A 53,631-nucleotide genomic window follows, 5' to 3' on the forward strand; every position below is an offset into this window, starting at 1 on the left:
TCCCGGAAACTCATAGCGCTCCAATAAAAACGCCATCGTAACCCCGACAATTCCGCACGTAATGACACTCAGAACCGATATGTAGATACTGTTCCACAACGCTTCCAGGTTGGCGGTATGCTCCAGACTGAAAAAGCGAATGTAGTTTTTCCACGTAATTTCCTCATCGATTTTGATACTCGCAACGAACGTTTCGAACAATGGATAAACGACATACGCCAACAATATTAAAAAGAGTGGCGATACCAGCACGTAGACGAAGGCGGGTGAAGCGGTGATGGACTTTCGTCTGGCTGCTGTCGGCGCTTGCTGCAACTCTGCTCTCAAAAGCTTCTTCCCCCTTATCCGGCAAAATAAATGCTCTCTTTCGGTATATGTAGGCCGATGGCATCGCCGCGCTGTTTAATCGGTCGTCCCAGGTTGATGGACATGCTGCGCAGGCTCTCACTTCCTACTTCCGTGACATAATTGACACACGCCCCTGTAAATTCAGACATGACAACAGAGCCTTTCACTACATTTTGTCCCTCATTGCCTGTACTCTCCAGAACGGATTCAGGACGAATGGACATCGTTACTTTCTCCCCGACAGACAGCTGTGCACGTGGAGAGGCATTTTCCTTCAATCCGCTAAGCATTTGTCCAGAAGCTGTGCGAACCAGCACTTCATCGCCGTCAAATCCTGTAACTGTCCCTTCCCACAGATTCGTCTCGCCGATAAAAGAAGCGACAAAACGGTTTACAGGACGATGGTAAATCTCATGCGGTGTTCCGATCTGCTGCACTTCTCCGCTCTGCATGACCATAATCCGGTCTGACATCGACATCGCTTCTGCTTGATCGTGCGTGACGTAAATCGTCGTAATTCCCAGCTCCAGCTGGAGTCTCTTGATCTCGAAACGCGTCTCTTCCCGAAGCTTCGCATCCAGATTGGACAGCGGCTCATCCAACAGCAGAATCTGCGGCTCGATGACCAGCGCCCGTGCCAGTGCTACCCGTTGCTGTTGTCCCCCGGAAAGCTGATCAATGCGGCGTTCGCCATAGCCCTCCAGACGTACCAGCTTCATGATCCGTTCTACGCGCTCTTTTGCATCTGTTTTGTTCACCTTCCGAACCTGCAAGCCAAACGCGATATTTTCAAAAACAGTCATGTGCGGGAACAACGCGTAGTTTTGGAATACCATCCCGGTATTGCGCTTGTGGGGAGGAAGAGATGTAACCTCCTGTGATCCAAAGCGGATATGGCCTTCTGTTGGATAATAAAAGCCGGCAATCATGCGCAGGGTAGTCGTTTTGCCGCAGCCACTCGGACCGAGAAAAGTAAAAAACTCTCCTGATTCGATATGAATGTGCACATCTTCGACCCCTTTTGCTTGGCCAAACCTTTTGTAAACGTGATCAAGTGTTACGCTGCTCATCGGGTTGTGTTTCCTCCTTCATCGCGAGTCATTTCAAGCTGACGGCCGTTTTCAAACAACTGCTATAAGTGACTAGACGGAAAGGACAACGCCTTCCCGCCTAGCTGCTTGAAAAAATCTTCCTTACTTCTTGCCTTTTCCCTTGATGTTTTCATCCCAATGCTGCATCCACTCTTTTTCTTTTTCAGCCATGACAGCCCAATCGAGTTCCATTGGCTTTAGCTCGAGATTTTTCATGAAGTCTGGCAATTGGTCCTTGCTGATGTCTGTACGAGATGGGAACTGGAAGCGTTCCTTCGCCAATTGGGCGGCCATTTCAGGACTCATCAAGAATTCCATAAACTTTTTCGCCGCATCCAGGTTTTTCGCGCCTTTTACGAGAGCCACGCCGTCTACGAGAATCGGTGCCCCGCTCTTCGGATAAATGAAGTCATACGGATGATTGTTCTTTTTGCTTTGGATCAGAACGTCTTGGAGGTTCCACAAGGAGATGACGCCCTCTTGACGATCCAGCTTCAGATACAGGTTTGTCGGGTCTTGTGTGTACTCTTTTGTATTGGCATCGAGCTTGGTCAGCCATTCAAAACCTTTTTCAGGAGTATCCGCCCCTTGACGGAAGATCATTGCGGAATAAATAGTACGCATGGTGCCGGACGGCAGTACGTTTCGGATCACGATTTTGTCTTTGAATTTCGGGTCGATCAATTCGTCCCAATCTTGTGGCGCTTCTTCTGGCTTCATTACCTGCGAGTTGTACATGATGACCTCTGGCAAAAGCATTTCGCCGTACCAGCGATCTTGCGGATCTTTGTACAAATCTGGAACCTTGTCTGCAAAAGTCGGCTTGTAAGGCTCCAGCAGATCTTCATTGGCTGCTGTCGCTAGAGCAGATTGGGTACCGCCCCACCAGAAGTCAGCCTGCGGGTTCGCCTTCTCTGCACGGACGCGCTCCAAAATTTGTTGGGCACCCATCTCAAGTGTTTCTACTTCAATGTTCGGGTACTTTTCTTTGAATTTTGGCAACACGATTTCAAAAATGTTTTTGTCCCGTCCGGTGTAAATCACCAGTCTTTGTGGGTCACCCGATGAATCAGCAGGTTGAGCAGCCGTGCCAGATTGGCCGCCTGCGCTGTTGTCGGCAGGCTTTGCTTCCTGTCCTCCACTGCCGCACGCAGCTACAGTCAGAGCCAAGGAGCTGACAAAAACGCCCTTCATCCATGTTTTCAGCTTGCTAGTTGTCTTCTTCAAAATGAACTCCCCCTCTTGTTCTTCTCACTCTTTGTCAAGCAGTCGTGTGAAAGGAAACGCTTCCAAAACGCTGTGGACAGCACCAATCAAACCAGCGCGCTCCCCCAGACTTGCTTTTTCAAGATTAGGCACCTCAGGCACCCATTCTCTCAGCCATTCGTGAATTTGCTTCACCCCTTCACCATCGACGTGGACCATCTCCCCGCTCAGGATCAATATTTCCGGGTTCAAAATACTGATGATGTTCGCCATTCCGTACGCCCAATGTCGATACACATCCGCAAGAAGCTCCTTTGCTTGTGCATTTTGTTTGGCGTGCCGGATCAGCTCTTCTATGACACTCGACCCTTCCTGAAGGTCAGAGAGAAATCCCTTTGCCTGCTCTTGGATGCCCGGAATCGAATAATGCGTCTCAAACACGCCTGACGCGCCATTCGGGCGATTATGTACCGGGCCGATCATCATGAAGCCGATTTCTCCTGCTGCCTCACGACTCCCCCGATAAAACTGCCCATCCAAAATAATCCCGGCCCCAATCCCCGTTCCTACATACATGTAGACGACGTTGGTATGGCCGACCCCTGCTCCACGGACGTACTCGCCCAGTGTCATCATATTCACGTCATTGTCGATAATGACGGGCAGTCCGAGTCGCGCTTCGATGGTCTGTTGAATCGGTGAACCCATCCACCCCGTGCTGGGTGAAAAGCTAACGGTTCCACTGCCACGCTGTGTGACGCCTTGTAAACCGACGCCCATTCCGAGCAGGCGCTCTCGCGGGATGCCGCTTTCACACAACAAGCGATCCAGTCCGGCTGCCAAATCTTCGATGACAGTTTCGCCATTCGCTGGTTGTGCCAGCCGTTTGCGATAGCGAGCCAAGAACTCGCCTTTCATATCTGCGATAGCCATCTCCAGGGTAGAGCCTTCAAAAATTGCCCCGGCAATGGCGTACGCCTGGTAGTTGTACTCCAACAAAATCGGCTTGCGGCCGCCTTTGGAATCGCCCATTCCTACTTCTTGCAGGAGTCCTTCCTGGATCATTTCATCTACAAGGGCGGAAACACATGGACGGCTCAGCTGGGTCTGTTTGGAGATATCCGCACGGGAAATCTGCCCGTGCAAGACGACCTGCTGTAATACTTCTTCTTTATTCAGTTTTTTCACGAGTTTGCTATTACCTGTTTTTTTGGGAGCTTGCACGCTTCATCGATCACCGCCACACAGTTAGTTAACATTACTAACAAAGATAACCAAATTATAGACACGGCAGCACCCAATAGTCAAACAATTTACATTTGTCTTTCAGATATTTTTTGGTTTTTTAGTGTATATATCCCTTGTTAAAAAATACTAAAAAAAGAGTCGTCACGCTGTTGTGGTGGGGAGGAAACAGGAGAAAACACTCAGATTCTTGTCCCACCCGCTGTGGGATTCACTGCCCGCCTCCATGCAAAAAGCGAAACCGCGTCCAAAGTAGTCCATTCAGGATGTGTTTCAGAGGTGGACGCTTAAGGGCGTGTTTCGCTTTTTGCATTCCATCTCGGTCGGTGTACCAAAGATCTTCGCTTATTTCTCCTGTTTCCTCTACGAGCCTCCAGTGTTAACCGGGTTTTAGAAGCCTTAAAAGATGGAAGAATGTGTTCAGTTACGACAGAGAAGAATATTTCCAGACGTAGCGACTTGTGGAGTCCTACCGAGCGGAGAAGCGATTAGCGGGTAAAAGAAACGCAACGTGCCCGCGCGACGTAGCGGCTACCACTTTTGCGTTTCCCCGCTAGTCGCTTCGAAGCGGGCAGTCTCAACCCCCAGCGGGACGGAGCCTGGAGCCTAGACTGGAAATATTCTTCTCCCCACCGCAGCCACTGCATTCAGAAATATAAAAAAGCACATCACCCTCTACGGGGGAATGTGCTTGGAACGTCCTCTATTCGTCTATGTATCCAGCGACTCCTTTTTTAATCAAGTATTCCATCTCTACATCCAGGATCTTCTCGACGGTGATCTCATCCAGCTTCACATCTGACTTACCCATGACATAATCTACGAGATCATCAAAATCAACGTCGACATCACCTTTTGCATCTGCCTTCGCACTGTTCATGTACGCTTGCTCATGCTTGAGTACGATCCTGATTTTTTCCGGGTCTACTTTTGTTTTCGAAGCTACATGCGAAACGAGTTCGGTTTCGTTTACTTGCTTACTCATTTGTTGTCATCTCCTATTTCTCTTACCTTCTGTCATTTTACACTATCATTGCGGAAGAAAATATTGTTTCCAAGAGACAATTTGCCCTTATGTCGAGTTGGGTATTCGGGTAATCACTTTCTGTGAACCAATAAAATCGAAAAAGAAGTTGGGAAAAACGAAACTGTTTTTCCCAACTTCTTTACTTTTGAAGGACTTCTTAGGCTGCCTACTCTTCTCTTACGGATAACCAGATGTCTTTGACGAGCTCCATGAAGGTTTGGATTGCGGGTTCTTCTCTTCGGCGCCCCAGACAGACCAGTGATGCTTCTGCTTTCTTGGAAAAGCGGTACAGCTCAATTAGTTCTCCTGTACGAAGTTCTTTTTCCACTAAAACCGTACTGAGCAGGGCTATGCCTGTTTGATTCAGGACTGACCGTTTGATCGTTTCTTCGCTGCTACATTTAATGACAGAAGGTGGGATGTAGTTTAACTCCAACAGGCATTGGGTAATAAATTCATCGAGATTGCACCCCTCCTGATAGGACAAAAAAGGAAAGGTCACGAGTGCATCTGCCAGAGTTTTGTCCTTCATCAAATCAGGAGAAGCAATCAAAGTGAATTGTTCTAAGTCCACGACACTGGAATGAATACCTGGGTGCGAGGTGGTGCCCGCAATGATCCCAATATCCGCCTCGTGGGCTTGGATTTTTTTCAAGGTCTCCTGACTGGTGCATGAAATCACCTGTAGATTGACCTGTGGGTGTGTCTCCACATATGCTTTCAGAATTTGAGGCATGTATTGGATGCAATAAAACTCCGGGGCCGCCACGACCAGCGGTCCTACAGGCATGTCTAAGTAATTAAGTCCCTCCGCCATGTGCTGGAGAACGTAGAAAAGCTGATCCGTATGCTGTTTCACTATTTTTCCGGCCGGTGTCAAAAACGTGCGCTTGCCTACCCGATTGAGCAAAGGATGTCCCAATTCCCGCTCCAATGCTTGAATCTGGAGAGTAATCGTAGGCTGGCTGTATCCGAGTTGCTCTGCAGCCTTCGTCAAGTTCAAATGCTCGGCAACGACCTGAAATGTCTTCAGATTGCGTAACTCCATAATTGATTATCCACTCCCTCACCGAACGACACCCATTCTTCCTGTAAGTGCGTGTTCAAAAAGTCGGCTTTTTGAACAACCTCTGTTAGAAAAAGTGTAGCCGAGAGTGGCTCTATGTTCAACCGATATACCCTATGCGTGCTTCTCTATAATCTCCGCCAGCTTGCTAGCATCTACGTTACTGCCGCTCACGATCGTCAGTACCTTTTTGCCAACCCACTTTATCCCTTATTTCCGTGACTCCAAAAACTCCGATACTTTTGCCAGACCTACTTTAAGCACTTCCGTCGAGCAGGCGTACCCGATTCGTACCCACCCTTCCATGTCAAAGCAACTGCCTGGTGTCAAAAACGCCCCTGTCGTTTTAAACAGGTCAATGCAAAACGTTTCCGAAGGGATATCCAGCTCGTACTTGAGCATTGCGGTTGTTCCTGCCTGCGGCTTTACGTAAGAGACCAACGGCTCCTTCGCCACCCACTCATCGAGAATCTGCAGGTTGTCGCGCACGATCTTCAGGCTGCGCTCCATAATCTTGTCACGGTTTTTCAGTGCATGGACAGCCAGCATGTCATCCAGCATCCCGCAGCTGATGGTCGTATAATCGCGGTGCGTAAAGCAGCTTTTGATCACATCCTGAGGTGCTGCAATCCATCCCAGACGCAAGCCCGCCAACGAAAACACTTTGGACATGCTGCTTGTCGCAATCCCTTTTTCGTACAGGTCAACGATGGATGGTACCACAACCTCCGGGTCTTGGTGCAAATTTCGATATACCTCGTCACACAACAGGTAGGCATCAACGGAGCGGGCAATCTCTACGATTTCTCGCAGCAACCCTTCACCCATCAAAGCTCCGGATGGATTGTTCGGATTGTTGATACAGATCAGCTTGGTCTTGTCTGTAACGAGCGAGCGCAGCTCATCCAGATCAGGCAGAAAATCATTTTCCGGCAAAAGTCTGAGCAGCTTGACCTGCGCTCCGAATGACTCCGGTACCGAATAAATTTGCTGATAGGTCGGATGAACGGTAATGACTTCGTCACCAGGCGCAACGAGCGAGAACAAGGTAAGAAAATTCGCTCCAATCGCCCCGTTCATCGCCAAAATGTTCTCGGGCTTCATCGTTTGATACATACTCGCGACGAGGATGCGGAATTCCGGTGAACCCTCGATATGTCCGTATGTCAGCTTCTTCTGGGCCATCTCGCGGAAAAAATCCTCCGGCTCATCGGAAAGGCGAATCAACTCTTCTACCGTCAGTGAATCAACGCATGTTTCGGCAATATTGTAAACTGCCTCCATCTCGTAAGCGTTCATCCATTCTTCTACTTTAAAAGGTGCAATTCTCATCGTCGTTCCTCTCCTTATCCTTTCACTTTTACAGATCAACTATCGTACCTACACCGCGTTTATCCGCCACTTTCAAAATGTGTGCAGCTGTAAGTAAATCTTGGAACGCGATCCCGGTGCTATCAAAAATCGTGATTTCTTCTACATGTTGTCGTCCTTGGGCATTACCGGAGATGACATTGCCGATCTCTGCTGCGATATCGCCTTCTGTTATCAGACCCTTTTTTACAGCTACCTTCGTCTCTCCCAGGCGTACAGCCTGTCCTACATCATCAACGAAGACGCGCGCTTTTGCAAAAAGCCGTTCATCGATTTCCTGTTTTCCTTCCATGTCTGCCCCTATGCAGGTAATATGCGTCCCCGGCTTCACCCACTCCGCTTGGATCATCGGTTCACGTGAAGAGGTTGCGGTGATGATAATATCTGCTTGTCTAGTCGCTTCTTCGAGGTTGTCCACTGCAATAAACTGCACGTCACAACGGCTGGCAAACCGCTCGTACAATTCTTCTGCATATTTGGAGACGAATCTGGTCAATAAGCTTTCTTTGATGTTGGCGGCAAAGCTTTGCGCCTTTTCTGGTGATCGCGGATTGCAGATGTACACCCGCTTGATCTCTGTCATCGTCATCAGTGTCGCCATGATTTGAAAAGGAGCCTGATGTCCCGTCCCGACAATCAGCAGGTTCTCTGATTCGGGACGTGCCAAATACTTTGCCCCGATTCCACCGGCAGCTCCTGTACGCATACAAGTGATGTGCTCTCCACTCAAAATCCCCTGCGGTACGCCAGTTTGGCTATCCAATACCATCACCGTACCCACTAATTGTGGCAGGCCTTTCTTGTCATTGTCACCGAACCACGAGACGAGCTTGAGTCCAAATATATCGGCTTGGGGCAAATGACCGGATTTGATATCCATGTCGGCTTTCCCCTCTACGAACTCATGAAAAATGAGCGGAAACAACGTCGCCTGCTGACTCGATTTCATTTGATAGGCTTGCTCGACCACTTCAATCACGCTGGCCATATCCAGCACATCTTCCGTGGTTTCCTGATTGATGACGCGAAATGGAAACATGTCTATCTTCCCTCCCCACTGTTTCTTTCACACTAACACAGTTTTTCAGGGCGAAAAAATTGAAAGATCCAATGGTTCCTATTAAAAAAAGCAAACCCTCCACCAACAGATGCTGGAATGGAGGGTTTGCTTATGCTCCGCCGATTCTTGCCGAAATCGTCGCAGCCTGACGCTTCACTTTTTCGATGAGTTGGGGCAATCGATCTTCTGTCACCCGAAAGCACGGAGCATTGATCGAGAGCGCTCCGACGAGTTGATTTCCGTAGCCGATGATCGGTGCGGCAACTGCCATGGTGCCTTCCGTCTTCTCCTCGTAGCTGATCGCATAGCCACTTTTCTTGGCTTCACTCAGCTGCTCCAAAAATGACGGCTGCTTGTCTCGGGCAAGCTGGGCGGAAACGACTTTTGTAATCGCATCCTGTTTCAAATACGCGAGAATGATTTTACTGGGGGCGCCGATTGTGAGAGGTATCCGCTCCCCCAGGTTCTCGTCGATGCGTATCTTCAGTGGACTTTCTACTTTTTCGATCGGCATCGAATCCGTCCCCGCCAATACGTTGAGGAAGATACTCTCCTCGACTTCATTCGCCAGCTCCTCCATGAAAGGTTTCGCCACAGCCCGCAGGTTCAGCTTTTCATGCAGGATAAAACCGATTTCCATCCACGTATATCCCGGTTTGTAATGCTTGGTGACTGGATCCTGCTCAACCAATCCGAACTGGATCATGGATTCGAGAAAACGGTGGAGCGTACTGATTGGAAGACCTGTTGCGCTCGCCAGCTCCGAAATCGGCCAAGCATGTTTTTCGTCTGAAATCAGTACCCGAATAATTTTCATCGCCCGTTCGACTGATTGAACCATCCTTCTTTCGTCCTCCATGACATAAAGTTACGCTGCAACACTCGTGTTATCTTTCGTTTGTTTAGTGGGGGCTTTTCCTTTGGCAAGTCTTGCTTCCAGCTTGTTCACGAAATACGAGAAGATCATGATCAGCACGAGATAGTACAACCCGACGACCATATACGTCTCCAACTGCTTGTAGTTGGAAGCTGCTTCACCGAGGCCCGTTCCCCATAAATCCTGCATCCCTACGTAGGCGACCAACGACGAATCCTTCAACCCGATAATGAACTGGTTGCCAAGCGATGGGATCGCCCGACGGAACGCCTGCGGCAAAATGATTCTGCGCATCGCCAACGGATACGACATTCCGAGTGATCGGGAAGCCTCCATCTGCCCGCGATCGATTGACTGGATGGAGCCTCGGAAGATTTCTGCAATATACGCACCATTATGAACCGCAAGCGCGATGGCCCCTGCCCAAAACTGGGACAATGTCACCATATTCGCCAAGCCGAAGTACAGAATACAGATTTGCACAATCAAAGGCGTTCCACGAATGACGGTAATGTAGGTGTGTGCGATGTAGTTCAACACTTTGGAATCGGATATTCGGAAAAAGGCAATGACAAGACCTACCCCACAACCGAGGATCAGGGCAACTGCCGTCAACTGAACCGTGAGCCATGTCGCTTTTAGAAAAAGGGGATAACTGGATAGAAAAATATCAATAATCACGTTCAATCCTCCTCACATGAAGCGTTAAAAAGGGGGGCGTCCATCACGGACACCCCGTTGCCCACTCACTGTTTTTGCAAGATATTGCGACCAAACCATTTTTGGCTGATCTTTTCATAGGTACCGTCTTTGACGATCTCATCCAATGCCTTGTTGATCCGCTCCACTGCCTCCTGGTCACCCAAGCGCACAGCAATCGCTTGCTCGTCAAAGCTGAGTGGTTCACCTACATCAATCACTTTTCCGCCGCCTTCTTTAATGAAACGCAAGCCTACTACCTGGTCGGTAATCACAGCATCGAGACGTCCTGTCGGCAAGTCCAGCAAAGCGGTGATATCGCTATCATACTGAGTAATTTTGTCTTCATCGGTCAGCTTTTTCGCCCAATCCAAGTAGTTGGATGCTTTCACGACACCGATCTTTTTGCCTTTCAAATCCTCTTTGCTCTTGATCGCTGTATTGCCTTCTTGCACGAAAATTTGCGAACCGGAACGGTAGTATGGATTCGTGAACAGAACAGCTTTTTGGCGTTCAGGTGTGACGGTCAAGCTCCCGATGACAGCGTCGTATTTTTTCGCGTCCAGACCGGGGATGATCGTTTCGAATGGATTGGTGATCGGCACTGCATTCATGCCCATTTTTTCTGCCAGCGCTTGTCCGATCTCTACGTCAAAGCCGGTCAATTGCCCGTTTTCCTTGAAACTAAACGGCTTGTATACGCCACTCATGGCGTACGTAAAATCTTTCTTTCCCCCGTCTCCAGAAGCTTGTCCACCTGCTGCTGGCGCACTTTCCTGTGATCCACAAGCCGAGAGCAACAACGAGCCTACCAGAACAGTGGACAACAAAATTCCAGACCATTTTGCACGTTTTTTCATTGGTGATTCCCCCTGTATTCATCTCTATTATTCGTGATCAAAAGACGCCTTTTTGAACTAGCTTTTTCGTGGATTTTAACGGATGCTGCCTAAAAATTGCTTGGTACGATCATGCTGCGGATTTTCAAAGAATTCTCTCGGCGGTCCTTGCTCGAGGATTTGCCCATCGTGCATGAACACCGCCCGATCTGCTACTTCACGAGCGAAGCCCATTTCATGCGTCACGACGATCATCGTCATTCCTTCTTTGGCGAGCTGCTTCATGACCTGTAACACTTCACCGACGAGCTCGGGATCGAGTGCAGAGGTAGGCTCATCAAACAGCATGATCTTCGGCTTCATCGCTAGTGCCCGTGCGATGGCAACCCGCTGCTTTTGTCCACCGGAGAGCATGTCCGGGTAGACATCGGCTTTGTCCTGCATATTTACTTTTTTCAGGAGCTCATACGCTAATTGTTTGGCCTCTGTTGGATTCATCCCTTTGACGTGAACAGGTGCCTCGATCACGTTTTCTAACACGGTCTTGTGCGGAAACAGATTGAAGTGCTGAAAAACCATGCCGACCTCGGCTCGGAACTGATTCAGATTCGTCTTGTGTGGATCAATCTGCTGACCACCGATTCGAATCTCTCCGCTGTCATAAAATTCCAGAAAATTCAAACATCGGAGTAAAGTACTTTTGCCTGAACCACTGGCCCCAAGCAAGACGACAACTTCCTTTTCTTCCACCGTGAGCGTAACGCCCTTCAACACGGTTAACGGGCCAAAAGATTTGACAAGCTGCTTAACCTCAATCATCCTGCTATCCCCCATTTATCTCCCGGATGAATTGCGTATTAGTTTTTCCGAATACCGGAAATGATTTCTGATTTAAATTATAATTATATATTTTCTGATATTCAAGAAAAATATGTTTTATTGAATAAATATTCATGATAGGAATATGGAATAGTTTTCCTCCTTGCGTGGAATGAATAAACGGGAGTGTTTTATACATCAAGGAGGACCGTGATGAAAGCAGCAACGTATTTCTCTGTAGGACTCATCATCATTTTTCTGTTCTCCGCCTGTTCACTGCCAGGTCCACAAGCAGCACCACCGCCACAGCAAACGGCTCCATCTGACCCTGAACGAGAAGTGAAAAGACCTGCAACCGATGAGATCAAAGGTCGAACCATAAACAATCAGTTCACGGTGCCGATCCCGATCACCGAGACATTTACTTTTACCATTCCGCCCTCTTGGACAGGAAATTACATCGTGAAGGAGTTTTCATCAACACCAAAACGTCCGCCTCGCCAACAGCCACTGGAGGGCAAGCTGGATGTGCCGACGAAATACGAAGTGCATTTTATGTTCGCTCCCAACCAGCGAAAGGAGGAACAATCCTCACTCCTTACCATTTTTGTCATGACGGTACCCCATTGGAATCACCTGTCCCAAATGGAAGGACCTCCGCTGGGGGATGTACTGGAACAAACACATGGGCTTGTCTACGCTGTTTCCTTGCCCCAGTCCAATCCGTATGATCCCGCAACTCCAGACGGGAAGCTGTATGGGCAGATGGTCATGTCGCTTGATCAGGTAAAAAATGCATTTTCCGTTCAGTAGATAGAAAAAAGTGGTCGACAGCACAACGTCTGCTCAACCACTTTTTTTCGTAAAGACAAATAGCTTCCCATCCGCGTTTAACACTTGTGTCCCTTGGGCAAGCTCGATCCAAGACCGCTCCCAGTGAACATGCCCACAGCAGACGAGTACTGGAGGATACTGCTGCAAGCACTCACGAATTTCAGGCAAGCCTTGCAGATCGAATGAAGGCTCATCCGGACCTTGATGAAGTAACAAAATGTCAGGCTGCTTCCGAAGCAGTTCCCGCATTCCATTCAGGAACTCCTTCCTTTCCCTCCGATTCGGTTTATCCGCACGACCTACGATTCCACCCAGGCCCGCAATACGGAGCTGGCTGACTTGCACCATTTCAGGATCATTGATTACGGTGATGTCTGCCATGCGTTGAAGCTGTGCGAAGGAACCAGAGTCAAACCAATCGTGATTGCCAACAACCCCGACCACCTCTCCAAACTCGCGTTGAAAGGCCTGCCATACGGAGGAAGGGTCCCCGCTACTTCCCCGTTTCCAAGGATCGGCATACAAGTCTCCGCATAGCAAGACCAGAACGCGTTCCCTTGAAATGGATGACTTTTCGATCTGGAGTAACAGTGATACTATCTCTGGCAACGCTTCGCCAAGCAGTACCTGCTGCTGCCCTTGCCAAGACTCTATCACCCCTTGCAGATCGGAAGTAATGATGATCGCCTCATAAGCTTCAGGAATATTCGCCATTTCCCCAAAAAAGATAGGCAACATGCTCGGAACAACACCTTTGCCATTCGCGCCTGCTGCTAGATAGGGAACCTGCTCGACGGGTTCTTCTCCGATTTTGGTAATCCGAATCACGAACGCAACTGCTCCCTGACTGCCATCAATGCAAAACCGAGCAAATTTTCTCCCCGCCATTTCTCGGGCTGTTCCGCATGCGGATGATCTTGGGCCATCCCGATTCCCCATATCCGATCATAAGGACTCGCTTCGACAATAATACGGTCACCTGTTTCCAAGAGGTATGCTTTCAAATCGGCATGCTGGCTGAATTTTAACAGGTTTGCCTGACGTACAATCGCCGTCTTGTTCGCATTCCACACAGCCTCGTCAAAGGAATAAACCTTTCGTCCCAAATCCTTCGCTTGTTTTGGATGGCTTTTCTTGAGTATTTCATCACGGATGGCAAGATCGCCGAACAGCTCAGCCTTTTTCGCCATCATGTAATGCTCAGCGGTCAGGTACGTGATACCGTCCTCTACAAATGCGGCCGGATACCATTGGCTGAAGCAAGATTTATCGATCGTGCCAGACTCCTTCTGTGTATGTCCCCAAAAGAACAAGTATTTCACTCTGGTCTTTTGTGATTCTTTGATTAAGGTTTGGACGTCATGTATGTGCGCCATCGTTGTATCCCCATCTTTCTTTTATAAACAATCCCATGTATACGAAGCCTTTGAAAAATCCCGACGAAGCAGATCCTCCCTGCGAACGAAGAAGTTGCCCACTCCGCTATCTCCCCACGAGACATAGCTGAAAATTCACCGCCTGTGGATCTCGATGAGGGACGTACTGCGACTCTAGTTTTCCTGTCAGCTTGTATGGCCCACCTAGTACCGGACTGTACACATCAGGATCCTCTGGTGTAAAGGGGGGGTTATTTGCATCTAAGAAGTTCAAGGAAGATCACCTCGGATATTGAACCATATGGAAAATGGTTACATTCATTTTATCTGAACCATCTACCTATCCGCAAATTTCTTACATCACTTGCGCAGCAGGATGCCAGCCTGTGGTATACCAAGCCAGAAGCCAGAGGTAGGCATGGCAATTACCCCGACCACACATATCCCGAGTAACGTCCACCCAAAGGCAGCTGGCGTCTCCATTCCCTTCTTTTTCATCAGCCAATCCGCCATATATCCGAGCAACATCAACAAAAAGCCAAACATCAGAAACCAGAAAGCAGCACCCTCTTCTTTCCCTACCGCATTCCAAAAGCCGTTTACGACGATCTGCTGAAGCGGCTCCGCGTATAAAAAGAAACCAACAACCGTATGCAGCAGTCCTGTAATGATTAGAGTGAAACCCATTTGGCGCTTGATCCCACTTACCATTTCAATTCTCTCCTCTCAAGTTGGCCTATTCCTTAGAAATGTTGATTTTATGAGCTCTCGGACGGTCTTGTTCATCCTGTAACACATCAATCATGCTGTCGATCACTGATCGCGATGCGAGTAGCCATTCTTGCCAGGCATTTTTCACATGGCGCTCTGTTCCGTACTGTTCCATGTTCGTAAGAATTGTCAGCACCCGATTCAATCCAGTACCTCTCAATGCTGAGCAGCCCCTTCCCTTGCGCTAAAACGAATGATCAGCCGATCTTCCGCATATTTCGCTCCTGTAACCCGTCGTCCCATTAATACGCGTGGCAAGATGACTTTTCGTTTGTAGGCACCTGCATTTACGGTCAATTCATCCCCTGTTTGCGTTAAATCCAAGGCTGCTTTATCCACAAAAGGAATCATCAGCTCCAAATGCAGCTCGCCGTCCACTTCTCGAATCAGTTCCGTTCTGCCCTGATAAAGCCTGGCCGATGGGTCTTCTGTTCCAAAAACGATATCTGCCAATTCTTCTAAAACAGGAAGCCCAATCACTTCTTTTGGCATCATCGGTGCTTTCAAAATCGGCAGCGGCTGAAAGTTTTCCACGATTTCGTTCTCATACTTTCGTTGCAGTTCTCGCCAGTGGGCAAAAAAGCCTTCTCCTGCTTCGTCCGGAAGCACCCGATTCACGATGATGGCATCCGTATTGAACCCGAACAGATTCAAGTACGTGAACGATCGCTTTGCTTCCGCAAGCACCATTTTCTCCGGGTTTACTACGATCCTCACTGATGTAATCTCCGGGTCCAAAACAATGTGTTGCATTTCCTCCAGCCCTCGAGCGAGCTGCTCGACACTGTCTAGTACATCATCAGAAGGAAGCTCTACTTTGTTGACGATCTTGGCCACTGGGCGAACCAGTTTGATTAGCTTGCGCTCGGTCGGAAAAATTTTCTCCAGCCACCAATTCAATACATTCGGATAACTAAGCAGGCGCAGTGTTTCCCCGGTTGGGGCACAATCCACTACCAGGACGTCGAACTTCCCGCTCATAGCGTGTTCCTTGATCTGTAGTAAACTGAACATTTCCTCCATGCCAGGAAAAACGAGCATCTCTTCCGTTGTAATATCAGTCAGCTGTGCTTTGTCGAGCAGTGTTGTCAGCCATCCCTGAACGGCTCCCCAGTTGCGCTCGGTTTCCCGCAAGCTGTTTACTTCCTGGCCCCATAAATTTTCACTGATTGGTACGGGATCTGGACCGATCACAGTCCCCAATGAATCTGCCAAACTGTGTGCGGCATCCGTACTGAGTACGAGTGTCCTCTTTCCCTGCTTTGCCAGCTTCACAGCCGTTGCTGCTGCAACACTCGTCTTCCCAACCCCACCTTTACCGGTGTAAATGACGATTCTCATCTCGACTCTCTCCTTCACGATCCATTTAATACGATTTCGTAGTAATTAGACAAAAAAAGAAGCAGGCTCGATCAGACTATTCCTCAATGTTGATCTTGATGGAACGAACCTTTGTTTCACGAGGCTTGACAGGTCCTCCGTCCTGAAATACCTTGGCGGCTTTGAGTAAAAGGGTAGTGAATTGCTCCATTTCTTCCGGCGTAAATGCCTCTTGAAGCCTTCCCAGCATCGTCAGCATCATTTGCTCCGATTCTTTGGCGAGCTGTTTGCCTGGTTGTGTTAGCGTGACGAGCTTCACCCGTTGATCCTCTACAGAGGTAGCCCTCGCGATGTATCCCTTGCGTTCAAGCCGTTTCGCGATGCTAGTCATCGAACTAAGCGGCGCCCCCATCTCCGCAGCCAGCTCTGACATCGTCAAGTCTCCGCGGAAAAGCAGGATGAGGAGGGTCGACAAATCAGAGCGAGTCAGTTTTTCTTCCAGCTGCATCGTATCGGACATAAAGGCGAACGGACGTAAACCGGTTTTCAGAAAGAGGTCGTATAGTTGATGCATACCGGCGACTCCTTTTAGTACGATTTCGTAGTAATTTCTATCTTCAATTTATTACATATTTTAGGGAATGTCAACAGGCGTAAAAAGTATACCATGCTGGGCTGACGTACATATTAAAACTGTTACAAATGACAGGAGGAATCAAAATGAATATACAGCGCGCGAAAGAAATCGCCGCTTCGCCCGTTATGGCGAATGTTACCTGCGACGGAATACCTGTATACATCCAGCATATCGATGATGACAACGACATGGCGAGGATTTACCCGCTCAACCAGCCGGATCAGGAGATGAGTGTTCCTGTAGCCAGCTTGCGGGAGCATAGTGAGTACTGATTTTTGTCACGACAACGATGGAGGGGACCTGTAGCGAATATGCAGGTCCCCTCGTCTTTTTCTTTTTCATTGTACAAATGGCCTTACAGCAAGCCTTGGATGAACGGCAGCTCCAAATTCTCGATCATTTTTTTCTGACTCGCCGCCAATTTTGCTGCGATCTGCTCCTTGCGTGCGATTGCCTCCCAGGTGCAGGAAAGAATTCGTTCACCTAATTGCGGCTCGCCTGTTGACACGATGAGCTCTGGGAGATCCAGTGAATAAGCGAAGTCAATGCCCTTAATGCGGTACGCCAAACAAACGAACGGAACACCCGCAGCGGCACTCAACACATTCGCATGCAACTTAAAGTTGATCGTCGCCTGAAAGCCTTTCATCAGTTGCAGCATTCGTTTATGATCGTGCAGCTCCAGGTCGAGGATTGTATGAGCTGGATCGTCGATTTTTTTGTACAGTCTTTTAATGGCTTCCCGATCCGGTCCCCACATGGTGAGCAAGTGGATATCGTAGCCTGCCTTGATCAGCTTCTTGGCTGCATGTACAAGCCCATCCTCTACTGCGGTCTCGTTTTTCCCATAAATCCGGTTATAGGACGTACCCCAGTTGATGCCAATCGTGGATCGCTTGCTTTTATCTACCACTGTTGGCAATGATGCGGGGAGAAGCAGCATCCCCGGGTCTCCGCTAATCGCTGCCCTTTCTCCCACTCCCGCTTGCTGGAGGTATTGGAGTGTAAGTGGTCCGCGTACACCAAAAAACGTGGCGTGCTCAGCGATTTTTTGCAGCATGTGGCTCATTTTATCTTGGCCAGTAATCAGCTTGTTCGTCAATCTGCCGGAAGAATCCAGCTCGACTTGATCTTGCGAATCAAATCCGCTTCCCCAGACCCATAGATTTTTTTTCTGTTCAACAGCACGATAAGCTACATCCACATACCCCGGGATGAGAAGCGATCCTCCCCCCAAAACGACGGTGTCATATGGGCTTAAATCCTTCAGATCAACCCCGGGCAGGGAAGGTATTACCTTGTATTGTGTAGGGTCGAGGTATTTGCATGACAAATCGTAAAAGGCATGCCACATCAGCTCATCGCCCAAATTGTTGAAACCTAACCAGCCAACGTACAAAATTTTTTTCATGCTTGCCGCCCCCCCTCCATTCTTTATTTGTGCATAAACGGTAAGCAAGGAGGCACATTTTTGCGTGATATGAAAATGGTTTTGAATCCACGCTCTTCCTTTACCTCCTATTTCCTTCAATTGACTCCGGTCGCTACATGCTTGACGCAAAGCACTATCAATCAACGAAGGAGACGGCTTCTGCACGGAGGAATGGTCACCGAAGTAACAGTCCCAAGCCAACTCGTAAGACGAAGGTTCGACCAAACCGACGTAGCCATGATTACCGATTGCAAGCACAGGCTTTCCACACGCCATCGCTTCGAGTGCGACCCTCCCTGTTCCAATCACCAAATCACTGATTTCGTAATACGGCCGGACATCTGTTTGCTCCCCCACAATGTGAATATAGGGCTCCCCAGCGGCTTTATTCAGAGCTTTGGCCAACTCATGAACATGAATGGCCTGGGCACCTGAACCCACCACCACGATATGCAGGTTGGGGATTTCACTCCGCAGTGTTTTGGTTGCCCGCAACACCATGTTGCACACCGTCGCTTTTTGCCAAGCCAACCGGCTCACGTACGTAACCACCATGGCATTAGGCGGCAATGACGGCACATCAGCCTTACTTGCAGAGCCAGACTGAAACTCTTCCACATCAACCCCATTGGAAATGAGTGTGGTTTTTACCCCTCTCCTTTGCCAGAATAGTTGGACAGGCTTACTCACACTGATAACAGCGGAGCAGAGCTGGGCTACTTTTATCGCCTCATCCTTTGGATAGTACGTTCCATGCAAGGTGAACACGACAGGAATGCCGAGCTCATTGGCTGCCGTAGCAGCAAGAAAACCTGATGGCGTCTGGTGCACATGGACGATGGTAATACGATGCTTCTTCATACATGCACGGTAACACTCGATCAGATGCTGTCTGCGTGCCTGGAGCGGCTCACGTGCGGATTCTATTGGTTCTATCAAAAAGCCTGCATCAACAAATTCTTGGTAAAAAGGGCCATTGCCACCTGCATAAAACAGTTGCACGCCTTTTTTCCTCAATGCTTTACCCATGCTAAGAACATATGTCTCCGTTCCGCCTGTCCTCAAACTGTCCAGCACCATCAATATCCGATCATTACTGCTAGTCAACTTTTTACCCTCCCTTCTTCCGATAATAGTGGGCCGAACGCTGCTCAGCGTGGGTGCGGTAATAATACAATGCTTCTGCTATATTGTTCACGCCTGCTCTCGCATTCAAAGCTTTGGCGATAAATTCGTAGTCTTCTGCACCCTCAATCCGGCGTGTCGGGCCACCAATCTGGTCAAACAATCGCCCTCGAAACATGCAGGTTCCGTGACAGACGCAGTGTCCCCCGTTTCCGTATACTTTGCGAATGTCATCGCCGTACTTGATCCATCCAGCAAGCTGCTTATTTTCCGGCTGATCGGACGAAAACGCGTAGTAATTCGTACCGACCAAATCGACCTGGGGATGATTTTTCAAGTATTCAACCTGCCGCGAAAGACGCAGGATATGGGAGAAATCATCCGAGTCCTGAATCGCGATGAACTCGCCTCTGCTCAGGTAATGCCCGACGTTGATGGCACCCGAAAAGCCAATATTGCGAGGGAGCTCATGAATCAGCACCTGATTCTCTCTTGGAAAAAAACTTTTACTCTCTTCCAGCCATTCTCTGGCCACTTCTACGGAATGATCTGTCGATGCATCATCGATCAGGACAATCTCCCAATTCTCATAGGTTTGCTGGAGGATGCTGTCCAAGCATTCACGTATATAAGCAGCCCTATTGAAATTGGTAATGACAACACTTACCAGACCTTCTATTCTCTCTCTTGCCACTTTCATTTCCTCCTTCCAGTCTTCTTGTTTTCAAATCGCATCACGTCACCGCTCATTTGCCAGAAACTGCAAAGCTTCCACGTGGTCACCCGCAATCTGTTCGACGGCAGGGGGCATTCCAGAGCTGGCGAAGTGTTTTTCTGGCCGGAGTCGGTTGGAGGTGAAGCTGTTCACCTGATGAACCAATTCCATCTTTACACCTGCTTGTGCGTATGCTGCTTGGGCTTTTGGCGGGCAGAGCAGTATGGGCCACCCGAGCGGAGCAACCGCTTCCCTTCGTAAGGCAAAGGGGACGGTCACCATAGACCCGATCCCCAAATCCTTACGATTTAAAGCCAAGTTGAGAGCTTGGCGACAAGCCACAAAGACATTGTCTACGCAAGGTTGATTCAGAAATACAGAAACGTCATTTAGGGCCACATCCACGCCGCACTCGCATGCGAGAACAAATGGATACAGATCATAGGCGGTTATAATCGTATCCGCATCGACAAACAACAGGATGTCGCCTTTCGACAGACTTGCTCCAATTGCCCGTCCTGTATCTACACCCAATGCATAAGGGAACTCTACGGTCGTCGCGCCGCATTCACGGGCAAGCTGTGCCGTTTGATCAATCGAGCCATTGACGACCACGATAATTTCAACAGGCTCCAGCCGAAGAACTTCACGGATCACTTGCTGGATCGTCGCTGCCTCGTTTAGGGCTGGAATGATCACCGATACCGTCTTCCCACCGTAAAGAGTTGTTCGTCGCAAGGGCCATTTGCCTACCTGCATCACAGGCATACCCCAGTTTTTACCGCCCACATTCTCTGCTACATCTCTTCGCCGACCTCCATCGGACAGTCCGCCGCGAAAAGGAAGACGCGAGACGAGATCAAGCTGTTCGGCAATCACCAGCTTTTCATACAAAGAGAGCTCTTTGAGCAACGAACCGTGAAGCTGTGGCAAAAACATCCGTTCTTCCGTCCCTGTTCCCATGGTTTGCGCGGTAATGGACAGCCCGCTCATGACCGCCCGCTTGTGCGCTTCGGCAGGCTGTGCCAACTGTTCCACTCCGATTTTGGAAAGTGCCTCTCTGGTTATTGCGTGAGGTGTGTCAAGCAAGGAAGCTTCGCGCAGATCAGCGCGACCGAAGAGGTTATTTACCAGCAGGGAAAAACTGTGGATGGGCCTTGGTTTTGTCATCCTCCTGTGTCGCAGATCATGCTGGGGCAAAACGACCTGTGCATTGCCATATAAAATCGGGAACAAGAAGCGCTGCAATCCAGACAGCGTTTCGATTTGTTCTTCGCCGAGAAAAAGCAGGACACTCCCTTTTGCATGCTTGGCAGCCTCTCTCCGCCATGAGAATAGATTCTCGACTGCCTCTGCAAGAACGACGCGCACACCTGCTTCATGTTCCAGTGCCCTTTTCGAAATCACGATGATCTCCAGAGGTGCAAGCTGTTTACATACCGCAATCAGCTTTGGCAAATGAGCTGTCCCATGCACGGCAGGAATTAGAATGGATAGGGGCACTTGGCCCCTTCTCCCTTGCTGCTCTGCCATTAGAGAACGCGCACATACGTGATGCGATCGAGTTGAAATACCACTGTTTGGCCACCGCCATAGCCGGGCTCACTTGCTGCAAGCACGGTTAATGTCGAATTGGTCACGCCGAGCAACTCACCGGTAGTCACGTCCAATCCGGTTATGACTTGTACACTATCGCCTATAAACGTTCTCAATTTCTGAACATAGTTCATTTGTCTTCTCCTCCTTACACCTCATGAACATAATTAATTTGCGTGAAACGAATCAGCACACGTGTACCGCTTGACTCTATGATTTCAGCATAGTCCCGGCCAACCTCGTTCAGGACCCCTGTGACACTTCCTGCATCTGTTCCCAGCTCGACGGTTTCATGCAAATAGCGCAGCAGCACTTTACGAAAAGAATCTTGTCGCAAATCACTGTGGTTTTCTTGCAGAAACGCGGCGAATTCTTCTGCATACAGCTCTTTGCGAAGCGAACAACGAACTGCTTCTTCCTTCTCATTTTCGACTTCTTCGTCTCTTTGGTCTTTTCCCCAAACGAGACGTCGCAGCCCTTGAAAATACTCTTTCAACTCTTTTTCATTCACAATTATTTTCATCTGGTCACTCTCATCTCCTTGATCCTACTCTTTTGATTTTTTTTCGCCGCTTGTACACGGTATACAAGTAAGTTCAAAAACGTACTAGGACAACTGTGTAATTTTTTGGTTTTAATGAAAAGTTCACAGGGTTTTTACCGAAAAACAAAAAAAGACTGCGAAAAGTATTCGCAGCCTTCCTTCTGTATTCTACAACTCTTTCATTGTTACGTACTGTTCTGTCTAACTCTTTGCCACCTGTGCCTTTTCGTCCCTGTTCTTGCCTAGCTCATGCTTGATGAACAAATAGCTCTCAATTTCCCGAAGGAGGTAGAACAGCGAGGCACGCGTCTCAAATTCCTCTCGCGTTCGCGGCAAATCTGCTGCCTTGATCTCCTCTTGCATCACGCGCAGTTGGTCGATAAAGCGGTAGGCGGTATTGCCCGGATGTACCGAGTCGCTGATTCGCTCAAGAAAATCTGCGATCCGATGGCTCTCCGCCACCTGATTGTCCAAGGAAGAGACGATCGGCATCATGCGTTCCAGTAGCTCGAACTGCTTTTGCCGCATCACAAAATACTCGTAGTACGAATCGTTACGACGGCCCAATCGATTGCCAACATCTCGTGAAGCCAAACGAATCGCCGTTTCCAATACACCATTTGTTTCGATCAATTCTTTCCCGTCCCACTCACTTTCCCCGTGACGCAAGTAGTAGCAGAACTCCCGCAAGATTTTGCTGAACAGCTTCTCCACCTTTACTTGCATCCCTTTTAGCTCTTTATCCAGGCTCGGCATGTACAGATTGACCAGTAGGGCTACACCCACACCGATGACGAGCAAAGCGACCTCATTTAGCAATAGCATCCCGTCGATTCTCTTTGAAGAATACAGATGCATAAGCACAACCATGCTGTTGACGAAGCCTTCCTGAATGCCAAAACGTACCGCGAGCGGCAAGAAAAGCAAAATGAAAAGGAGAATGGCAATCGGCGTATAGCCCATAAGGGAAAACAGGCAGACACCGATTCCCAGACCCAATAAACTGGCCAGAATCCGATTCCACGCTGTCTGAAACGATTGCTTGACTGTTACCTGAATACACAAGATCGTAATGATCCCCGCTGAAGAAGCAAACATCAAGCCTAGCTGCTGGGCGATCAGAATCGAGATAGCCGTTCCAATGGCTGTTTTTAACGTACGATAACCAATTTTAAACTTGAGAAAGCCCAGTCTTGTTCCCCTCCGCTGTCAAAAATGCTTTCCTGTTTACTTTAACAAAAAGTGTCCGCGAACCAAAGACAAGGTTTCATAAATTTTTGCAGGAATGTCGGCGCGGGTATTTATGCGGTGAGGAGTGGCTGTTCAAGCATTTTCATAAGTTCATTATCGCCTGCCAGTACGCCGTTTATCACGATCAACAATAGGCCCAATAAAAAAATCCGCCAATGCGACGATCTCGCACAGCGGATTTTTGGGCATGTTGATTATACTTCCAGCTTTTTCGCCAGTGTTTCTACGTTCAATACGTTTCCTACAAGGAAGTTGCCGAATTCACCGAAGCGCGCACTCACTTCGTCAAAGCGCATTTCGTAGACGATATGCTTGAATTCCAGCGGATCGTTGGCAAACAGGGTAACACCCCACTCCCAATCGTCGAAACCAACGGAGCCACCGATGATTTGCTTCACGCGGCCAGCGTAGGAGCGACCGATCAAGCCGTGGGAGCGCATCATTTCTTGGCGCTCCTGCATGGAGAGCATGTACCAGTTGTCTTGCAGATCACGTTTTTTGTTCATTGGATAGAAGCAAATGTGCTCCCATTTTGGCAGGATCGGATAGAGGCGGTCGCGCACATGCGGGTTCGCTTTTGGATCTTCGCCTGGGTTATGTACATAGTTGCTCAGCTCTACTACGGATACATACGAATAAGGAGCTTCTGTATAAGCAGCAAAGCGGGTTTTATTGAACGCTGTTTTGATCTCATCGAGTTCTTGCATAGTTGGACGCAGGAACATGAACACGAGGTCTGCTTTGTGTCCGAGGATGGAGTACACAGCCGTGCTTCCTTGGTTCTCGCCCTCATTCGCTTCCCATGTGCGGATCAATGTATTCAGCTCGTCCAACGCTTCTTGGCGTTCTGCTGCGGACGCTGCTTTCCACTTTTCCCAATTGATGGTGCGGAAATTATGATACGTATACCAACCTTCTAATGTAAGCAACGCTTCGTTTGCGCTCATTAAAATCAGCTCCTTTGAAAAATCTGGTGACCTTCTTGCAACATTCCCAGTATAGCATAAGGAACAAGTGCGTATTCGGAACAGATTGGTGAACAAGCAAAATGAAAACCAAGCGGTGCATTAGCTGCCGCTTGGTTTGGTTCCTGCCAGTACGGAGGTGGTCAGCTTGCTCGCTGCTTCCTGATCTACAATAACGGTTACATCTCTATGCAATTGCAATAAGGAGGCTGGGACATCTGCCGTAGGCTCTTCTTCTAGCATTAATCGCACTGCCTCTGCCTTTGCCTCTCCACTTGCGAGAAGTACGACTTTTTTAGCGCCAAGAATCGTCTTGATTCCCATAGAAACGGCCTGAGTCGGCACCTGATCCACACTATCAAAATAGCGGGCATTTGCTTCGATAGTGCTGTCAGTGAGTTGGACGACGCGTGTCAATGAATCGGCAGGGGAGCCAGGCTCGTTGAAGCCAATATGGCCGTTATTGCCGATCCCCAGCACCTGGATGTCGATCCCACCTGCCAAACGAATTGCTTCCTCATAGCGTGCACACTCTGCCAAATGATCTGGCGTATTCCCAACTGGCACATGTGTATTCTCCGCAGGAATGTTGATGTGATTGAACAAGTTTTCTTGCATATACGAGCGATAGCTTTGCGGATGAGTCGAGGAAATTCCGACGTATTCATCCAGATTAAAGCTGCTCGCTTGCGAAAAATCAATGCTCTGTGCTTGCGACAGCTTGATGAGCTCACGGTACATCCCTACTGGCGTGCCTCCGGTTGCAAGACCAAAGACGGTTTTCGGATTTGCTTTTACTTCGCTCACGAGCATTTCAGCAGCTTTTCTGCTGAGCTCCGCGTAATCTTTCACGATCACGAGCTTCATTTCCAACCACTCCTATTCCATATAAGGTAAACCACTTAATATTTTCTCTCCAGGACAGCCTTCGCTGTTCTTTCTTTATATAAAAGGGCCTTTTCCTTGTTGCGCATCGTGATTGTCGTACTAATGACATCCAGTACATGCAGCTGCGCAATTTTGGCTGCGAGAGAGCCTCCCTGCAATGGACCTTCTTGCGCAGCGGTCAATAGCGTAATGTCCGCTACGTTCGTAATCGGTGAGCGTCGATAGTGCGTCAGGCAAATACAAGTTGCGCCTGCCTGCTTGGCGACTTTCAATGAATCGATCGTGTCTTTCGTACTGCCTGATACAGACAAACCGATCGCAACATCCCCCGGTCCCAGAGTGGCCGCAGCCATCGCTTGCAGATGCGATTCATTAAAAGCGTCCACGCGAAGCCCGATCCGCAAGAATGTGTACTTGGCATCCTGGGCTGTTACCGCTGACGTACCTACCCCGTAAAAATGGATCGTGTTTGCTTTTTGCAAAAGGTCTACACAACGCTCCAGTTGTTCGATCTGAAACAGGGCCGAGGTATCCCCGATCGCCTGTTGATTGGCTGCGGTTACTTTGTGCGTGATGATGTCCAGAGAATCGTCTTCTCCTACTTCGCCATGCAAGTTTTTGACTGGATTGACTAATTCCTGTGCCAATGCCAGCTTGAACTCCTGATAGCCATGGAAGCCTATTTTCCTGCAAAATCGCAAAACGGTCGTCTCGCCCACTCCTGCCTTTTCGGCAAGGTCAATCACCGATGAATAAATCACGCTGTCTGTCTGCTGTAAGACGATATGGGCAACCTTTTGCTCCGATTTCGTAAAGGAGGGAAGGAGACTCTGAATATGCAAAAGCGTATTTGTCTTCGTGATGGTAGCTGTCAATGGATGGGCCAGCTCCTCCTGCTGTTTCACCATATGGCTCGCTCCCCCTTGTTGTTTTTCCCCAAAACAAAATAGCTGTATTTCTACAGCCATTATATCAAAAAAGGAGTTATCCGCCATATTTTTATTTTTTAGTGGAGCGATTCTCCAGAACATCAAAATGGGGGAAACAAGATGGTCGGACATGTTGCGACTCGAAAAGATCCACTCATAGCTGCTGGAACCAGAACTAGGTCGAGCGTCACGATTTCCCCTGCACCTAGCGTCGCTGTCCCTCTCGCTTCTCCACTCCCCAACGCATTAGCTACAACCAAGTAGGTGCCAGGAGCAAGACCAGTCACCTTGTACCTCCCGAAGCTGTCTGTTTGGACGACCACAGTCGTTCTGTTTGGTTGATTTACCGTTTGCACATATACGGTCGCTCCAGCAACTGGCAAGCCTGTTAAACCAGATCGAACCGTTCCTTGTATCGTACCCGTTTGAGAAAGGCGGATGATGATAAAGGTTGTTTGGTTCGGCAAAACGACTGCTTCTGCCTGACCGGTACCAATGCCTGGGATGGTCCCGATAACGGTATACGTCCCCGGCGCCACATTGACAAAATGGAATGTGCCATCCGGCTCAGCTAGGATATTTTGCAGGCGAATCTGGCTTGAATGAAATAACGACAATTGAATATTGTTTCCGCTGGCTTGACTTCCGTCTGGCAAGAGGACAATCCCGGATATCGTTCCAACGAATGGCAATAGCTCGACTGTCGTTACGGTCGTCTGCCCGCCTGCGACCGTAACTGTGCCGTAATGTGTACCGAAGCCATCTGCACTTGCTATGACATTGTAAACTCCGGCTGTCAAGCCATTCACCTGGAATTGCCCGCTCTGATTTGTTACGGTGTTGGCAATAAATTGGCCATTGGCAAACAGTTGCACGTTAACAGCCGCTCCCGTGATCGGGAGTCCCGTCAACTGATTGGTCACCTGTCCCATGATGTTGCCTGGAAGAGGAGACATCGTGAGAATGACTCCGCTTATTGTCTGTCCAGTCGGCACTGTTATGCTTTGTGTTGCTGTTGCGTAGCTATCTTCACTTGCGCTAATCAAATAGGTCCCAGGCGGAAGGTTACCAACAGAGAAATTGCCCGAGTCATCCGTAATTGCACTTCCGAACAATGTTCCATGTGAATCCTTCACCTGTACCAATGCTTTTGGAACAACGCCTCCGCCAGCAGCCTGTACCTGACCTGTTACAGTAGCTGGGAAGGGGGGAAGCCCCACATCAATCGTAGTCGTCTGCCCGGAAAAGATCGTCGCACCAACAGGCTGGGTGGTGTAGTTTTGAGCGCTTATCGCAAGTGTATAGGTTAACGGAGCCAAGCCGTCGATTCTAAACTGGCCGAGCCCGTCCGTAACGGTACGAGATAACAAGTTGTTTGTACCAGGGAAAAAGATCAATACTTCCGCTCCTACCAGCGGCGTACCATCAAGTGCATCCCTGACAGTGCCCTGCAAAATACCAGGATTCGGGTCCAGTGGGATATTGACTGTAGCTGTTCCCCCGGGAGCTACATCAAAGGAGACACTCTCCCTCTGATAGCTTTCGTTCCTTGCCAAAATCGTGTAATTACCAGCCACAAATCCATCAATGAAGTATATCCCTTGAGCGTCTGTCTGGGTAGAAAAGAGAATCGTGTTATTGTTGCCTAGCAAGCGGACAAGTGTATTCGGCAAAGGTGTGCTGAGAAGGGCGTCACTAATTTCGCCTGTGACATTCGCAGGCAGATTCTGCAAAGAAAAATCAAGGCCGGTAGTCGCCCCCAATCCGACCATAGCTGTTGAAGCCTCAGCAGCGAATCCCGTAGCACTTGCGATCAGTGTATAGCTCCCAGGAGACAGTCCACTCACCATATACTGACCCTGCGCATTCGTCAGGACAATAGCCAGTATCGTTCCAGACGGACTTCCTTGTCGTACAGTAATGACCGCACCGGCAATCGGCGAGGCCGAACCTTCCTCTCGCACTGTACCAGCTATCCCACCGGGCAACTCGTTTAACGCAAAGCTTAATACAGACACCACCCCTGATTGTATCAGTGCGCCAGCTACATCACTTGCATATCCAGTTGCATTGACATTGACGGTGTATCCTCCAGGAGCCAGCCTATCAAGCGAAAAGTTACCATTTGCATCTGTCAGTACGGAGCCCACAGCGGCACGAGTACTGTCGTAGACGATAACTGTTGCGCCAATGATCGGCAAGCCCGTCTCCAGATCAGTCACAACACCGGATAAACTGCCGGGATTGGGAACTAATGCCTGCTGATAGTTGGTGGTAATGCCCCCTTGCAAAATAACCGCCTGCGAAACGGATACAAAATTCGGCGCAGAAACAGTTACATTTACGACACCCGGCGGAAGCTTTTCTGCCAAAAAATTGCCTTGATCGTCTGTCAATAATTGAGCAAGCACAACTCCTTGGCCATCCGTAATGAGTACGGTGCTTCCCGGAATCCCGAATCCCGACATCTGATTCGTCACCACACCCGAGATAGCCGCAGGCAAGTCAGGTAATGTGACGGTCGTTGAAGTTGCAGTATTGGCCGTCACGATCACGCCGATACTTCCTACGGCATAGCCAGGCGCTGACGCGATCACGGTGTAAACGCCGGGAGCGACACTCCCAATGAAAAATACACCCGATTCATTCGCGAGCAGGCTCTGTTTGACGGCTTGATTGCTGTCCAACAGCTTGACGTTGATTTCGCTACCCGTTACAGGTGCCCCCAAGCTGTTTATGACGCTTCCCACAATGGACCCAGGCATTGGCAAGAGCGCCACACTAGCCCCCGTCGTTTCTCCACTGACTACATTGGCCCCTACTGATTGATCAGCATAGCTAGGCGCACTTACCGTGACGGTATAAGCACCAGGCAGCAGATGTTGAATGAAATAGCTGCCCGTCTGGTCGGTACTTGCTGTAGCCACTACATTTCCGTTACTTATGGAACGAATCAGTACAACGGCGCCTGCAATGAATACCGCGGGATTCGTCGCGTCCGTCACCTGTCCACTAATCCCGCCTGCATTTGCCTCAAGAGTGAAGTCTACTCCGGTCTTATTTTCACCGGGTCCAAGTGTAACACCAACCGAGCCTGTAACATATTCAGGGGCACTTGCCACCACGACAAATGATCCGGTAGGCAGGTTGCCAATTGTATAGGCTCCGTTTGAATCCGTATAGCCAAAGCCTATTGTCGTCTCATTCAAATCCAGCATACGGACAACGGCATTGACAATCGGCTGCATCCCCGTGTCTTGCACAGTTCCAGATATACTGGCCGGATTCGGGGTAAGCGTAAATGAAACGCTAACCGTCTGCCCAGGCTGTACAATCGCCCCAACAGATTGAACAGCGTAGCCTGGGGCCGTAGCTATAAGGATATAAGAGCCTGGTGCGACCCCTGAAAATGAAAATGCCCCATTCCCATCTGCGACGACAGTACCGACCAACAGGTTGTTGATATCAAACAATTGAATGGTGGCTCCCGGTACGACAGGTGCTACTGTACCATTAATAAAACCGATATCCTGATTGAGCTGGAGCTGGACAGGAGTGGTGGTATTCGCGTGCACAATGGCTCCGACATGATTGGACTGAAAGCCATCCGCTGATGCACGGATGACGTATTGACCTTGAGCCAACCCCGTAATAACAAAGCTTCCTTGACTATCGCTGTATACCGAATGCACGATGGAGCCATTGAAATCGAGTGCATTTACTTGGGCACCGGCAATCGGCTGTAACGTCCCTGCAGCGAGCACCTGCCCTTGGACCTCACCCGGACTCGCAAACAATGATAAGTTGACAGTCGTATTCGTATTCGCTAGTACAGTGGCGGAAGCACTGTTCGTTTCATAATTGGCAGCACGGGCGGTAATGGTGTAAACGCCCGGTGCAAGCCCTGTGATCTCGTAACCGCCAGAAAGATCGCTGCTGGCATGGGCGACGATTGCCCCCGCTTGGTTCAACACACTAACTTCTATCGAAGCACCTGTAATCGGCAGACCCGATGTAGCATCAAAAATCGAACCTGAAATGCTTCCCGGCAAGTCTGCCAGCTGTACATTCACCGTTGTTGTCGTCAATGAGGCGACAATTGCCCCTGTGATCACTGTCGTTTGATTCGGAGCAGATACGATGAGGACGTAAGCCTGCGGTAGCAGATTAGGTACCACATACTGTCCGTTCCCATCAGTCAATACAGTAGCGACAACAGCACCTGCTGCCGTATTTTCCCTAATAATGACAGTGGCCCCCTGAATCGGCTGATTGCCGCTGTCGACTACCTGTCCTGCGATTGATCCCGGAGAAGCTTGCAGGACGAAGGCAAGGGACGATATTTCCTGAGGCTGTACAGTTGCCCCCAACACAACAGTCGAATAACCAAAAGCAGAAGCGGTTACGGTATACGTGCCTGGGGCCAAGTGCGGAAAGGAAAAGGTACCAGCGCTATCGGTAATGGTCTGCGCCACAGGAACAATTCCCTTCATAACAATGACAGTGGCATTGCCCAGCGGATTACTCCCTGTGTCCGAGACAGTTCCATTCAGTACCCCTGCCAGTTTTTCCAATTGGAGGTCAACCGGTGTAGTAGCTCCAACATTGATCTCTATCCCAACTGTTTGGCCCGCATACCCCTCTGCAGCAACCGTAAGGATATAGGTTTGGGGACCTAGCAAGGATAAAGCGTAGTCTCCATTCGCGTCGGTTAATGTCTCTCCTACAGCAACTCCTGAACGAGTTACCACCTTGATGCTCGCATTCGGAATTCCCTCACCCGTTTGCACATCGGAAATGGTTCCACTTACCGTTCCAAATGCAGTCGTCAAAGAAAAATTAAGAACCTTGGCATCGCCCGCTTGCAGACTGATTCCAGCTAATTGTGTGGAAAAGCCCGCGGCACTGACACGGATTTGATAAACACCTTCTGCGAGCTTGGTCAGCAGATACGTGCCAGCTCCATCTGTGGTCGTTTCCGTCAACGTAATACCTGTCTGGTTCAGCACTTCCACCAATGCCCCGGCAATCGGTATGCCGCCAGGACCTGTTACCAGTCCGGAGAGCTGGGCAACGGATGTTTGGAGCGCTACATTTTGGGTAGTCGACTGGGCTCGAATGACATTGATTGCAACGGTTGCTGGCTGGAATGTATCCGCACTGACTGCAAGGGTATAGGCACCCGGCACAACATTGGTAAACTGATAGGTCCCCCCTCCCCCACTTACTGACTGATTTACGGTAACGCCTGTCGTATTAATGAGCTTTACCACTGCCCCTGAGATGGGTGTCAATCCGGTATCTGTTATTGTCCCGTTCACCTGACCCGGACTCGGGGGAAGCAAAATGTCTGCTCTTGTGGTTTGCCCTGCCAAAACGCTCACGAATTGGATTTTGGGGTCATAAGTCGGTGCGGTCACCGACACGGAATACAAACCAGGAGCCAATCCAGTAAACGAATAGGCACCATCTGTGTCTGTTGTCGTCGTTCCGATTAGTACGGGAATCGAATCATATAGCTGAACCTGCGCACCTGCTACTGGAAAGTTCGTGGACTGGTCAAGCACCACGCCAGCAATACTTCCAGCCAAGTTAACCGTGATGACAATATTATCCTGAACAGGAGAAAGTGTTCCGCCAGAAAAGCTGTCTACACCAGTGACTGTCGCTGTGTTTAATTGCCGTGTTCCACCTGGAGAGACAGCGAAAACCCCACTGACCGTGAACGACAAGCTGGCAGTAGATCCAGCGGCCAAATTGCCAATCGTCCAGCTGAGCACCTTCGTGAGGGGATTGTAGATGACAGCGCCAATACTTGTTGCGTTTACCGTAAAGGCCGTTACTTGATCCAGCTCGATCAAATCGTTGACGACGACTGTCGTTGCCTGGCTCTTCCCGGTATTGGTGACAGTGATCGAACCTGTCCATTGCGATAGTTGTCCTGTGGTAACCACGGCTGGTCCTGCTGTTACCTGCTTGGCGATCGCAAGTTTTGCCCGTACATCTCCCGCAGATACCGTGGTGTTGTTACTCTGGGAATTTTCAAAAGTATAGCCTTCACTGATTCGCAGAGAGTCCTTGTTGTAGTTATTTTCATTCGCGGAAGTAAACGGGAGGAAACGAAGGGAAGTAAGAGAGGTAACACCAATCGTTGAAAAGAAAGTAGCAGCCGGCATGACGAGATCAATGAAGTAATCAGGAGTGCCGCTAAAATTAGAGCCGTCATTCGTCAGCCGCACACGAGCCGTGTCAAAATTGATAATCGGGGCTTGCCAGTTGGGTGCTCCACTCCCGTTTGTGCCCTCTGCCGGGTCATTCCATGAGTTAAACTCAACAACCGTGTTTTGAATCAAGGCAATGCGATTGCGCAAGCCTTGCACGCCCAGCATCCACTGATAGGTGCCAGCCACTCCGTTTGTATTGATCAGATAACCCCAGGCAAAGTTTTGAAAGCCTGTTTTTTGCGAATTTCTTGGATCTTCATTGACTCGCATCCGAAAGTAGAGATACGTTCCATCGTACGCCAAAAAGGCAACGGGAAACGTAGAGTTTCCTACCATGTCAGTAGAGCCGGGACTTTCATCGTTCGGGACGTCTCCGAATGGACTTCCCCCGAGCATAAAAGGGATGAATTGACTGTCAGAAGGATAGGCCATTTTTCTTCCTCACCTCTCCCCTCTAACATATGTACATAGAGTGATATGGTCCCGGCCCTCCCTTTGCTAATTGCCTTGTCCGTGCCCGTCCAAACAAAAAAAGGGCTTTCGCCCGCAGATATTTCTTGCGAGGAAACCCTCTTCCTTCCCGTATTGCCTATCTTACATAAATACGCGATAGCCAAGCAGAATAACCAGCACCAAAACGACAATACAGCCGATAAAGAAGCCGATGCTGCCTTCTTGTCTCTTTGCTTTGCCCAGGGACATTTCCATCAAACCAAAGGCGATAACCGCGATGATGCCCTTCACGTAGTAATAGAAATCTGTTGCGTGACCCACGAAAAGCATCCAAGCTCCCGATACAAGAATGATGACCATCATGAGTCTGAGCAGCATATGTACGATCTTGCCTGCTTTTGCTTTGCCCACGCGATACAGGATGTAGGCAACGATCAAGAGCACGAATGCGACTTCCCAGCTACCCACATGCGCTTCAATTAACGCTTTGTACGGCAAAAAATTCAACCCCTTTACTCCTAAATTCAATCTTGTCCATTATACCAGAAGAAGGGAAAAAATGCTGATGTCCCAATGCGTGGCAGTATTGTGACCAGGCTTTTTGAGGGATGAAAAAGAGGCTGCCCGTGATCGGCAACCTCTTTTTTCTCGCAAACGATCCTATCGCAGTAAAAATCCGTCTTTCAGTGGGTCGGTAGGGTCAACGACAAATTGATGCAGACCTGTGATAAACGCCTTTCCTTCTATGCTCGGGATGACGGCCGGATAACTCCCCACCTGCGTGGTTGCTACCACCTTGCCGATAAACTGGCTTCCGACAATTCCTTCATGGACAAACGATTCTCCAAGAGCCAGCTTGCCTCGTGCATGCAAGGTGGCTACGCGAGCCGCAGTACCTGTACCGCATGGGGAGCGATCGATCTGCTTGTCGGCGAAAATCGTCACGTTGCGCAGGTCTGATCCTTCCACTCTCGGCTTATCCGAGATAATCACCCCGTAAATTCCTTTGAGCTCAGGCTCCAACGGATGAACGACCTCCATTTTCGCCTCGATTTGTTCCTTGATTCGTCTGCCCCACTCTTGCAGCTCTGCCAATTGTTCAATATCCACCTGAACCCCGAGATCATCCGCTTGTACTACTGCATAGAATGCTCCGCCAAAAGAAATGTCCACAGAAAAAGTACGTCCTCCCCACTCAATAGAAACGTCCTGTGCCAAAACAAAGGAGGGGACATTTTCAAACGAGACGGAATGAACCAGCGATTCTTTCACAGTGGCGTGTGCAATGATTCTTCCTGCCGGACTGTCAATCACAATACGCTCTGTTGAATCTTTTCGCCGAAGTATTCCAGTCTCAATGGCGGCCGTCACTACCGCAATGATTCCATGCCCGCACATTGTACTGTAGCCCTCGTTATGCATGAACAGCACTCCAAATGTCGCATCCGGGCTGACGGGCTCTGTTATGACACACCCGTACATACCATGATGCCCGCGCGGTTCATACATGAGTACGCGCCGGATATGGTCCAGCTCCTCCCGAAAGTATCGTCGCTTCTCCAGAATCGTCTTGCCCGCGAGCGGTGGGATGCCGCCTGTTATGATGCGCAGCGGCTCCCCTCCGGTATGGGCCTCGATCGTCGTAAACAACTGATTGATGTGCATGACATCCTCACCTTTTTATGCGATTGGCAATTATTTGATGGATCACCACGCGTATTTGATCGCGCATGTTTTCGTTGTACTGTAGAAATCAAGCGCCGCCTGACCCTGCTCCCGTGTATGTGAGCTGGACAGCTTCATGCCGCCAAATGGAGCCTGGTATTCTACACCTGCCGTCTCCTGATTGACCCGAACCATCCCCGCCTGCGCCACATCCAAGAAGCGGTGGGCACTCGCCAAATCTCGGGTGAACAGCGAAGCGCTCAGTCCGTACACGGACTGGTTGCACAGCTGCACCGCCTCGTCAAAACCGTCTGCTGTCAAAAGCACAGCCAATGGTCCGAACACTTCCTCCTGAACGAGGCGATGATCGGCAGCGACACCCTCGACAATTTGGGGACGGATGTAATAGCCTTGCTCCTCTTTTGCATATGAGGGGCTTTGGGCAATGACTGACGCTTCCTCATTCGCCAAGGCGATGTATTGCCCAACCGTCTCAAACTGTGCAGCCGAGGCAACAGGACCCAAATACGCTTCCAGATCACTGGCATCTCCTACCCGGCATGTCTCCATAGCTGATTTCAATCGCTCGACCAGTGGCTGATAGATCGCCTTCTCTACAATGATCCTGCTAGTTGCCGTACATTTTTGACCAGCCGATCGAAACGCGCCACTGAGCAAAATCGGAACAGTTTTATCCAGATCAGCATCAGCCAAAATGACTGCCGCATTTTTTCCGCCCATTTCGGTTTGATATTTCATATTGCGACCCGCGCATGCGATAGCAATCTGTCTGCCTGTTTCCGATGAGCCAGTAAAGCTGACTGCATCGACTTCGGCTTCATTCGTGAGTGTATTTCCGATCTCTCGGCCCTTGCCAATCACCAGATTCAGCACACCCGCAGGCAGCTTCGTTTCCGCAAATATTTCAGCCAGTCGTGTCGCCGTGAGCGAGCCATTTTCCGCTGGCTTCCAGATGACTGTGTTCCCGCAAATGAGTGCAGGGGCGATTTTCCAGATGGGGATCGCAACAGGAAAGTTCCATGGTGTGATGACCGCCACGACTCCGAGTGGGACACGACGGCTGTATTGCAGAACATTCGTATCTGAAGAAGGAATCAGGTTGCCGTTGGAACGCATCCCCTCTCCAGCATAATAGCGCAACAGACTGACCCCGCGCGCCACTTCTCCGCGCATCTCGCCAAGCTGCTTGCCCATTTCCCGGCTTGCCAGCTGTGCCAAGCTATCTGCATTTGCTTCTAATGTGGCAGCCATTTGAAAAAGGATTTCGCCACGAGCCGCCCCCGTTTGTTTTGCCCAACCGATCTGTGCCGCACGAGCTGCCTGTTCAGCGGCAAAAACATGTGACCGATCAGACAGATGCAGAACGCCGACTTCTTCTGTGATACGCGACGGGTTTTTGACCGTTAGTTCCTTCCCTGACGGCGTCATCCATTCGCCGCCAATCCAGTTTTTGCTGTGCATCCTGCCCACCTCCCTTATCGTCCACTTGCAGCGCCGACTGCGTAGTCAAACGCCTTTTTAATGCCTGCATAATATTCTTCAGACAGCGGCAGACGTGGCGGACGAGTCGGTCCCACCGGGAAATTCGCCAGCTCCATCATGTATTTGATCGACTGTACCAATTGTGGACTCGCATCATAGTGGAACAGCGGCAACAAACGACGATAAAGCGCTTGTGCTTCGCCGAGCTTGCCTGCCCGTGCAAGACGGAACAGCTCCACACCTTCTTTCGGCAGCGCATTCGGCACACCCGAAATCCAACCTGTCGCCCCAATCAAGCCGCCCTCCATGACGAGATCATCTACACCGACCATAACTTCCAGATCCGTCTGGGCGAGAATGTCCTGCATGCGGCGCACGTCGCCGGAGAATTCTTTCACAGCGACGATATTTTCGAACTTCGCCAGTCTTCCCAAAATGTCCGGTGTCAGGTCGATTTTGTAGTCGTGAGGATTGTTATAGGCAATAATCGGAAGCCCGACAGTGTTCAGTGCCTCGTAGTGAGCAAACACTTCATTTTCCAATGGCTTGTAGTTAATCGGAGGCAAGGCCATCACGCCTGCTGCTCCCGCATCCTTGGAGAATTGCACCCATTCCACTGCTTGGCGGGTAGACGGTGCAGCAGATCCTACGACTACCGGAACTCTACCTTTTGCGGCAGCGATCACGGTATGAATGACTTTTGCCCGCTCCTCTCCTGTCATTGTCGCGTATTCCCCCAGCGAACCCGACGGAACCAGTCCGTCTACTCCCTCCTGAATCAACCAGTCACACAATTCCGCCAAACGTTTGTAATCCACCTCATAATCGTTTGTAAACGGCGTGACAATCGCCACGTACACTCCTTCAAATCTTGCCATTTTCATTCTCCTCTCCCATTTGGGTTTTGTTTTAATGATCAGTGGCGGCTGGGATGAGCAAAAAACCATTCGCCAGCTCGTCTTCCGGATTGTAAAAAATCGTATGTTTGCCCATCAGCCAGGCCGAGCCTGCAATTCGGGTGATGACAGCAGGTAGCCCCCCTTCCTCCGTCACCTGTAGCACTCTTCCTGTAAACAGAGAACCGACGATACTCTCGTGCACAAACGGTTCGTCTATCCCGATCTCCCCTTTGGCAAACAAAGTCGCCAGCTTGGCGGAAGTGCCTGTTCCACATGGCGATCGGTCTATTCCGCCCGGCGGTACGACGACGGTATTTTTCACATCCGCTCCCGGATTGTCTGGAGCCGTATAGAACTCCACATGGGTCAGTCCGCGAATAAACGGCTTCGCTGGATGAACGATCTCCATCGCCTGATTAATCGCTTTTCGAATCGTAACGGCCGTATCGACAATGGTGGATGCATGGGCTGGCGTCAGTTCGAGATGGAGCTTGCGTGCATCGGTGATGGCATAAAAGTTTCCACCGTACGCAATATCGCAGGTCACCGCTCCAATTCCTTCTACTTCAACAGTCACATCTTTTTGATAGAGGAAGGCTGGAATGTTCACAAATGATACTTCCTTTGCTTTCCCTCCCTCTACCCGTATATCTACCTCGACCAATCCTGCTGGGGTATCGAGCGTTAGCCTTGTCAGCGGCTCCGTCACGGGGATCATGCCTGTCTCTACCAGAGCGGTACATAGACCGATCGTATCGTGGCCACACATCGGCAAGTATCCGCCTGTCTCGATATAGATCACTCCTACATCCGCATCTGGATGGCATGGATCAACGATCAAGGCCCCGGACATCACATCATGCCCGCGCGGCTCATACATCAAAAACGTGCGAATCCAGTCGTACTCGTCCTTCATCTGGAGCATTTTTTCTCCCATCGTGGTTCCGGTAAGCTTTGGCAGACCACTGATTACCGTGCGGGTAGGGTTTCCCCCGGTATGTGTGTCAATGGTGGTAAACACCCTCGTTGCTTTCATGGATGCAACACTCCTTTTTTCGTAAACCGGTCCAAGCGCAGCGGCTCTGTCGGAATGATTGTGTCTGTCTGATCGATCAGCATCTCGGACACCAGCTTGCCTGTGACGGCAGCCAGACTGATTCCATCTCCTTCATGACCAGCCGCGATAAAGTAACCGGGTACTTCCTCTACGCGAGAAATAATTGGCAAGTGATCCTCTGTCCACGGGCGCAAACCGCAATAGGTGCGGATGATGGCGAAGTCTGCGATCTTCGGGTAAAAGCGCAGTGCTCTTCTCGCCATGCATCTGATTACATTCAGATCAATCCGCGTGTCGAAGCCCACAAACTGACGACTGGAGCCAATCAAGAAGTTCTGGCTTTCTGTCGGTTCAAAAACGAGCGCGACTCCGTACTTCTCTGTCTCCTCGTCTACTTGTCGCACGCCGCCAAACTTCGAGATGAGATAGCCGAACTCCATCACCTTTCGTACGCCGACAGGCATCTGTCTCGAGGCGACGATCAAATGCCCTTTGCGCGGAACAATCGGAATGTCAACCCCGACCATTTGGCCAATGACTGGCGCCCACACCCCCGCTGCGTTGACGACCTGCTTGGCTGTCATGCTGCCTGTACCAAGCCCGATGTGAAACGTTCCCGTCGCCTGATCACGTCTGAGCGACTTAACCTCTGTACGCCGCATAATCCTCGCTCCATGCTTTTTCGCTTCTTCAAACAGGGCAAAGGTCAGCATGTACGGATTGACGGTGGAATCGGTGGCGCACTCCAAGCCTCCCAGCAAGTCGTCTGCAAAGTAAGGCGACTCCTGCCGAATATCCGCCCTATCCAGCATCCGAAACGGCAATCCTGCTTCTTTTTGCCGTCGCACCCATTCATGAGCGGCTTCCATCTCAGCCTCAGATTCGCAGACGAGAATGCTCCCCGGTGCCCGATATTCAAACGTATGGCCCAGCTCCCGGCTTAGCTGATCAACGAGCATCTGGCTTTTCAGGGACATCTGACTGTCAAAGCCGGGGTCCTTGTCGATCGCCAAAATATTTCCGTCACAGCGCGAGGACGTCCCCGATGCCAGCTCGCTTTTTTCCAGGACAACGACATCCAATCCAGCCTTCGCAGCGTAATACGCAATCGCCGCGCCGATGATGCCACCGCCGATTACCGCAATCTGCGCATGGGTTTGTACTGTCATGCTGATTCTCCTCAAATGCGTATTCTGCTACTCTCTTACTTCTTTTTTGTTTTTGCAAAAGCCATGCCAATCGTTCCAAGCGAGATTCTCAAAACATTTCGTCTAAATTCTTTGACAACGAAAAGAGCGAATGTATAATAAATGAGAAAATGTTCAAAATTTTATACACTTGAACGACCTCTTTTAAAAGGGATGATCACGTTGAATCACAAACTTCCTGCCTTAACCGAGTTGATACAGACAAACATGCGGATTTTCAACGATCAAGAGCTTCTCCCTCCTCAGTTGGACGAAACCATTCCTGTATTTGCCCAGCGTCAAACCAACTGGTATGTCGCCGATTCCTCTCATTTCACCGCCCATTTGACGATCGATTGCACACAAGCCCCTTGGGAACCAACTGCTGTGACGATACTGGATTCAACATTAGCCGATGCCATCCGTCTGCTAGCTACTCACAACTACCTCCTGATCGAAAAACAGCCTGGAGTCCCTGTCGGCTACCTTCATCGAGGTGCAGTCATGCAAGCCATTTTTTCCTCGTACGAGATCTTGGAAGCGTATTTCGAGACGATGATCAAAACCATGGATGCCTCCATATCGGTCATCGATGAAAAAGCGCGTGTGATGGTTTGGACAGAAGGCGCTGAACGAATCTTTTCCTTGAAAGCAAAAGAAACGATTGGTCGCCCGATCACCGAATTTTTCCCGCTCGAAATGCTCGAAACACTCAAATCTCTGCAAAGCGGACAGTCTCTCTACCGTCATCAGCATCAGCCACGTGAGGATCTCGTCGTGCTCATCAATACCAATCCGATCTATTTGCATGACAAAATCATCGGTGCTGTTGCGGCGGAAACCGACATCACGAGCCAAGTCCGACTGAACCAGGAGCTGTTGAACGCCAATAAAAAAGTGAATCACTTGCAGCAAGAAATGGCGAAGCTCAGTCCGACGCCCGATCCATTTGCACAGATCAAGGGAACGAGCCTCCCCATTCGCCATATCAAGTCCATGATCCAAAAGCTCAGTGCTACACAAGCAACCGTCTTGATCACAGGGGAAAGCGGCGTCGGCAAGGAGCTTTTCGCCAAAGCCGTGCATGATGTGCGGGAAGGCTCCAATGCGCCCTTTATCGCCATCAACTGCGGCGCAATTTCGCCTACTTTGTTTGAAAGCGAGCTGTTCGGATACGAGAAAGGTGCCTTTTCTGGTGCGGATCAAAAAGGAAAAAAGGGAATGATTGAGCTGGCACGTGGAGGAACGCTGTTTCTCGACGAGGTAGGAGAAATGCCGCTCGATATGCAAGTGAAGCTGCTTCGCGTGCTTCAAGAGAAAAAGTATTATTCGGTCGGAGGGACCAAGCAGATTGAGGCGGATTTCCGCGTGGTTGCCGCCACGAATAAAAATTTGGAGGAGGTAGTGAAGGAAGGGAAGTTTCGCCAAGACTTGTTCTATCGGCTCAATGTCGTGACGCTAAAAATTCCTCCACTTCGAGAACGCATTGAAGATACGATTGAGCTCGCCCACTTTTTTCTCTATGAATTCTCTTTACGTTACAACCGACCCATTCATGCCATCTCGCAAAATGTGATGCAAAACTTGCTTCAATACGACTGGCCAGGCAACATTCGCGAGCTGCGAAATGCCATTGAACGATTGGTAGTATTTGCGACAGACGGCATTATCAAAGAAGAAGATTTGCCGTATTCCTTGCAAGGTCAGACGAAACAGGTACCGATTGAGCTCCCGCCTGATCTCTTTTCCTTGCAAGAGGAAATCGAGGCACACGAGCGCCGTGTCATATTGCGCGCCATCGAGCTGGAAAACGGCAACAAGCAAGCCGCTGCGAAAAGACTTGGCATATCGCGAGCCACTCTGTATAACAAATTGGGGAAGTAAAAAAACGTTGTCCTTTAGCGGTTGTGCATGGGGAAGCCCTGCCACATGTTTTCCAGTCGCCTGTATCCTCTCTTCGTTCGGGCGGTCTCCTTCCAAACATGTAACAGGGCTTTCGAGCTGTTAGGTATTCTTCCAACTTTCAAACCGTTTTTGCGGCTCGTCAAGGTGGCTTTTCTGTACTAGCTGATCATCTTGAGTAATCGAAACATGATCGTGTAGCATTTTTGCTTCATTTTGAAGACTCAATGATCGCGAGTTGTTCATCTTCCTTCTTGGATCGACTTGCAATCATGTTTTACAAAAGCCGCGTAAGAAGAAGCGGATTTCCAGTCCAAGCGCCTCTGGAGCCCGCCCCAGCTCCGGAATGAATGGCGGGGAATTTCAGCTTCACTTATGGAATACCTCTTCGAAACTTCTACGTTTGAAGCGCTCCCGCCATTCATTCCGGAGCGGACAGTATCCACCCCTTGCGGGGCGTAGGCCGAAGCGTAGACTGGAAATACGCTTCTTCCCTCCACTACAGCCGCTTTTTACACAAAAACACACGCCAACGCAAACAAAAATCTGGAAACCTTCGCCCCTCTTTAGGCGGCAACACCTCAGACAAAATACGGATCAATTCCATGGTTGATTCCTCCTTTGTCGTCGGGCATGTAAGCAGTGCACGAGGCCTACGCACCCAAATACGCCTTGACGATCGAATCGTCTGCCCTGAGAACGTCTGCCTTATTTTCCATGACGATTCGCCCTGTCTCCATTACATAGCCGCGATGAGCAAGCTTCAACGCTGCCTTGGCATTTTGTTCGATCAAAAGGATCGTCGTGCCTTGCCTGTTTATTTCCCTGATGATATTCATGATCTCAACCACAATAATCGGGGCGAGTCCCATCGACGGCTCATCTAGCATCAAGAGCTTTGGACGTGCCATAAGACCGCGACAGATTGCGAGCATTTGCTGCTCGCCTCCGCTCAGCGTTCCTCCCATTTGTTCACTCCGCTCCTTCAATCGGGGGAACAGCGTGAAAGCCTGCTCAATCCCCTCTGCCATAACTGCCTTCTCTTTTCTCTGTGTAAAACCGCCTAGCTCCAAATTTTCACGCACGGTCAAACCAGAAAAAATCCGCCTGCCTTCTGGTACATGGATGATGCCTGCCTCGACAATTTGGTGAGGGGCCCAACCCACGAGACTCTGTCCATGAAGCAAGACGTCTCCACGGCTTGGTCGAACGATTCCGGAAATCGTTTTGAGTGTTGTGCTCTTGCCCGCACCATTGCTGCCTAGCAGTGCGACAATCTCTCCTTCATGCACGTGCAGGTCGATGCCTTTAAGCGCTTCAATTTTACCGTAAAACGAATGAATTCCGCTGATTGTCAAAAGTGGTGTCATATCGCCTCGTCCTCCTTGCCCAGGTAGGCTTCTACGACACGCGGATTGCTGAGCACATCCTCGGGAGTTCCCTCTGCGATCTTCTGTCCGTAGTCGAGGACGATTACTTTTTCCGAGATTTTTTTGATCAACCCCATATCGTGCTCGATGATCAGCACTGTCAACTCGTAATGGGTGCGGATTCGCTTGATCAAAGCAATCAGGTCTTCCTTCTCCTCATAATTCAGCCCCGCAGCAGGCTCATCAAGCAGCAACACCCGCGGCTTGGTAGCTAAGGCCCGCGCGATCTCCAAATAACGCTGGGCGCCGTACGGCAAGTTTTTCGCAATGCGCCAGCAACTGTCTTCCATCCCCACGAAACGAAGGCAGTCCCTTGCCGTATCCTCGATCAACTGTTCCTCTCGGTGCTGTTCCCTAGTCTGCCATAGTGCTCCCCAGACGGTTTGGCTCGTGCGGCTGTGCATGCCTGATTTGACATTATCCAAGACCGTCAAATTCGGAAACAGCCGCAAGTTTTGAAACGTTCGCGCCATACCGAGCAGTGTGATTTGGCTTGGCTTTTTTCCCACGAGCTGGTTGCCTTCAAGAATGATCTGCCCCGCTGTCGGACGGTAAAATCCGGTGATCATGTTGAAGACGGATGTTTTCCCCGCTCCATTCGGGCCAATGAGACTGCTGATCGAGCCTGGGCTGATAGCAAAAGACAGATCGTTTACCGCAGTCAGACCGCCGAATTTAAGCGTTACATTTTTCACTGTCAAGCTTGACGTCATTACTGCTGCCCCCTTCCGTAGCCTCCTCGGTCTCGCCACGTCTAGCTCCTTGTTTCATCTCATAGCGTGCTGGCCACAGTCCTTGTGGGCGAAACAGCATCATGGCGACCAGCGCTGCACCGAAGATCAAATACCGCCAATCTTCCACGGAACGCAGCAGCTCCGGCAAGGCAATGACCAGCACGGCGCCCAAGACGACACCGGGAATGCTGCCCAAGCCCCCCAGTACCACTGCCAAAAGAATCATGATGGACTGGGTAAAGCTAAAGCTGAGCGGCGCAATCGCACTCATTTTGACAGCAAAAACAGAACCAGCCAGACTCCCGATGACAGCTCCGATCGAATACGCCAACAGCTTCATATTAATCCGGTTAATGCCCATCGCCTCCGCAGCATCCTCGTCCTCACGAATATACATCCACGCCCTGCCGATGCGGGATGTGCCCAACCGTTTGACAGCCACCACCACCAAAACAGCAATGATCAAGATCAAATAGTAAAAATCGGTCTGGCCGCCAAGCACATAACTCCCAATAGAAGGGCGCGGGATTCCGTAAATACCTGAAGCTGATCCGGTAATAGTAAGATTGATCGCTAAAATACGAATAATTTCCCCAAAACCGAGGGTGACGATTGCCAGGTAGTCACTGCGCAACCGAAGTGTCGGCGCTCCGATGATCACACCCACAATAGCCGCAAATGCCATGGACACAGGCAAGGTAAGCCAAAACGACCATTGATATACCGTCATCAGAATGCCTGTCGTATAAGCACCTACGGCAAAAAAGGCGGCGTAGCCCAAGTCGAGTAATCCGGCAAAACCGACTACCACATTTAGCCCCTGCGCCAAGACAACGTAGAAAAAGGCAAGTGTCGCAACATCCAGCCAGTAGTTATTGGACAGAAAAGGGAGTACACACGCGACGGCGAGCAACAGGACAACAGCGATTTTTTTTCGAGATGGATTCATCCGCTACATCCTCTCTGTCACTTTCTCACCCATGATGCCCGTTGGCTTCAATACGAGAATCAAAATCAACAGGGAAAAGGCCACGACGTCCTTCCATGAACCGCCGAACATAAATGTTCCGGCTGTCTCCATCATCCCAAGCAACAGCCCGCCCAGCATCGCTCCCGGAATGCTGCCAATCCCGCCCAAAACCGCTGCGGTAAACGCCTTGAGCCCAATGATAAAGCCCATCATGAAATTGACGGTTCCGTAATAAGCACCTGCCATCGTGCCCGCCCCTGCTGCCAACGAAGCACCGATGAAAAAGGTCAAGCCAATGACTTTATGCACATGGATGCCCATTAATTGACAAGCCGTCTGATCGAGCGCAATCGCCCGCATAGCCTTGCCATACAGCGAGCGATTGATGAATAAATGCAAGCCCAGCATCAAAAGTGCCGAGATGATGACAAGTCCGATTTGGACATACGTGATTTTGGCCCCTAGTAGACTAATGCCGTCGTGAGAAAGCTGCAAAGGATACACTTGATACTGCGCCCCCCAAACAATCATCGAGCCATTTTCCAAAAAGAGAGAAACACCAATTGCCGTAATCAGGATAGAGAGTCGTGGAGCCAACAAGAGCGGCCGATATGCCACCTTCTCGATCCCCATCCCGATGACGCCGACAATCACCATCGTCAGCAATAAGACAATCAATATTCCCATCAAACCTGCTCCAGGTGAATCTCCGCCAAGCACGCTGAGCAAGGTATAGCCGACAAATGCACCGAGCATGTAGAGATCGCCATGCGCGAAGTTGAGCAGCTTGATAATGCCAAAAACCATCGTATAGCCCAAAGCGATCAAACTGTAAAAGGCACCAATAACCAGTCCGTCCGCCAGTGTTTGGACGAGAATATCCATTCCTCCACCATCCTTACTTGAGGTAATGATTGACATATACCCTACTTCGCTAACGTGAACTTGCCACCCGTCACTTTCAAAACGGCGAAGTTGGAGGTATCCAGCGTATTTTGCGCATTGAACGAGATCGTTTGTCCGAGTGCCTTGAAATCTTTTGTTTCTTTGATTGCCTTTTTGATGGCGTCACGGTCAGTCGATTTCGCCCGTCCGATCGCATCTGCCAGCAGATTGACCGCATTGTAGCTCAACGCTGAGAAAGGACCCGGTGCCAAGTTATACGCCTGCTTGTAGGCAGAAGTGAATACCTCTGCCCCCTCGATGAATTCCGCTGTAGGGGTCGCGGTAATCAAAAGACCTTCCGCATTGTCTGCGCCTGCAATCTTGATGACATCCTCACTGAATGAGCCATCGCCTGCGAGGAACAGACCCGATACACCTTTTTGTTTAAATTGCTTAACCATCAGTCCACCAGCCGCATAATAGCCAGTAAAATACGTCGCGTCCGGCTGGAGACCTTTGATTTTTGTGACCAGCGCGCTGAAATCTTTTTCTTCGGGGTTGATCGCTTCGTACGCGATGACTGTGCCGCCGGATTTTTCAACGGATGCTTTGGCAAAATCGGCCAAATCTTTGGCGTAGGCAGAATTATCATGGATGAGTACGACTTTTTTCGCTTGGTTCGCTGCCATGTAATCTGCTGCGGTTTGAGCTTGATCTGGGGTTAGGCCATTAATCAAAAAGAGGGTGTCATAACCTTGCGCGGGCAATTTGGCTGAGTTGGCTGCGGGAACGATCATGGGAATGTTGGCATTTTTGAATACACCCGATGAAGGTAGTGTCGCACCTGAGCAGTAACCACCGATGACAGCCACTACGTTTTGGGAGACCAGCTTATTGGCTGCCGTCGCCGCCATTTGTGGATCGCAGCCATCATCAGCTACTTCGATCTTCAATTTTTTTCCAAGAACTCCACCGCTGTCGTTTATTTTTTTAACAGCCATTTCAATGGCGTTTTGCATGTCTTTTCCATCCGTTGCATTGTTACCAGTTACTGGTAAAACTACACCAACGAGTATTTCGCTAGCATCTGCGCCTCCAGTAGAAGCTCCTTGATTGGCACATCCCGCTACAGCAAGTGAAAGAGTCAACATCGCCGCGACCATCACACTTCCCCATTTTTTCATAGCCCATCCCCCATTCGAATATTATTCGATTGATGCCCATTTCCAGTCGATTGCGCCTAGACCATCCTGGAAGATTCCTTTTACCTTGTCATTCTTCACCCATGTATGCGTGTAGAAGTAGATCGGCATAATCGGCATTTCGTCCATCATGATTTGCTCGGCTTCACGCAAAATCGCCTTGCGTTTTTCTGGATCACTCTCGGTGGCGGACTGATTCAGCAGCTCTTTGAATCTCGGATTTTCCCAACGCGTATCATTGTTTCCTCCGTCCTTTTCCTTGAACAGCTCCAGGAAGTTGATCGGATCGTTGAAGTCACCCGACCAGCCGAGACGCCCGACCTGATAGTTACCCTCGTGCATGGTCTCGAGGTACACCTTCCATTCCTGATTTTCCAGCTTCACATCTGCACCAAGGTTTTGTCGCCATTGGTCCTGAATCGCTTCTGCGATCTTTTTATGTCCTTCCGATGTGTTGTAGCTAAGCTTGATCGGCGGCAGTTTAGAGATGCCCAGCTCTTTCATTCCTTCTTCTAACAGCTTTTTGGCCGTATCTTGATCATTGTCTTTGAAATAACCGCCCGTATTGAGTCCCATTGTCGGAGGAACTGCTGCCATCGCTGGCTGCTGATTCGCTTGGAGTACGTTGTCAATCAAGATTTGACGGTTAATGGCGTAGGCAAAAGCTTTACGAATCTTCACGTTATTGAACGGAGGTTTCTCTGTATTGAACTTGTACCAGTAGGTAGCACCGACAGGCTTCACTTGCAGCTTTCCGCTATCTTTAAGCGCTGGCATCGCATCTGTTGGCAGCGAGCTTAACGGACTGCCTGCCCAGTCAATCTCGCCGTTTTCGAACATGGACAGCTCTGTATTTTCATCCTCCACCATCGAGAACTCAATCTTGTCCAGCTTGACACTCTCTTTGTCCCAGTAGTTGTCGTTTTTCACGAGTATCATTTTGCTTTTGTGTTCCCAAGACTCCATCTTAAATGGACCATTCCCTACGTGTGTTTTGGCTTCTCCAGCCCATTTTTCATTGGCCTCGACTACTTTTTTATTTACCGGGAAATAAGTTTGGAAGGCGGTTAGCTCCAGAAAAAAGGGGGTTGGATTCGTCAACTCTACTTGAAGGGTCTTGTCATCCAATGCTTTTACGCCGACATCATCCAAGCTGCCGGTCCCTTTGTTCGCCTTCTCCGCATTCTTGATGTAATAGAGTTGATAGGCGTAATTGGACGCTGTCTTCGGATCGAGAGCTCGCTTCCACGCGTATTCGAAATCGTGGGCTGTTACCGATTCTCCGTTGCTCCATTTGGAGTCTCTCAGCTTGAAGGTGTATGTTTTCATGTCACTCGATACTTCAATTTTCTCGGCTACTGCTTCCTCTGGCTTGCCCGAAGGCCCGATGCGTGTCAGCCCATCAAAAACTGCTTTGACGATAGCTGCAGAAGTCGTGTCTTCCGCAAGTCCAGGATCACCTGTAGGAGGTTCGGAGTGAAGATTCCAGCGGAGGACTTGTGCTTTTGCTGATTCTTTCGCCGTGGCGGCAGGTGCTGGCTGCGTGCCCGACTGTCCACTCTGTGCCGCTTGCTCGGCTGGCTTCGCTACAGGCTGTCCGCCTCCACATCCTGCCAACGCTACTCCCATGACTGCTAGACTACTCATTACTGCCAACATGTTTTTTTTCATTTGATCAACCCCCATTGTTCAGTCGTTATGCACTTGTTTTCAGAATTATCAGAATGCAAAAGGTGTGCCAAAAAATGAATGCGGCTGTACCTTCGTTCTAGCCTTGGTTGTTGTAAACTTTTTTGTACACTGTATACCTTGTCGTGTTTCAAATCTTAGACACCGCTGTTAGACAAAAAAAGCCTCAGCCCATTTACTTGGCCAAGACTTTTGTCTCTCGATTTACAAAATGATCAATTCGCGCGGTGAATGTGTCAGCACCTCATTGCCACTCTCTGTGACAATCAGATCGTCTTCGATACGGACCCCACCAAGCTCTGGGATATAAATCCCCGGCTCTACGGTCAAAATCATGCCTTCTCGGAGGACAGTCGTGCAACGTGTGGACATAAATGGCTCCTCATGAATATCGAGACCCACTCCATGCCCCATCCCATGTCCAAATCGCTCGCCATAGCCGTGCTCCGTGATGTAGTCCCGTGCGAAGGCGTCAGCCTCTTTCCCGGTAATGCCAGGACGAATGCCTGCAACAGCCCGATTGCGTGCTTCCAAAACGATCTCGTAGATGGCTTTGAGCTGTTCATCAGGAGTTCCAACAGCAACCGAACGGGTAATATCAGAGCGATACCCTTGATACAATGCACCAAAATCCATCGTGACCATATCGCCCGCTTCAATCGTTTTTTCACTCGCTACGCCATGGGGAAGTGCGGAACGATAGCCAGAAGCAATAATGATGTCAAAAGCAGAGCCCGACGCCCCTTCCTTTCGCATGAACATTTCCAATTCGTTAGACACCGCGAGCTCTGTGATACCAGGACGCAGAAAAGAAGTAATATGGGAGAATGCCGCATCGGCGATTTGCGCAGCCGTTCGAATGATCGCCAGTTCTTCCTTTGTCTTTATCATCCGCAATCCTTCAATGACACCTGACGTCGGAATGAATGCTGTTTGGACCGCCTCACTGTATTTACGATGCAAGGCAAACGAGACATTCTCCTCCTCAAAGCCGAGATGGTTGATCCCCATCGCTTCCGTCTGGCGCGCTACTTCGCTGAAAATGGATTCTTTTGTCGGCAAATAAACGATCTCAAAGCCTGTTGCTTGTGCTTGCGCTTGGGCTGTGTAACGGAAATCTGTGAAGAGCTTGGCTTGGTCCCTTGAAATGAGGACAACTCCGTATGTACCTGTAAAATTTGTGAGGTATCGGCGATTTTGTCCATTGGTGATCAACATCCCGTCAATCCCAAGTGAATCGAATTGCTCACGCAGTCTTGTTACTTTTTCCATCTCTGTCATCCCTCTTTTGTTTGTCATGATTGGGCTAGTTCTTTAAGAATATTCAGCAAGTATTGTGCCAGCCAGGATGATTTCACTCGCTTTCCCATGGCACGACACTTGCATTTTCATCAAGCAAGAATGAAAGGAGGCTTCATCATGGAATCGCATCTATTGATTATCTGCCGTTGTGAAGAAGTAACTCTCGCTGAATTGGAAGAAACCGCCCAAACCTACCAATGTACCGCACGCGAGCTCAAGCTACGGACCAGAGCCGGCATGGGCTGCTGCGGTGGTAGAACCTGCCGTACATTGATCGATCAGGTCATTCAGCAAGTAACTGGCCAAGCGCCTTCTCATACTGTACCTCTTGGGTACCAACCGCCTATCCGTCCTGTCTCATTTCAAACGCTTGGGGGACAACGTACATGAGTCAACGAATTGATCACCATCCGGTTCTCGGTTCACTCGGGGTTAGAAAGCAGCTTCCTTTTTATTATAACGGCTCTGTCTATACGGCTTACGAAGGCGAGACGATTGCGGGAGCCCTATTGGCCGCAGGTGTCCGTACGCTTCGGGTGCATGAGGAAAAAGGAACACCGCGAGGAATTTACTGCAATATCGGTCATTGCTATGAATGTCGCGTCCATGTAGACGGTGTCCCTACCGTGCGTGCTTGTATGACGCTTGTGCAGGAAGGCATGCGAGTGAATGCGGGTTCTGTCCTTCCTACTCCCTTGAAAAAAGGAGGGCATGGTGCATGATCGATCTTCTCATCATCGGGGCTGGACCCGCGGGCTTATCCGCAGCAATTGCAAGTGCCAAGCAGGGATTGGCTGTTCGTGTAGTTGATGAGTTTTATCGTCCTGGGGGTCGCTTGCTTGGACAGCTTCACGAAGAACCAAACGGTGTGTGGTGGAATGGGCTGGATGAGGCAGCCCGGCTCACGGAAGAAGCGATTGGGCTTGGCGTAGAGATCCGTTGCGGCGTTTCCGTCTTCCATTTGACCCAATCTCAAAATGGCTGGATTGTTTCTACCACAGTGGGGGAAATGATAGCCCCGTTGCTCCTGATCGCTACGGGGGCTTCTGAAGCTGCTGTACCCGTGCCAGGGTGGACGTTACCTGGCGTGATGTCCATCGGAGCTGCTCAAGTCATGACGAACGTGCAGCGCGTGCGAGTAGGACAACGCGGAGTCGTCATTGGTATCAATATCTTATCGGTGGCGATATCCCGCGAATTGCAGTTGGCTGGAATTACGGTGGATCGAATGATTCTCCCACCTCGTACGACTGTCAGTGGCACTGCGGGGCAACCGCAAGCAGTGATGCAATCTTTATTGCGTGTCGCCCATCTTGCCCCTTCTCTGATGATTCGGCTGGGGAGCAAACTGATGGGAAATTCATGGATGCAAAAGCTGGCAGTGTCCCTCTACCCCTCCAACGGTTTTTCTATGTGGGACATCCCGATTCAACTGCGAACAGCAGTACTGGAAATCGTCGGAACCTTTCATGTTGAGGGTGTCCGTATCGCCCGAGTTGATGCCGATGGTTCACCAATAGCTAGAACCGAACAATTCATTCCGGCTGATTTCGTCTGTATCGCAGGCGGATTAAGTCCACTCGCTGAATTAGCGGCGATTGCCGGGTGCCCTTTTGCCTATGTTCCCTCCTTGGGTGGGCATGTCCCCTTACACAATGAAAGCATGCAAACAGCAGTCCCCGGACTCTATGTTGCTGGCAATATCACGGGAATTGAAAGTGCCAAAGTGGCAATGGCTCAAGGTACAGTCGCGGGACTTTCTATCGCAAAAGCTCGGGGAAAGCTGAAGAATGAACAACCATTATCGGATGCCATTCAACAGGTGAAAATCGTCCGCCAAAACGCAACGATTCAGTTTCATCCAGACATTGTGGCCGGGCGAGCACTGGTAGGGCAAATGACTGCAGAATGGATTGCGCACTAATTCATTCATTTAATAGGGAAAAGGCAGCCTGTTATTCCTTCACGGCAGGCTGCCTTTGTTTTTTTGAATCTACAGGAAACGTACCGTCTCGTTTCTCTGCTTGTTCCCGATAGTAAGTAATGAGCTCAGGGTATTCCGCGATTTCTCTTTCCCCTGTCGGCGTGATCGAATACAGCCCTCGTTGCACACGGGTAAACCACCCATAATGATTTTGGATAAGAATCGACGAGGTTTTCTCCCCTGCCCCTTTACTCTTGAGTAATTTCGGCGATAACGGCCCATATTGCTGAAGCAACGTTGCAATTTGAATGCAGTTCTGCTTGTAGGCCGTCATGAGCTTGGTTTGATAACTGCCGCCAACATTGTAATCGCCGTATCTTCCCCGCATCTCTTCAATGATGCGGCTTCGCTTTTTTTGATTGAATTGCTTGCTTTTTACCCGATCAAACGGTCCAGGTGAAATATTCACTTCCATGACTGCGGGCCCTCTTTTTGGAAAGGACACAAGTATGAGACCGAGCTCGAGACGTCTAACCAAGTAGCATATATCTTGCCATTTTTTCGAAAACAATTTGTATTTGGGCTTCGGGATTGCCATATAAACAAAATCGGTGTAGCGTTGTCGCTTGGTGGCCTGTATGAGCAATTCCACACTTAGGTTGCGCTTAAACTCGACAATAATCAATTCCTCGCCTTTAATTGCAGTTAAATCACAATGCTTGACCTCGCCAAAAACGTCATATCCTTGCGCGACAAAATAATTCCGAATCGGTTCGTACATGTCAGCTTCATATTTTTTCTCTGCTTTTGGTTCCATGTGCTCCCCTTCTCTTATAGGAAAAAGAGCCAATCCAGTGGATTGACTCCTCTCTTCGTTATTCCTTCAAAACTGAATATGCATGATTGCTAAGAATGTGTGGATAAGTCCTCGACCGATTAGTATTCGTCAGCTCCACGCGTTACCGCGCTTCCACACCGAACCTATCAACCTCATCGTCTATGAGGGGTCTTACCAGCTTGCGCTGTGGGAAGTCTCATCTTGGAGGGGGCTTCACGCTTAGATGCTTTCAGCGCTTATCCCGTCCGCACATAGCTACCCAGCTGTGCCACTGGCGTGACAACTGGTGCACCAGCGGTGCGTCCATCCCGGTCCTCTCGTACTAAGGACAGCTCTCCTCAAACTTCCTACGCCCGCGACAGATAGGGACCGAACTGTCTCACGACGTTCTGAACCCAGCTCGCGTACCGCTTTAATGGGCGAACAGCCCAACCCTTGGGACCTACTTCAGCCCCAGGATGCGATGAGCCGACATCGAGGTGCCAAACCTCCCCGTCGATGTGGACTCTTGGGGGAGATAAGCCTGTTATCCCCAGGGTAGCTTTTATCCGTTGAGCGATGGCCCTTCCATGCGGAACCACCGGATCACTAAGCCCGACTTTCGTCCCTGCTCGACTTGTAGGTCTCGCAGTCAAGCTCCCTTCTGCCTTTACACTCTACGAATGATTTCCGACCATTCTGAGGGAACCTTTGGGCGCCTCCGTTACCTTTTAGGAGGCGACCGCCCCAGTCAAACTGCCCACCTGGCATGGTCCTCTCGCCCGATAAGGGCGACGAGTTAGAAACTCCGTACATCAAGGGTGGTATCCCACCGACAGCTCCACAGAGGCTGGCGCCCCTGCTTCTCAGCTTCCCACCTATCCTGTACATGATGCACAAAGTTCCAATACCAGGCTACAGTAAAGCTCCATGGGGTCTTTCCGTCTTGTCGCGGGTAACCTGCATCTTCACAGGTATTATGATTTCACCGGGTCTCTTGCCGAGACAGCGCCCAAGTCGTTACGCCTTTCGTGCGGGTCGGAACTTACCCGACAAGGAATTTCGCTACCTTAGGACCGTTATAGTTACGGCCGCCGTTTACTGGGGCTTCGGTTCAAAGCTTCGCTTGCGCTAACTCATCCCCTTAACCTTCCAGCACCGGGCAGGCGTCAGCCCCTATACTTCGCCTTGCGGCTTCGCAGAGACCTGTGTTTTTGCTAAACAGTCGCTTGGGCCTTTTCACTGCGGCCCCCTCGGGCTATTAACCCTACCGAGGCGCCCCTTCTCCCGAAGTTACGGGGCCATTTTGCCGAGTTCCTTAGCAAGAGTTATCCCGCGCACCTTAGGATTCTCTCCTCGCCTACCTGTGTCGGTTTGCGGTACGGGCACCTTGTTCCTCGCTAGACGCTTTTCTTGGCAGTGTGAAATCAGGGACTTCGGTACTAAAATTTCCCTCGCCATCACAGCTCATGCTTCACGGCGTGCGGATTTGCCTACACACCACACTTACTGCTTGGACGGCCATCCAGTAGGCCGCTCACCCTATCCTCCTGCGTCACGCCATTGCTCAAGCGGAACAGAGGTGGTACAGGAATATCAACCTGTTGTCCATCGCCTACGCCTTTCGGCCTCAGCTTAGGTCCCGACTAACCCTGGGAGGACGAGCCTTCCCCAGGAAACCTTAGGCTTTCGGTGGACAAGATTCTCACTTGTCTTTTCGCTACTTACACCGGCATTCTCACTTCCAAGCGCTCCAC

The 53,631-nt window shown here is 49.9% G+C and carries 49 protein-coding genes and 1 rRNA gene (2 of these 50 only partly in view); 6 read left to right on the forward strand and 44 right to left on the reverse strand.

Translation table 11 applies throughout. The annotated features are described in order from the left end of the window. The 12 genes from FO446_RS22130 to FO446_RS22185 form a co-directional block, all read right to left on the reverse strand. On the reverse strand, nucleotides 1-327 hold the 5' end (the start) of the coding sequence (locus FO446_RS22130) for an ABC transporter permease (RefSeq protein ID WP_173612019.1). 1,401 nt of this gene lie to the left of the window's left edge; only the first 327 of its 1,728 coding nucleotides appear in the window; its start codon is at nucleotides 325-327; its stop codon lies beyond the left edge, outside the window. A 14-nt stretch (nucleotides 328-341) separates the two neighbouring features. Further along, nucleotides 342-1,418, reverse strand: coding sequence for an ABC transporter ATP-binding protein (locus FO446_RS22135; RefSeq protein ID WP_237899074.1), 1,077 nt, complete (start codon nucleotides 1,416-1,418; stop codon nucleotides 342-344). Between the two features lie 123 nt (nucleotides 1,419-1,541). Then, nucleotides 1,542-2,666, reverse strand: coding sequence for an extracellular solute-binding protein (locus tag FO446_RS22140; protein WP_173612021.1), 1,125 nt, complete (start codon nucleotides 2,664-2,666; stop codon nucleotides 1,542-1,544). Between the two features lie 24 nt (nucleotides 2,667-2,690). Further along, nucleotides 2,691-3,869, reverse strand: coding sequence for an ROK family protein (locus FO446_RS22145; protein WP_237899076.1), 1,179 nt, complete (start codon nucleotides 3,867-3,869; stop codon nucleotides 2,691-2,693). Between the two features lie 724 nt (nucleotides 3,870-4,593). Continuing rightward, nucleotides 4,594-4,875: a hypothetical protein gene (locus FO446_RS22150; protein WP_173612023.1), complete on the reverse strand. Its 282-nt coding sequence runs from the start codon at nucleotides 4,873-4,875 to the stop codon at nucleotides 4,594-4,596. A gap of 208 nt (nucleotides 4,876-5,083) precedes the next feature. Next, nucleotides 5,084-5,965 (reverse strand): LysR family transcriptional regulator, encoded by an 882-nt coding sequence (locus FO446_RS22155; protein WP_237899077.1) that lies wholly within the window; start codon nucleotides 5,963-5,965, stop codon nucleotides 5,084-5,086. 228 nt (nucleotides 5,966-6,193) lie between these two features. Further along, nucleotides 6,194-7,315, reverse strand: a complete 1,122-nt coding sequence (locus FO446_RS22160; RefSeq protein ID WP_237899078.1) for an aminotransferase — start codon at nucleotides 7,313-7,315, stop codon at nucleotides 6,194-6,196. 28 nt (nucleotides 7,316-7,343) lie between these two features. Then, a complete protein-coding gene (locus tag FO446_RS22165) occupies nucleotides 7,344-8,393 on the reverse strand; it encodes an ornithine cyclodeaminase family protein (protein ID WP_237899079.1) in 1,050 nt (349 codons plus the stop codon). Nucleotides 8,394-8,523: 130 nt separating this feature from the next. Then, nucleotides 8,524-9,255 (reverse strand): IclR family transcriptional regulator, encoded by a 732-nt coding sequence (locus tag FO446_RS22170; protein ID WP_173612027.1) that lies wholly within the window; start codon nucleotides 9,253-9,255, stop codon nucleotides 8,524-8,526. Nucleotides 9,256-9,282: 27 nt separating this feature from the next. Continuing rightward, nucleotides 9,283-9,972 carry an amino acid ABC transporter permease gene (locus FO446_RS22175; RefSeq protein ID WP_056491238.1) on the reverse strand — a complete coding sequence of 230 codons (690 nt, stop codon included), beginning with the start codon at nucleotides 9,970-9,972 and terminating at the stop codon, nucleotides 9,283-9,285. A gap of 65 nt (nucleotides 9,973-10,037) precedes the next feature. After that, on the reverse strand, nucleotides 10,038-10,850 hold the full coding sequence (locus FO446_RS22180; protein WP_173612028.1) for an ABC transporter substrate-binding protein: 813 nt from the start codon (nucleotides 10,848-10,850) through the stop codon (nucleotides 10,038-10,040). A gap of 75 nt (nucleotides 10,851-10,925) precedes the next feature. Continuing rightward, nucleotides 10,926-11,648 carry an amino acid ABC transporter ATP-binding protein gene (locus FO446_RS22185; protein WP_173612029.1) on the reverse strand — a complete coding sequence of 241 codons (723 nt, stop codon included), beginning with the start codon at nucleotides 11,646-11,648 and terminating at the stop codon, nucleotides 10,926-10,928. A 213-nt stretch (nucleotides 11,649-11,861) separates the two neighbouring features. On the opposite strand from FO446_RS22185, the gene FO446_RS22190 reads away from it, so the two are divergent. Beyond that, entirely contained in the window at nucleotides 11,862-12,461 is a 600-nt protein-coding gene (locus FO446_RS22190) for a hypothetical protein (RefSeq protein WP_173612030.1), read from the forward strand. Nucleotides 12,462-12,494: 33 nt separating this feature from the next. On the opposite strand, the gene FO446_RS22195 is transcribed toward FO446_RS22190, so the two are convergent. The 7 genes from FO446_RS22195 to FO446_RS22225 all read right to left on the reverse strand — a co-directional run bounded on the left by FO446_RS22195 (nucleotide 12,495) and on the right by FO446_RS22225 (nucleotide 16,523). Then, nucleotides 12,495-13,310 (reverse strand): metallophosphoesterase, encoded by an 816-nt coding sequence (locus FO446_RS22195; protein WP_237899080.1) that lies wholly within the window; start codon nucleotides 13,308-13,310, stop codon nucleotides 12,495-12,497. Beyond that, complete coding sequence (locus FO446_RS22200) at nucleotides 13,307-13,858, reverse strand: riboflavin biosynthesis intermediates N-glycosidase (RefSeq protein WP_237899081.1); 552 nt, start codon at nucleotides 13,856-13,858, stop codon at nucleotides 13,307-13,309. The genes FO446_RS22195 and FO446_RS22200 overlap by 4 nt, the downstream gene beginning before the upstream one ends. Before the next feature lie 21 nt (nucleotides 13,859-13,879). Then, nucleotides 13,880-13,993 (reverse strand): DUF1963 domain-containing protein, encoded by a 114-nt coding sequence (locus FO446_RS22205; RefSeq protein ID WP_269137342.1) that lies wholly within the window; start codon nucleotides 13,991-13,993, stop codon nucleotides 13,880-13,882. A gap of 225 nt (nucleotides 13,994-14,218) precedes the next feature. After that, a complete protein-coding gene (locus FO446_RS22210) occupies nucleotides 14,219-14,569 on the reverse strand; it encodes a DUF6463 family protein (protein WP_173612034.1) in 351 nt (116 codons plus the stop codon). 25 nt (nucleotides 14,570-14,594) lie between these two features. Then, complete coding sequence (locus tag FO446_RS22215; RefSeq protein ID WP_237899082.1) at nucleotides 14,595-14,789, reverse strand: hypothetical protein; 195 nt, start codon at nucleotides 14,787-14,789, stop codon at nucleotides 14,595-14,597. Further along, complete coding sequence (locus FO446_RS22220; protein WP_173612036.1) at nucleotides 14,786-15,970, reverse strand: ArsA family ATPase; 1,185 nt, start codon at nucleotides 15,968-15,970, stop codon at nucleotides 14,786-14,788. Before FO446_RS22220 ends, FO446_RS22215 begins: the two co-directional genes overlap by 4 nt. A gap of 76 nt (nucleotides 15,971-16,046) precedes the next feature. After that, nucleotides 16,047-16,523, reverse strand: a complete 477-nt coding sequence (locus FO446_RS22225) for a MarR family winged helix-turn-helix transcriptional regulator (RefSeq protein WP_173612037.1) — start codon at nucleotides 16,521-16,523, stop codon at nucleotides 16,047-16,049. Nucleotides 16,524-16,669: 146 nt separating this feature from the next. Here FO446_RS22225 and FO446_RS22230 point away from each other — a divergent pair, with 146 nt between their 5' ends. After that, entirely contained in the window at nucleotides 16,670-16,858 is a 189-nt protein-coding gene (locus FO446_RS22230; protein ID WP_173612038.1) for a small acid-soluble spore protein H, read from the forward strand. An 83-nt stretch (nucleotides 16,859-16,941) separates the two neighbouring features. Here the strand turns inward: FO446_RS22230 and FO446_RS22235 are convergent, their stop codons facing one another. The 16 genes from FO446_RS22235 to FO446_RS22310 form a co-directional block, all read right to left on the reverse strand. Continuing rightward, the gene (locus FO446_RS22235; RefSeq protein WP_173612039.1) at nucleotides 16,942-19,125 is read right to left on the reverse strand and encodes a glycosyltransferase; all 2,184 of its coding nucleotides are present in this window, start codon (nucleotides 19,123-19,125) and stop codon (nucleotides 16,942-16,944) included. A 4-nt stretch (nucleotides 19,126-19,129) separates the two neighbouring features. After that, nucleotides 19,130-19,837 (reverse strand): glycosyltransferase family 2 protein, encoded by a 708-nt coding sequence (locus tag FO446_RS22240; protein WP_173612040.1) that lies wholly within the window; start codon nucleotides 19,835-19,837, stop codon nucleotides 19,130-19,132. A gap of 45 nt (nucleotides 19,838-19,882) precedes the next feature. Beyond that, nucleotides 19,883-21,361 carry a glycosyltransferase family 2 protein gene (locus FO446_RS22245; RefSeq protein WP_237899084.1) on the reverse strand — a complete coding sequence of 493 codons (1,479 nt, stop codon included), beginning with the start codon at nucleotides 21,359-21,361 and terminating at the stop codon, nucleotides 19,883-19,885. A gap of 29 nt (nucleotides 21,362-21,390) precedes the next feature. Then, nucleotides 21,391-21,588: a hypothetical protein gene (locus tag FO446_RS22250; protein WP_173612041.1), complete on the reverse strand. Its 198-nt coding sequence runs from the start codon at nucleotides 21,586-21,588 to the stop codon at nucleotides 21,391-21,393. 14 nt (nucleotides 21,589-21,602) lie between these two features. Next, the gene (locus tag FO446_RS22255) at nucleotides 21,603-21,977 is read right to left on the reverse strand and encodes a DUF2642 domain-containing protein (protein WP_221866711.1); all 375 of its coding nucleotides are present in this window, start codon (nucleotides 21,975-21,977) and stop codon (nucleotides 21,603-21,605) included. A 222-nt stretch (nucleotides 21,978-22,199) separates the two neighbouring features. After that, the gene (locus FO446_RS22260) at nucleotides 22,200-23,189 is read right to left on the reverse strand and encodes an aromatic acid exporter family protein (protein WP_173612071.1); all 990 of its coding nucleotides are present in this window, start codon (nucleotides 23,187-23,189) and stop codon (nucleotides 22,200-22,202) included. A 254-nt stretch (nucleotides 23,190-23,443) separates the two neighbouring features. Further along, nucleotides 23,444-24,196 carry a hydrogen peroxide-dependent heme synthase gene (gene hemQ / locus FO446_RS22265; RefSeq protein ID WP_017252188.1) on the reverse strand — a complete coding sequence of 251 codons (753 nt, stop codon included), beginning with the start codon at nucleotides 24,194-24,196 and terminating at the stop codon, nucleotides 23,444-23,446. A gap of 120 nt (nucleotides 24,197-24,316) precedes the next feature. After that, entirely contained in the window at nucleotides 24,317-25,081 is a 765-nt protein-coding gene (gene nagB, locus FO446_RS22270) for a glucosamine-6-phosphate deaminase (protein WP_221866712.1), read from the reverse strand. A 35-nt stretch (nucleotides 25,082-25,116) separates the two neighbouring features. Beyond that, on the reverse strand, nucleotides 25,117-26,010 hold the full coding sequence (locus tag FO446_RS22275) for a MurR/RpiR family transcriptional regulator (RefSeq protein ID WP_221866713.1): 894 nt from the start codon (nucleotides 26,008-26,010) through the stop codon (nucleotides 25,117-25,119). 122 nt (nucleotides 26,011-26,132) lie between these two features. After that, nucleotides 26,133-32,687 (reverse strand): carboxypeptidase regulatory-like domain-containing protein, encoded by a 6,555-nt coding sequence (locus FO446_RS22280; RefSeq protein ID WP_237899086.1) that lies wholly within the window; start codon nucleotides 32,685-32,687, stop codon nucleotides 26,133-26,135. Between the two features lie 162 nt (nucleotides 32,688-32,849). Continuing rightward, nucleotides 32,850-33,215 carry a YisL family protein gene (locus FO446_RS22285; protein WP_007715853.1) on the reverse strand — a complete coding sequence of 122 codons (366 nt, stop codon included), beginning with the start codon at nucleotides 33,213-33,215 and terminating at the stop codon, nucleotides 32,850-32,852. A gap of 153 nt (nucleotides 33,216-33,368) precedes the next feature. Then, nucleotides 33,369-34,373, reverse strand: coding sequence for a proline racemase family protein (locus FO446_RS22290; RefSeq protein WP_237899089.1), 1,005 nt, complete (start codon nucleotides 34,371-34,373; stop codon nucleotides 33,369-33,371). A 42-nt stretch (nucleotides 34,374-34,415) separates the two neighbouring features. Then, nucleotides 34,416-35,855 (reverse strand): aldehyde dehydrogenase family protein, encoded by a 1,440-nt coding sequence (locus tag FO446_RS22295; protein WP_237899092.1) that lies wholly within the window; start codon nucleotides 35,853-35,855, stop codon nucleotides 34,416-34,418. A 14-nt stretch (nucleotides 35,856-35,869) separates the two neighbouring features. Continuing rightward, complete coding sequence (locus FO446_RS22300) at nucleotides 35,870-36,754, reverse strand: dihydrodipicolinate synthase family protein (protein WP_173612049.1); 885 nt, start codon at nucleotides 36,752-36,754, stop codon at nucleotides 35,870-35,872. 31 nt (nucleotides 36,755-36,785) lie between these two features. Beyond that, entirely contained in the window at nucleotides 36,786-37,811 is a 1,026-nt protein-coding gene (locus FO446_RS22305; RefSeq protein ID WP_173612050.1) for a 4-hydroxyproline epimerase, read from the reverse strand. Continuing rightward, a complete protein-coding gene (locus FO446_RS22310; protein ID WP_237899094.1) occupies nucleotides 37,808-39,001 on the reverse strand; it encodes an NAD(P)/FAD-dependent oxidoreductase in 1,194 nt (397 codons plus the stop codon). The genes FO446_RS22305 and FO446_RS22310 overlap by 4 nt, the downstream gene beginning before the upstream one ends. A 246-nt stretch (nucleotides 39,002-39,247) precedes the next feature. Here FO446_RS22310 and FO446_RS22315 point away from each other — a divergent pair, with 246 nt between their 5' ends. After that, the gene (locus tag FO446_RS22315) at nucleotides 39,248-40,903 is read left to right on the forward strand and encodes a sigma-54 interaction domain-containing protein (RefSeq protein ID WP_370648073.1); all 1,656 of its coding nucleotides are present in this window, start codon (nucleotides 39,248-39,250) and stop codon (nucleotides 40,901-40,903) included. Between the two features lie 671 nt (nucleotides 40,904-41,574). Here FO446_RS22315 and FO446_RS22320 read toward each other — a convergent pair. The 7 genes from FO446_RS22320 to FO446_RS22350 all read right to left on the reverse strand — a co-directional run bounded on the left by FO446_RS22320 (nucleotide 41,575) and on the right by FO446_RS22350 (nucleotide 49,103). After that, nucleotides 41,575-42,291 carry an ABC transporter ATP-binding protein gene (locus FO446_RS22320; protein WP_173612055.1) on the reverse strand — a complete coding sequence of 239 codons (717 nt, stop codon included), beginning with the start codon at nucleotides 42,289-42,291 and terminating at the stop codon, nucleotides 41,575-41,577. After that, nucleotides 42,288-43,064 (reverse strand): ABC transporter ATP-binding protein, encoded by a 777-nt coding sequence (locus FO446_RS22325; RefSeq protein WP_237899096.1) that lies wholly within the window; start codon nucleotides 43,062-43,064, stop codon nucleotides 42,288-42,290. The genes FO446_RS22320 and FO446_RS22325 overlap by 4 nt, the downstream gene beginning before the upstream one ends. Then, on the reverse strand, nucleotides 43,027-44,034 hold the full coding sequence (locus FO446_RS22330) for a branched-chain amino acid ABC transporter permease (protein WP_237899097.1): 1,008 nt from the start codon (nucleotides 44,032-44,034) through the stop codon (nucleotides 43,027-43,029). The genes FO446_RS22325 and FO446_RS22330 overlap by 38 nt, the downstream gene beginning before the upstream one ends. 3 nt (nucleotides 44,035-44,037) lie before the next feature. After that, nucleotides 44,038-44,940, reverse strand: coding sequence for a branched-chain amino acid ABC transporter permease (locus FO446_RS22335; protein WP_237899099.1), 903 nt, complete (start codon nucleotides 44,938-44,940; stop codon nucleotides 44,038-44,040). A gap of 41 nt (nucleotides 44,941-44,981) precedes the next feature. Beyond that, nucleotides 44,982-46,124, reverse strand: a complete 1,143-nt coding sequence (locus tag FO446_RS22340; RefSeq protein ID WP_237899101.1) for a branched-chain amino acid ABC transporter substrate-binding protein — start codon at nucleotides 46,122-46,124, stop codon at nucleotides 44,982-44,984. Between the two features lie 21 nt (nucleotides 46,125-46,145). Further along, entirely contained in the window at nucleotides 46,146-47,813 is a 1,668-nt protein-coding gene (locus FO446_RS22345) for a peptide ABC transporter substrate-binding protein (RefSeq protein ID WP_237899103.1), read from the reverse strand. Between the two features lie 222 nt (nucleotides 47,814-48,035). Continuing rightward, the gene (locus FO446_RS22350; RefSeq protein WP_237899105.1) at nucleotides 48,036-49,103 is read right to left on the reverse strand and encodes a M24 family metallopeptidase; all 1,068 of its coding nucleotides are present in this window, start codon (nucleotides 49,101-49,103) and stop codon (nucleotides 48,036-48,038) included. 147 nt (nucleotides 49,104-49,250) lie between these two features. On the opposite strand from FO446_RS22350, the gene FO446_RS22355 reads away from it, so the two are divergent. Genes FO446_RS22355 through FO446_RS22365 form a run of 3 tightly spaced genes read left to right on the forward strand, consistent with a single transcriptional unit; the run spans nucleotide 49,251 to nucleotide 51,057 of the window. Continuing rightward, nucleotides 49,251-49,523, forward strand: coding sequence for a (2Fe-2S)-binding protein (locus FO446_RS22355; protein WP_173612062.1), 273 nt, complete (start codon nucleotides 49,251-49,253; stop codon nucleotides 49,521-49,523). After that, the gene (locus FO446_RS22360; RefSeq protein WP_221866722.1) at nucleotides 49,520-49,855 is read left to right on the forward strand and encodes a (2Fe-2S)-binding protein; all 336 of its coding nucleotides are present in this window, start codon (nucleotides 49,520-49,522) and stop codon (nucleotides 49,853-49,855) included. The genes FO446_RS22355 and FO446_RS22360 overlap by 4 nt, the downstream gene beginning before the upstream one ends. Next, complete coding sequence (locus FO446_RS22365) at nucleotides 49,852-51,057, forward strand: NAD(P)/FAD-dependent oxidoreductase (RefSeq protein WP_221866723.1); 1,206 nt, start codon at nucleotides 49,852-49,854, stop codon at nucleotides 51,055-51,057. Before FO446_RS22360 ends, FO446_RS22365 begins: the two co-directional genes overlap by 4 nt. A gap of 31 nt (nucleotides 51,058-51,088) precedes the next feature. Here FO446_RS22365 and FO446_RS22370 read toward each other — a convergent pair whose 3' ends face one another. After that, nucleotides 51,089-51,874, reverse strand: a complete 786-nt coding sequence (locus FO446_RS22370) for a DUF2161 domain-containing phosphodiesterase (RefSeq protein WP_221866724.1) — start codon at nucleotides 51,872-51,874, stop codon at nucleotides 51,089-51,091. A gap of 99 nt (nucleotides 51,875-51,973) precedes the next feature. After that, a 23S ribosomal RNA gene (locus tag FO446_RS22375) occupies nucleotides 51,974-53,631 on the reverse strand (it continues 1,271 nt past the right edge of the window).

The sequence above is a fragment of the Brevibacillus brevis genome (genome assembly GCF_022026395.1).
Taxonomy (GTDB): domain Bacteria; phylum Bacillota; class Bacilli; order Brevibacillales; family Brevibacillaceae; genus Brevibacillus.

Bases quoted from the DNA above. Each gene is read 5' to 3' on its own strand.
- FO446_RS22135 (WP_237899074.1), bottom strand. From the start codon at position 1,418: ATGAGCAGCGTAACACTTGATCACGTTTACAAAAGGTTTGGCCAAGCA.
- FO446_RS22150 (WP_173612023.1), bottom strand. From the start codon at position 4,875: ATGAGTAAGCAAGTAAACGAAACCGAACTCGTTTCGCATGTAGCTTCG.
- FO446_RS22155 (WP_237899077.1), bottom strand. From the start codon at position 5,965: ATGGAGTTACGCAATCTGAAGACATTTCAGGTCGTTGCCGAGCATTTG.
- FO446_RS22160 (WP_237899078.1), bottom strand. From the start codon at position 7,315: ATGAGAATTGCACCTTTTAAAGTAGAAGAATGGATGAACGCTTACGAG.
- FO446_RS22165 (WP_237899079.1), bottom strand. From the start codon at position 8,393: ATGTTTCCATTTCGCGTCATCAATCAGGAAACCACGGAAGATGTGCTG.
- FO446_RS22170 (WP_173612027.1), bottom strand. From the start codon at position 9,255: ATGGTTCAATCAGTCGAACGGGCGATGAAAATTATTCGGGTACTGATT.
- FO446_RS22180 (WP_173612028.1), bottom strand. From the start codon at position 10,850: ATGAAAAAACGTGCAAAATGGTCTGGAATTTTGTTGTCCACTGTTCTG.
- FO446_RS22185 (WP_173612029.1), bottom strand. From the start codon at position 11,648: ATGATTGAGGTTAAGCAGCTTGTCAAATCTTTTGGCCCGTTAACCGTG.
- FO446_RS22190 (WP_173612030.1), top strand. From the start codon at position 11,862: ATGAAAGCAGCAACGTATTTCTCTGTAGGACTCATCATCATTTTTCTG.
- FO446_RS22200 (WP_237899081.1), bottom strand. From the start codon at position 13,858: ATGGCGCACATACATGACGTCCAAACCTTAATCAAAGAATCACAAAAG.
- FO446_RS22210 (WP_173612034.1), bottom strand. From the start codon at position 14,569: ATGGTAAGTGGGATCAAGCGCCAAATGGGTTTCACTCTAATCATTACA.
- FO446_RS22220 (WP_173612036.1), bottom strand. From the start codon at position 15,970: ATGAGAATCGTCATTTACACCGGTAAAGGTGGGGTTGGGAAGACGAGT.
- FO446_RS22225 (WP_173612037.1), bottom strand. From the start codon at position 16,523: ATGCATCAACTATACGACCTCTTTCTGAAAACCGGTTTACGTCCGTTC.
- FO446_RS22230 (WP_173612038.1), top strand. From the start codon at position 16,670: ATGAATATACAGCGCGCGAAAGAAATCGCCGCTTCGCCCGTTATGGCG.
- FO446_RS22250 (WP_173612041.1), bottom strand. From the start codon at position 21,588: ATGAACTATGTTCAGAAATTGAGAACGTTTATAGGCGATAGTGTACAA.
- FO446_RS22255 (WP_221866711.1), bottom strand. From the start codon at position 21,977: ATGAAAATAATTGTGAATGAAAAAGAGTTGAAAGAGTATTTTCAAGGG.
- hemQ (WP_017252188.1), bottom strand. From the start codon at position 24,196: ATGAGCGCAAACGAAGCGTTGCTTACATTAGAAGGTTGGTATACGTAT.
- nagB (WP_221866712.1), bottom strand. From the start codon at position 25,081: ATGAAGCTCGTGATCGTGAAAGATTACGCGGAGCTCAGCAGAAAAGCT.
- FO446_RS22275 (WP_221866713.1), bottom strand. From the start codon at position 26,010: ATGGTGAAACAGCAGGAGGAGCTGGCCCATCCATTGACAGCTACCATC.
- FO446_RS22280 (WP_237899086.1), bottom strand. From the start codon at position 32,687: ATGGCCTATCCTTCTGACAGTCAATTCATCCCTTTTATGCTCGGGGGA.
- FO446_RS22290 (WP_237899089.1), bottom strand. From the start codon at position 34,373: ATGCACATCAATCAGTTGTTTACGACGATCGAGGCCCATACCGGAGGG.
- FO446_RS22295 (WP_237899092.1), bottom strand. From the start codon at position 35,855: ATGCACAGCAAAAACTGGATTGGCGGCGAATGGATGACGCCGTCAGGG.
- FO446_RS22300 (WP_173612049.1), bottom strand. From the start codon at position 36,754: ATGGCAAGATTTGAAGGAGTGTACGTGGCGATTGTCACGCCGTTTACA.
- FO446_RS22305 (WP_173612050.1), bottom strand. From the start codon at position 37,811: ATGAAAGCAACGAGGGTGTTTACCACCATTGACACACATACCGGGGGA.
- FO446_RS22310 (WP_237899094.1), bottom strand. From the start codon at position 39,001: ATGACAGTACAAACCCATGCGCAGATTGCGGTAATCGGCGGTGGCATC.
- FO446_RS22315 (WP_370648073.1), top strand. From the start codon at position 39,248: ATGCGGATTTTCAACGATCAAGAGCTTCTCCCTCCTCAGTTGGACGAA.
- FO446_RS22320 (WP_173612055.1), bottom strand. From the start codon at position 42,291: ATGACACCACTTTTGACAATCAGCGGAATTCATTCGTTTTACGGTAAA.
- FO446_RS22325 (WP_237899096.1), bottom strand. From the start codon at position 43,064: ATGACGTCAAGCTTGACAGTGAAAAATGTAACGCTTAAATTCGGCGGT.
- FO446_RS22330 (WP_237899097.1), bottom strand. From the start codon at position 44,034: ATGAATCCATCTCGAAAAAAAATCGCTGTTGTCCTGTTGCTCGCCGTC.
- FO446_RS22335 (WP_237899099.1), bottom strand. From the start codon at position 44,940: ATGGATATTCTCGTCCAAACACTGGCGGACGGACTGGTTATTGGTGCC.
- FO446_RS22340 (WP_237899101.1), bottom strand. From the start codon at position 46,124: ATGAAAAAATGGGGAAGTGTGATGGTCGCGGCGATGTTGACTCTTTCA.
- FO446_RS22345 (WP_237899103.1), bottom strand. From the start codon at position 47,813: ATGAAAAAAAACATGTTGGCAGTAATGAGTAGTCTAGCAGTCATGGGA.
- FO446_RS22350 (WP_237899105.1), bottom strand. From the start codon at position 49,103: ATGGAAAAAGTAACAAGACTGCGTGAGCAATTCGATTCACTTGGGATT.
- FO446_RS22355 (WP_173612062.1), top strand. From the start codon at position 49,251: ATGGAATCGCATCTATTGATTATCTGCCGTTGTGAAGAAGTAACTCTC.
- FO446_RS22360 (WP_221866722.1), top strand. From the start codon at position 49,520: ATGAGTCAACGAATTGATCACCATCCGGTTCTCGGTTCACTCGGGGTT.
- FO446_RS22365 (WP_221866723.1), top strand. From the start codon at position 49,852: ATGATCGATCTTCTCATCATCGGGGCTGGACCCGCGGGCTTATCCGCA.
- FO446_RS22370 (WP_221866724.1), bottom strand. From the start codon at position 51,874: ATGGAACCAAAAGCAGAGAAAAAATATGAAGCTGACATGTACGAACCG.